Consider the following 56415-nt stretch of genomic DNA (forward strand, 5'->3'; position numbering starts at 1 on the left):
TCGTGCGGAAGGTTTCCACCGTGCCGGCCGGGCCGGTGTTGCCCCAGTGCGCGGCGAAGTCGGGCCAGATGAACTTGTGGTCGAGGTCGCCCAGCCACGGCATCGTGATCGTGCGCGCGTAAAACAGCGCGCCGAAGAAGGCGGCGAAGAACATCACCTCCGAGAAGATGAACCAGCCCATCGACCAGCGGTACGAGTAATCGATGCGCTGGCTGTACTGCCCCGCTTCGGATTCCTTGATGGCGTCGCCGAACCAGAAATACAGCACGGTGATGATCGCGGCCAAGCCGATAAAGTTGACCGGCATGCCCCAGGACGCGTCGTTCACCCAGCCGGAGGCGCCGACCATCGTGACGAGCAGCGAAATACCGGCGAACAGCGGCCATCTGGACGGACCCGGCACAAAGTAGTACGGCGCCGTGGCGTTGTGTGATCCGACCTGTGAACCGACATGTGAACTCATCTTCATCTCCCTAAATCATTTATTCGAGGATGCTACTTTTATTGTGCCACTACTAATTTGACTACCGTGATCAGCAAGCCGATGAAAACGGCCACGCCGATCAGGGCGGCGATAACGATGTGCAACGGATTCAGCTTGGCCGAATCGGTATCGAAATCGCTCTTCCTGCGCAAGCCGAAAAACGACCAGAACACCGCCCGCAACGAGTACAGGAACGACGCCTTTTCCTTGTTATCGGACGGCATTGTTAGCGCCCTCGCTCACCGCGGCGGTCTTGGTCGCGGTTTTGTCCATGCCGCCCACCTCGAAGAAGGTGTACGACAAGGTGATCGTCTTCACATCCTTCGGCAGCGCCGGGTCGATGAAGAACACCACCGGCATCTGCCGCGCCTCGTTCGGCTTCAGTGCCTGCTGCTTGAAGCAAAAACATTCGACCTTTTTAAAGTGCTGCATCGCGTTTTGCGGCGCGTAGCTTGGAATCGCCTGCGCCGCGACATCGCGGTTTTGCGTATTGACCACTTCATACGTCACCGTCGCCAGCTCGCCCGGGTGCACCGTCATGTTCGTCACCGTCGGGCGAAAGCGGTACGGCCCCTGCGCGTTGGCGTCGAATTCGATGACGACGTTGCGGGTCTTGTCGACCTGCGTGTTCTTGTCGAACTCGACCGTGCCGTCCTTCTGCGTCAGCACGTTCAGCCCCAGCGCTTCGCAGATCTGGCGGTAGAACGGATTGAGCGCGTAGGCAAAACCGAACATCACCACCGCGATGACGATCAGCTTGCCCAACAAGGTGCGATTCAATCCGCTGGTTTCGTTGTCCCGGCTCACGTCATCCCTTCACGGCTTAGCTCAACCACATCCGCTTGACGAACACGGACAGGAAAAAGAACAGCGCCAGCCCGGCCAATATCCAGGCGGTGCGCGCATTGTTCGGCTTCTTTTGCTCTGTCATGATATCCAACCGCGTTACTTGAACTGCGGTGGGGTTTCAAAGGTGTGGAACGGCGCCGGCGACGGCACGGTCCACTCCAGCCCTTCGGCGCCATCCCATGGCTTCGCTTCGGCTTTCTTGCCGCCGCGAATGGTCGGGATGATCACGCCGAACAGGAAGAACACCTGCGACAGCCCGAAACCGAAGGCGCCGATGGTGGCGATCATGTTGTAGTCGGTGAACTGCGCCGAGTAGTCGACATAGCGGCGCGGCATGCCGGCCAGCCCCAGGAAGTGCATCGGGAAGAAGGTGATGTTGAACGTGATCAGCGACAGCCAGAAGTGCGCCTTGCCCATCGTTTCGTTGTACATGTGGCCGGTCCACTTCGGCGACCAGTAGTAGAAGCCGGCGAACAGCGCGAACAGCGAGCCGGCCACCAGCACGTAGTGGAAGTGCGCCACCACGTAGTAGGTGTCCTGCAGCTGGATGTCGATCGGGGTCACCGCCAGGATCAGGCCGGTGAAGCCGCCGATGGTGAACACGAAGATGAAGCCGACCGCGAACAGCATCGGGGTCTCGAAGGTCATCGAGCCCTTCCACATCGTGGCGATCCAGTTGAAGACCTTCACGCCGGTCGGCACCGCGATCAGCATCGTCGCGTACATGAAGAACAGCTGCGACGTCACCGGCATGCCGGTGGTGAACATGTGGTGGGCCCAGACGATGAACGACAGGATCGCGATCGACGCGGTGGCGTACACCATCGACGCGTAGCCGAACAGCTGCTTGCGGGCGAACGCCGGCAGGATCTGCGAGACGATGCCGAACGCCGGCAAAATCATGATGTACACCTCGGGGTGGCCGAAGAACCAGAAGATGTGCTGGTACATGACCGGGTCGCCGCCGGCGGCCGCGTTGAAGAAGGTGGTGCCGAAGTGGCGGTCGGTCAGGGTCATGGTGATGGCGCCGGCCAGAACCGGCATCACGGCGATCAGCAGGTAGGCGGTGATCAGCCAGGTCCAGCAGAACATCGGCATTTTCATCAGGGTCATGCCGGGCGCGCGCATGTTGAGGATGGTGACGATGATGTTGATCGAGCCCATGATCGACGACGCGCCCATCAAGTGCATCGCGAAGATGGCCATGTCCATGCCCGGGCCCATCTGGGTCGACAGCGGCGCGTACAGGGTCCAGCCGGCGGCGGTGGCGCCGCCGGGGACCAGGAACGAGGTCGCCAGCAGCAGCGCGGCCGGCGGCAGCAGCCAGAACGAGAAGTTGTTCATGCGCGCGAACGCCATGTCCGAGGCGCCGATCTGCAGCGGGATCATCCAGTTGGCGAAGCCGACGAAGGCCGGCATGATGGCGCCGAACACCATCACCAGGCCGTGCATCGTGGTCAGCTGGTTGAAGAATTCAGGCTGGAAGAATTGCAGGCCGGGCTTGAACAGCTCGCTGCGTATCATCAGCGCCAGTACGCCGCCCGACAGCAGCATGACAAACGAGAACCACAGGTAGAGCGTGCCGATGTCTTTGTGGTTGGTGGCGAACAACCAGCGCGACAGCCCGTGCGGGTGGTCGTGAGCGTGATCGTGATCGTGTGCGTGATCCAAGGTGCTTGTGCTCATTTGTAACGCTCCTGATTACTTACGTGCAGCCATGACTTCGGCCGGTTGAACGATGTTTTCGGCGGCCTTGTTCGACCAGCTGTTACGGGTGTAGGTGATGACGGCGGCGATGTCGGTGTCCGACAATTGCTTCCACGCCGGCATCTCGGCCGGGTATTTGCCGCTCTTCTGGCCGTTCAACAGCACATGGATCTGATCGGCTTTCGGGCCGTTGACGATGGCCGAGCCGTCCAGCGGCGCGAAGGCGTTCGGCACGCCCTTGCCGGTGGCCTGGTGGCAGACCACGCAGTTGGCGGTGTAGACTTTTTCGCCACGGGTTTTCAGTTCGTCGATGGTCCAGGTCTTGGTCGGATCGTCGGCCAGCGCGGCCATTTCCTTTTTCTTGCCGTCGACCCAGGTCTTGTACTCGGCGTCGGTGACGACCTTGACCACGATTGGCATGAACGCGTGTTCCTTGCCGCACAGCTCGGAGCAATAGCCGCGGTAGGTGCCGGTGTGCTCGGCCTTGAACCAGGTGTCGCGCACGAAGCCGGGAATGGCGTCCTGCTTGACGCCGAAGGCCGGGATCGACCACGCGTGGATCACGTCATTGGCGGTGGTGACGATGCGGATCTTCTTGTTGACCGGCACGACGACTTCGTTGTCGACTTCCATCAGGTAGTTGTCGCCGCGCGCCTCGGTCGGCGCAAAGCCTGGCGCGCCCACTTGCGCGCGCGGGGTTTTCAGGTTCGACAGGAAGGAAATGCCTTCGCCGTCGCCCTTCAGGTAATCGTAGCCCCATTTCCACTGCATGCCGGTGGCCTTGATGGTGATGTCGGCGTTGGAGGTGTCCTTCATGCCGACGACAGTGCGGGTGGCGGGCAGCGCCATGCCGATGACGATCAGGAACGGCACCACCGTCCAGGCGATTTCAACGGCGGTCGATTCGTGGAAGGTGGCCGGCTTGTGGCCGAGCGACTTGCGGTGCTTGAAGATGGAATAGAACATCACGCCGAACACGGCGAAGAAGATGACCAGGCAGACCACCATCATCCAGGTGTGCAGGTCGTAGATTTGGGAAGCGATCTGGGTCGCGGGGGGCTGCAGATTCATCTGCCCGGGGACGGGTCCGCCGGTGCCGCCGGTCGCCGCGCCGTAGGTGCCTGCCGCCGTCTCCGCCGCCCACGCTGGGATACTGGCTGCCGTCATCGTCAGCCCGAGCATCAACGATTGAAGTCGCTTCGCATGTGTCATGTTTTCCCCAACCACCCAAGAAATTAAAAAATATTTTTTTAACGACTCCGGATTTCGGTGAACTGAACCGGCGCCGCTCCTTAAACAACTTCAGGCCCCATGCCAGCCACGTTTGAACAACTTCTTCAACGCGACCCCGGCGGGACCTTGAGACTTTGAACGTCGTCCCTACATACTGCTTACGGACAACATAAAAGCCTGATTATGCTTAATTCAACTGCTTGTTCTTGTTCGTTCTGACTGCTTTCGCCTCGCGTCGGTGGGTTATAGCTGGCGACGTGACATGCTGGCAAAATTAGTCAATGATTATATATAACAACAACGGCGCACATCAACAAATAATCCATTTTGCAACTCTTCCGTCCCTCACAGCGCACTCAGCTTTACCACAGTGCGAAATGTTAAACGGCAGGTGAAACAGCCGCAAACCCGCTACTGGCGCGGCTTGCGGGGCAGATCGAAGCGAATAATGGCTTCACCTTTGGAAGTCACTTTCGGCGCCGGCCGGAAGGCGTGGCCGTAAATCACCTCGAAGGTCAGTCCCAGCTTGCCGTCCGGACGGCGGGTCTTTTCCAGCGCGTCCAGCATGCGTTGCCAGGCGTGTTTGCCCATCAGTCCCCTGCCCACCGTCCCCAGCGGATTTCCGCCCAGGGCGCGCACATCGGCCAGCAGCGCCTTGGGCGTGTCGTAGGTCACGGTGATCACTTCCATATCCAGCACCGGCGTCGAGAAACCAACCTCCACCAGTTGGTCGCCGAAGTCGTGCATATCGACGAACGGCAGCGCGTGCTGGGCCAGGTCGGCCTCGGCGAACGCCGCGCGCAACTCGCGGAAGGTATCGGGACCGAAGCAGGAAAACATCAGCAGACTGTTTACACGCAACACCCGGCGCCATTCGGCGAACACGCGATCCGGTTGGGGATGCCAATGCAGGGCCAGATTGGACCACACAAGGTCGACGGAGTTCGGTGCCAGCGGCAATTCAGCGAAATCCCCGCACATCAGGTCGACGCCGGTCTTGGATGGCAGCAGTTTGCTCAGCAGCAGGTTCAGCGACGATTGCCTGGTCGCCTGGCCTTGCGCGGCGCGCAACTGCGCCTCGGCGGAATCGATGCCGAGGATCTGCGCGGCCGGGTAGGCTTTTTGCAACAGCGGCAAGTCGGCGCCGGCGCCACAGCCGGCATCGAGCACGCGCTGCGGCGCGATCTTGATCAGTTCCAACCGGTCGAACATGCGCGACGACACTTCGCGGCGCAGGAAATCGGCCGGGGCAATGCGTTCAGGGCGGGAAAATAGCGCGCGCACACGCTCCAGATCGATAGGCGCACTCAGTTTGGGTGGATTTGCGGGCACATGCATCGTGGGGTGGTCTGTAATGCGATAATGTCGGCAGTGTACATGGTTGAACGCGAATGCGACGCCTACGGCCCGCGTTTTTTGCCGGGAGCGTGGCATGCGTGGCAAGCTGATCGAAGAAACAACAGCCACTGGCGGCGGCGGCGCCGGCCCGACCGGCCGTCTGCTGCGGCGCACCAGCGCGAGAGTCTTGCGTGCGTTGCTGCCGACCTCCTGCGCGCTGTGCGGACTGGGAAGCGACGACACGCTCTGCCCGGACTGCGCCGCACAATTTTTCGGCGCCAATGTCGCCATCGCGCGCTGCGAATGCTGCGCCAACCCGCTGCCCGGCGCAAGCGCGGCGGCGGAACACAGCGGGCAAGTTTGGGCCGATAAACAGGCAAGCGGACAGCCCGGGCGCCGGCTGTGCGGCCTGTGCGCCACACATCCGCCGGCCTTCGACGTCACCTTGACGGCGGCGGACTACGCGATGCCGGTCGATCAACTGGTGCTGCAATTGAAATTCGGCCACCGGCTGGCCTTGGCGGCCCTGTTCGCGCGCCTGCTGCGCGACGCCGTGTTGCAGCAGCCCGGCTTCATCCTGCCGGCGCTGATCTGTCCGGTGCCGCTGGGGCCGCGCCGGCTGGCCGAGCGCGGCTACAACCAGGCGCTGGAAATCGCCAGGCCGCTGGCGCGCAGCCTCGGCGTCGCGCTGCATCCGCGCCTGACGGCCAGGGTGCGCGAGACGACGGCGCAAAGCAGCGTCGCGCCGGAGCATCGCCAGCGCAACATCGCCGGCGCGTTCGCGGTGCCGGACGCCGCGCTGGTGCGCGGAAGGCATATCGGCATCGTCGACGACGTCATGACCAGCGGCGGCACGCTGGACGAGCTGGCGGCAACATTAAAGCGCCATGGCGCAGCGCGCGTCAGCAACCTGGTGTTCGCCCGCACGCCGCCACATTGAATTGCGCATTGAATATTGTAGGTTTGAGGAGAACATTTTGTTTCACGTCGTGCTGGTCCACCCCGAAATTCCGCCGAACACCGGCAACGTCATCCGTTTGTGCGCCAACACCGGCGCGCAGCTGCACCTGATCGAACCGCTGGGCTTCCCGCTGGAGGATTCCAAGATGAAGCGTGCCGGGCTGGATTACCACGAGTACGCCAAGATGAAAGTGCACGCCGACTGGCAAGCGTTCCTGGCGGACCTGCAGCCGGACCCGTCGCGCATGTTCGCGATGACCACGCACGGCTCGTCGCCGTTCGCGCAGGCCAGTTTCCAGCCGGGGGATGTGTTCGTGTTCGGCTCCGAAACCAGCGGCCTGCCGCCGGCGCTGCGCGAAAATTTCCCGCCGGCCCAGCGCATCCGCTTGCCGATGCGCCCCGACAACCGCAGCCTGAACCTGTCGAACACGGTGGCGGTGGTGGTGTTCGAAGCGTGGCGCCAGAACGGCTACGCCGGCGGCGCATAGCGGCTAATTAGTTACCGTATAAATACCGAGGAGACACGTAGGGCGGATTAGCGTAGCGTAATCCGCCATGCATGCGTGGCCAGCGGCTCATAGATGGCGGATTACGGCTTCGCCTAATCCGCCCTACGTGTCTCACCGGTAAGGCGTACGATCCAGGCCTGGATCAGCGGCGTCTTGCGACATACCGCGCCAGCGCCAGCGCGGCCGTGCCGACCGCGCTGACGATGACCGTCGAGGCGGCAAACAGCGCGGGCGGATTGCGCATGCCGAGCACATCGGCGGTGAAGGCCAGCGCCACCGCCGCCATCAGCTGCGCCGGCAGCATGAACCGCAACTGCCGGAAGGCGACCGGATCGCCACGCTGCCACAGCCGCCACGCCACATACGTCACCGGCCCCCACAGCACGCCGATGAACGCCAGCACCGCGACGGCGATTAGCAGCAGCCTCATGCCGGACGCTGCGCGCGCACCTTGGTCAACAGCTTGGTGGTCGACCGGTCATGCTCGAAGTCGATCGCGATCGCTTGCCCGCCGTAGGCCAGCACCGCTTGACCCTCCGGTATCGCATCCATCCGATAGTCGCCGCCCTTGGCGTAGATCTCCGGCCGCGCCTGCTGCACCACCTCCAGCGCCGTGTCCTCGTCGAAATCGACCACCAGGCTGACCGATTCCAGCGCGGCCAGCACCGCCATGCGGTCGCCGCAGTTGTTCAACGGCCGGTCGTCGCCCTTGCCCAGCCGTTTCACCGAGGCGTCGGTGTTGGCGGCCACCACCAGCGACGCCCCCAGCGCGCGTGCCTGCGCCAGATACGTAACATGGCCGCGGTGCAGGATGTCGAATACACCGTTGGTCAGCACCACCGGCTTGGGCAGCGCGGCCACGCGCGCGGCCAGTTGTTCACGGGTGCAGATCTTGTCTTCAAATTGGGGCATGTGGGTCTTTTCGATGTGATTACTTGGGTTCTTCGTCTTGCGCTTCCGCTTCGATCTGCATGCTGAGCGCGTCGGCGCCGGCGCGGCCCTCGCCGGTCTGGCCGGGCTCCTTGCGCTCGCCGCGCAGCTTGATCTGCAAGCGCAGGCCGTTGGCCGAATCGGCGTTGCGGATCGCCTCTTCATAGCCGATGTAGCCCTTATTATAAAGTTCGTACAGCGCCTGGTCGAACGTGCACATACCCAGCTCGCGCGATTTGTGCATGATTTCCTTGATCGACTGGAAATTGCCCTTGAAGATCATCTCGGCGATCGTCGGTGTATTCAAAAGAATTTCAATCGCCGCCTTGCGCCCCTGCCCGTCTTCGGTGCGCACCAGCCGCTGCGAAACGATCGCCCGCAAGTTGGACGACAAATCCATCAGCAACTGGTTGCGCCGCTCCTCCGGGAAGAAGTTGATGATGCGGTCCATGGTCTGGTTGGAGTTGTTCGCGTGCAAGGTGCCCAGGCACAGGTGGCCGGTCTCGGCGAACGCGATGGCGTGCTCCATCGTCTCGGTGTCGCGGATCTCGCCGATCAGGATCACATCCGGCGCCTGGCGCAGCGTGTTCTTCAGCGCGTTATGCCACGACAGCGTGTCGACGCCGACCTCCCTGTGCGTGACCAGGCAGCTCTTATTCTTGTGCACATACTCGACCGGGTCTTCCACCGTGATGATGTGGCCGGCCGAATTGGCGTTGCGATAATCGATCATCGCCGCCAGGGTGGTCGACTTGCCGGAACCGGTACCACCGACCACCAGCACCAGCCCGCGCTTGGTCATGATGACGTCCTTCAACACCTCGGGCAGGTCGAGCTTTTCGAATGTCGGGATCTCGGAGGCGATGGTGCGGATTACCATCGCTACGTTCTGCTGCTGCACAAACACATTGACGCGGAAGCGGCAAACCTCCGGCAAGGAGATGGCGAAGTTGCATTCCAGCTCGGCCTCGAACTCGCGCTTTTGCTTCTCGTTCATGATCGACAGCGCCAGCGCACGCGTGACGCTGCCCGTCAGCTTTTGCTGGCTCAGCGGCTTCATCGCGCCCTGCGACTTGATGCTGGGCGGGAAATCGGCGGAAATGAACAAATCCGAGCCGCCCGTATGGTGCATCACTTTCAACAGCTTATGCAGGTAGGCTTGCGCCTCTTCCGGTCCGAATGTCGTGGACATACACCCTTCTTTCTCAGGTTTGCGCCGCCAAGGTGCATTATATCGACACCATTCCGCTACAATGCCCTTTGTTGTCCCACAATTATTGCATCTGTACATTGCCTGTGTTCAAATAGATTCATGACTCTGACCGAACTGAAATACATAGTGGCCGTTGCGCGAGCGAAACACTTCGGGCACGCCGCCGAAGCTTGCTACGTCGCGCAGCCGACGCTGTCGGTCGCCATCAAGAAACTCGAGGACGAGCTGGGCGTGGTGCTGTTCGAACGGGGCGGCGCCGAGATCTCGGTCACCCCATTGGGCGCGCAAATCGTCGCCCAGGCCGAACGCGTGCTGGAACAGACCGCCGCGATCAAGGAACTCGCCAAACAAAATAAAGACCCGCTGGCCGGCCCGCTGCGCCTGGGCGTCATCTACACCATCGGCCCGTACCTGCTGCCGCCGCTGGTCAAGGGCATGATCGATAAAGTGCCGCAGATGCCGCTGATCCTGCAGGAGAACTTCACCGTGCGCCTGCTGGAAATGCTGCGCCAGGGCGAGCTCGACGCGGCCATCATGGCGCTGCCGCTGCCCGACCACGGCATGGCGATGCAGGCACTGTACGACGAACCGTTCGTGGTGGCCATGCCGGCCCAGCACCCGTGGACCAAGCGCAAGACCATCCCCGCCGACGACCTCAAGACCGAAAACATGCTGTTGCTCGGTAACGGACACTGCTTCCGCGACCAGGTACTGGAAGTATGTCCCGAAATGGCGCGCTTCTCGGCGCCCGGCAACGGCATGCAGCGCACCTTCGAGGGCTCGTCGCTCGAAACCATCCGCCACATGGTCGCCAGCGGCATCGGCCTGACCGTGCTGCCGCGCGCCTCGGTGCCGGACATGAACACCACCGAAGGCATGCTGCAGTTCCGCAACTTCGACGCGCCGCAACCATCGCGCCGCGTGGTCATCGTCTGGCGCAAGAGCTTCACCCGCAAGGCCGCCATCGACGCCGTCTGTGAAGTCGTCGCCTCCTGCAACCTGCCCGGCATCACCACCCTCTGCGACGAGGAATAACCCACGTTTCCCCCGCCATCAGCGACCGTCCGGGAAAGATTTGCGATAATGCCCGTCTTTCCCTTCTCGCGATGCAATCGATGAACAAGCTGCAGCTGTATTTCCGCCTGGTCAGACTGGACAAACCCATCGGCACCTTGCTGCTGCTGTGGCCGACGCTGTGCGCGCTGTGGCTGGCCTCCGACGGCAAGCCGGACTGGATGCTGGTCGTGATTTTCTCGCTCGGCACCCTGCTGATGCGCTCGGCCGGTTGCGCGATCAACGACTACGCCGACCAGGATATCGACAAGCACGTCAAGCGCACCGCCCAGCGTCCCATCACCAGCGGGCGCATCAGCGGCAAGGAAGCGCTGGCCATCGCCGCCGGGCTGGCGATCGTCTCGTTCTGCCTGATCCTGCCGCTCAACGCGCTGACCAAGCAGTTGTCGGTGGCGGCCGTCATCATCGCCGGCACCTATCCCTACTTCAAGCGTTTCTTCGCCATTCCGCAAGCCTACCTGGGCATCGCCTTCGGCTTCGGCATCCCGATGGCGTTCGCCGCAATCCAGGACACCGTGCCGCCGGTGGCCTGGGTGCTGCTGCTTGGCAACGTGTTCTGGGCGGTCGCCTACGACACCGAATACGCCATGGTCGACCGCGACGACGACGTGAAGATCGGCATCAAGACCTCGGCCATCACCTTCGGCCGCTTTGACGTCGCCGCCGTCATGCTGTGCTACGGCGTGCATCTGGCGCTGTTGCTGGTGTGCGGCTTGCAGCTGGGCTTGGGATTGTGGTTCGTTGCCGGCCTGGCGGTGGCCACCGGCATCGCGCTGTATCACTACACCTTGATCCGCGCACGGGAGCGCGACGCGTGTTTTTACGCTTTCCGCCATAATAACTGGCTGGGCGCAGCGGTGTTCGCGGGTATTGCCGTCGATTACGCGCTGCGCTGAAACGATAGCCCCAGCGCAACGGCGCCATGCACTTGGCGCCTGCACCGGCTATCCCATTCAACGAGCGACAGACAGGAGGTCATCACCATGGATCAAACTCATCAGAACGGCAACGGCATCTCCGACGGCCAGGCCGCCAGCGGCGCGGCGCGCGACAAGTTGATGGACGGCTTGAAGACCGCCATCGGCGAGGCGGAACATTATCTCAGCGATGCAGGCGAGCAAGTCAGCGGCAAGGCTTCCGAGGTCCGCGCCCGCTTCGAGGACACGTTGCGCACCGCCAAGACGGACCTGCGCAAGCTCGAGGACAGCGTCATCGCCCGCAGCCACGAAGTGGCGCAAAGCGCCGACATCTATGTGCGCGACAACCCGTGGAAAGCGGTCGGCGTGGGCGCAGCCGTCGGCGTGCTGCTCGGCATCCTGGTGTCGCGCCGCTAACCGCGGCCCGGTGGTTCGGGCGCGCCTTAACTAAACGCGACGCCCTTGTTCGGGCGCGACCTTAATTGGCCGCGCCCAGCTCGTCGCCCATCTCCTTGCCGCGCGCGGCCGCCGCCTTCACCGCCTGGACGATGGCCGCCTTCACGCCGCTCTGCTCCATGCTGGTGAGCGCCGCGTAGGTGGTGCCGCCCTTGGACGTCACACGCTCGCGCAGCAGCGCGACCGGCTCGCTCGACTGGTTGGCCAGCTGCGCCGCGCCGGCGAAGGTGGCCAGCGCCAGCTGCGTGCCCTGCTCCGCGCTCAGGCCCATGTCCACGGCCGCCTGCTGCATCGCCTCGATAAAGTAGAACACATAGGCCGGACCGCTGCCGGACACGGCCGTCACCGCGTCGATCTTCGATTCGTCGTCCAGCCATACGGTGGGGCCGACCGCGCGCAGGATGTCGTCGGCGGCCTGCTTCTGCCCGGCGCTCACGCCGGCGGCGGCGACCATGCCGGTGATGCCCATGCCGATCAGCGCCGGCGTGTTCGGCATGCAGCGCACGATGGCGCCGTAGCCGCCCAGCCAGCGCGCCAGGTCGGCGCTGCGGATGCCGGCCGCGACCGACACGATCAAGGTCTGCCTGGCCTGGTCCAGCAGCGGCAACAGCTGCGCCGCCACCTCGCGCATGCTCTGCGGTTTGATCGCCAGCACGATCACGTCGGCCGCGCCGAGGGCGGCGTCGGCGGCGGTGGCCGTCGTCACGCCGTATTGCTGCTTCAGTTTTGCCAGCGACTCCGGATTCGGATCGACCACATGGATGTCCGCGCCGGCGGTCAGCTTGCCGGCCAGGCCGGCGATCAACGCGGAGGCCATGTTGCCGCCGCCAATAAATGCAATCTTCATATCAAACCTTGTTGTAAGTTCGTGATCCAAAAATGGCGCTGCCGACGCGCACGATGGTCGCGCCCTCGAAGATCGCCGCGCGCATGTCGGCCGACATGCCCATCGACAGCGTATCGAGCGCCAGGCCGTCGGCGCGCAGTTGCTCGTACAGCGTCCGCAGGCGCGCGAACGCGGCGCGCTGCCGTTCGAATTCCACGGCCGGCTCGGGGATCGCCATCAGGCCGCGCAACGTCAGATTCGGCAACGCCGCGACCTTGTGGGCCAGCGTCGCCACCTCCTCCGGGGCGACGCCGCTCTTGCTGGCCTCGCCGCTGATATTCACTTGCAAACAGATTTGCAGCGGCGCCATGCCGGCCGGGCGCTGCTCGGACAGGCGCTGCGCCACCTTCTCGCGCTCGACCGTGTGCACCCAATCGAAATGCTCGGCGATGGGCCGCGTCTTGTTGCTCTGGATCGGCCCGATGAAATGCCACTCGAGCGGCTCGGGTTGCGCGCTCAACGCCGCGATCTTGTCGAGCGCCTCCTGCAGATAGTTCTCGCCGAAAGCCCGCTGGCCGGCTTGCACGGCCTCGAGCACGGCTTCCGGACCAAAAGTCTTGGACACGGCCAGCAGCTGCACCGTGTCCGGCGCGCGGCCGGATTCTTGGGCGGCGGCAACGATAGTCGCGGTGATTGCTTGCAAGTTTTGGGGGATCGGGGACATAATCATCGAGTAAAAGACAGCGGTAAGCGTCATCACACCAACGCCAGGCAGGGATTATAAATGGACATATCCGAACTTCTCGCATTCTCCGTCAAGAACAAGGCCTCGGACTTGCACCTGTCGGCCGGGCTGCCGCCGATGATACGGGTGCACGGCGACGTGCGGCGCATCAATCTGCCGCCACTCGAGCACAAGGAAGTGCACGGCATGATCTATGACATCATGAACGACGGCCAGCGCAAGGCGTATGAGGAGATGCTGGAGGTCGACTTCTCGTTCGCGATCCCGGGGCTGGCGCGCTTCCGCGTCAACGCCTACAACCAGGAGCGCGGCGCCTCGGCGGTGCTGCGCACGATTCCATCGAAGATCCTCAGCCTCGAAGAGCTCAACGCGCCCAAGATCTTTGCCGAATTCGCGCTCAAGCCGCGCGGCCTGGTGCTGGTGACCGGCCCGACCGGCTCGGGCAAATCGACGACCTTGGCGGCGATGGTCAACCACCTCAACGAAAACGAATACGGCCACATCCTCACGATCGAGGACCCGATCGAATTCGTGCACGAATCGAAGAAATGCCTGATCAACCAGCGCGAGGTCGGGCCGCACACGCTGTCGTTCAACAACGCGCTGCGCTCGGCGCTGCGGGAAGACCCGGACGCCATCCTGGTCGGCGAGCTGCGCGACCTCGAAACGATCCGCCTGGCGCTGTCGGCGGCCGAGACGGGCCACTTGGTGTTCGGCACCTTGCACACCTCGTCGGCGGCCAAGACGATCGACCGCATCGTCGACGTCTTCCCTGCCGACGAAAAGGAAATGGTGCGCGCGATGCTGTCGGAATCGTTGCAAGCGGTGATCTCGCAAACGCTGCTCAAGACCAAGGACGGCGCGGGCCGCGTGGCCGCGCACGAGATCATGGTCGCCACGCCGGCGATCCGCAACCTGATCCGCGAATCGAAGATCGCGCAGATGTACTCGGCGATCCAGACGGGCAGCAACGTCGGCATGCAAACCTTGGACCAGAACCTCACGGACCTGGTGCGGCGCAACGTCATCTCCGCCGCCGCCGCCCGCAGCGCCGCCAAAACCCCGGACAACTTCCCCGGCTAAACCAGTGGGGTCATAAACCAGTGGGGTCAGTCTGTCATTCGGACACGGGCTCTACACCCCCGGGGGTCAGGTCCGACATTCGGACACGAACTCTGCCGCTGCACTGCCGGGCTTGTGTCCGAATGTCGGACCTGACCCCGGGGTTGAAGTTGAGCTCGTGTCCGAATGTCGGACCTGACCCCGCTTTTGAAGGAATACCATGGAACGCGACCAGGCCTCCAAATTCATGTTCGATCTGCTGCGGTTGATGACCAGCAAAAAAGGCTCGGACCTGTTCATCACCGCCGGCTTTCCGCCGGCGATCAAGATCGACGGCAAGATGACGCCCGTGTCGTCCCAGGTGCTGACCGCCGCCCATACCGTCGACCTGGCCCGCTCCATCATGAACGATAAGCAGACCGCCTCGTTTGAGCTGACCAAGGAGGCCAACTTCGCCATCAGCCCCGGCGACCTGGGCCGCTTCCGGGTGTCGGCGTTTGTACAGATGAGTTCGGTCGGCATGGTGCTGCGGACCATCACCAGCGACATCCCCAAACTCGACGACCTCGGCCTGCCCGAGGTGCTCAAGGAAGTCGTCATGGCCAAGCGCGGCCTGGTGATCATGGTCGGCGCCACCGGTTCGGGCAAGTCGACCACGCTGGCGGCGATGGTCAACCACCGCAACGAGAACAGCTACGGCCACATCATCACCATCGAGGATCCGGTCGAGTACGTCCACCCGCACAAGAACTGCATCATGACCCAGCGCGAAGTCGGCGTCGACACCGACGACTGGGCCATCGCGCTGAAAAACACACTGCGCCAGGCGCCCGACGTGATCCAGATCGGCGAGATCCGCGACCGCGAAACCATGGACCACGCGATCGCCTTCGCCGAGACCGGCCACCTGTGCCTGGCCACCCTGCACGCCAACAGCGCCAACCAGGCGCTCGACCGCATCATCAACTTCTTCCCCGAGGAGCGCCGCCAGCAGCTGCTGATGGACCTGTCGCTGAACTTGAAGGGCATGATCTCGCAGCGCCTGATCCCGCGCAAGGAGGCCAAGGGCCGCGCGGTGGCGATCGAGATCATGCTCAACTCGCCGCTGATCTCGGACCTGATCTTCAAGGGCCAGGTCCACGAAATCAAGGAACTGATGAAGAAGTCGCGCGAACTGGGCATGCAGACGTTCGACCAGTCGCTGTTCGATTTGCACGAAGCCGATATCATCACGTACGAGGACGCGCTGCGCAACGCCGATTCCGTCAACGACCTGCGGCTGGCCATCAAGCTGGAAGGCAAGGCCGCCAAGAACCGCGACCTGTCCGCCGGCACCGAACATCTGGGCATTATCTAACTAGGACTTCCATGAGCACCATCTTCGACATCTCCGCCGACAGCCTGACGGGCGCGCCCGTCGACCTGCGCCAGTACCAGGGCCAGGTCCTGCTGATCGTCAACACCGCCAGCAAGTGCGGCTTCACGCCGCAGTACAAGGGACTCGAGCAGGTCTACCAGCAGTTCAAGGACAAGGGCGTGACGGTGCTCGGCTTCCCGTGCAACCAGTTCGGCGCCCAGGAGCCGGGACAGGCCGACGAGATCGGCGCCTTCTGCGAGAAAAACTACGGCGTCACCTTCCCGCTGTTCGCCAAGATCGACGTCAACGGCGAGCGCGCCCACCCGCTGTTCGTCAAGCTGAAGAAGGACGCGCCCGGCATCCTCGGCACCGAGGCGATCAAGTGGAACTTCACCAAGTTCCTGATCCGCAAGGACGGCACCGTCTTCAACCGCTACGCCCCCGCCACCAAGCCGGAAGACCTGATCGCCGACATCGAGAAACTGCTGGCGGAATAACAGTGTTGTCTAGTACATCACGTAAATTCTGAAATCGTTTTCCGAAAACCGTGCTTTAGGTTAACTTTTCGGTAATAATGGCCCTTGGCCCCATCGAATCAAGTACCTATGTCCGTGTTTGGAAAACTACTGTCGCCGTGGCTGCGGATGGGAATGTATTCCCGGCTGTTCGTGCCCATTTTCATCATCATCGCGATGGTGGTGGGCGTGCGCTACACCTTGCTGTTCCAGGCGGAGACCGCCGGCGCCAACGCGCGCTATCAAAAGGACGCCAGCGACATCGGCATCTATTTGCACAAGGCGCTGCTGCCGGCGCTGGCCGTGCCCGACCGCGCCGCCATCGACAGCGCGCTGGCCGACGCCCTGCTGCTCAGCCCCGACCTCGCCGCCGCGCGCCTCGACTTCGCCGGCGGCCATCTGGAGGCGCTGCGCCAGCCGCCGCCACGGTCCGACGTCCCCGCGTGGTTCGCCAAGCTGCATCCGCTCGAGCCGATCCGCCGCCACATCTACATCGGCACCGCCAGCCTGGTGCTGGAATTCGATCCCGCGCTGCCGGTGGCCGCCGTGTGGACCTCCGTCTGGAAGCAGATGGTCATCACCGCCCTCAACGTCACCGTCATCTACTCGCTGCTGGGCATTATCATCTTCGCCAACAAGCGCATGCTCAAGCGCCTCAACGACGTCACCCGGCGCTTCCAGGGCGGCGAGTATGACGCCAGGCTGCCGGTCGGCGGCACGCTGGAGGCGCGCATGCTGGCGATCACCTTCAACAACATGGCGCAACGCGTGCAGGCCTTGGTCGGCAAACTGCAAACGAGCGAGAAGGAGTTGAGCGAGCAGCTCAAACGCACGCTGATCGCGCAGGACCAGCTGCAGGCGCAGAAGGAGCGCATCGAAGTGACGCTGGCGTCGATCGGCGACGCCGTCATCACCACCGACCTGACGGGCAGGATCGAATCCATCAACGACGTCGCCCAGCGGCTTACCGGCTGGACCGACAAGCTCGCGCGCGGCATGGAACTGCACCAGGTGTTCGTCCTGGCGAATAACTTCGGCCAGCACTCCCTGCTCAAAGCGATGTCGGCGATCTACGACGGCGGCGAAGTGGTCAAGGTCGGCAACCAGAGCCTGCGCAACCGCGCCGGCCAGACCTTCACGGTGGAGTACACGGCCAACGGCATCCGCGCCGCCCACGGCGAGGTGCAAGGTTCGGTGCTGGTGTTCCGCGACGTGACCGAACGCCGCCAGCTGATGCAGCAGATCTCCTGGCAGAGCAACCACGATGTCCTCACCGGCCTGCCCAACCGCGCGGCGCTGGCGGCGCGCTTCGAAAACGAGGTCGCGCGCGCGCGCGAGCAGGACTATCTGCTGGCCGTGTGCCTGTTCGATCTGGACCACTTCCAGCAGGTCAACGACACCCTGGGCCACGCCATCGGCGACGAGGTGCTCAAGCAGGTCGCCAGCCGTCTGCACGACTTCGCCGGCCAGCGCCACTACGTCGCGCGCCTGGGCGGCGACGAATTCGTCCTGCTGCTGCCGGAGATGCATTCCCGCGCGGCAGTGGAGGTGGCGATGGACCGGCTGATGTCGACGCTCTCACGCGATTACCTGGCCGACGGCCAGGCGGTGGCGATGTCGGCCAGCGTCGGCATCGCCGTCTACACCGGCAATGAAATCAGCGCCGACAGCCTGCTGCGCCACGCCGACCAGGCGCTGTACCAGGCCAAGATCATGGGCCGCAACCGTTTTCACTTCTTCGACGCCGACCTCGACGAGCAGGTGCGCACGCACCACAACCGCCGCACCGAGGTGCGCTCGGCCCTGCTCGATGGCCAGCTGCGGCTGTACTACCAGCCCAAGCTGGACATGCGCAAGGGCCGCATCGTCGGCATGGAGGCGCTGCTGCGATGGCAGCATCCGTCGCGCGGCGTCGTCGGTCCGATGGAATTCCTGCCCATCGTGGAGCACAGCGACGTGATCGTCGACATCGGCGAGTGGGTGCTGCGCGAGGCGCTGCGCCAGCTGCAGCAATGGCGGGCCTTCGATCCGGCCTGGGTCATCAGCGTCAACATCGCCGCGCGTCATTTCCAGCGCGGCGATTTCGTCGACCGGCTCACCGCGATCCTGTCCGAGTTCCCGGACGTGCCGCCGCACATGCTGGAGCTGGAGATCCTGGAATCGTCGGCGCTGAGCGATATCAACCACGTGCGCGGCATCATGCTTGACTGCCAGGCGCTGGGCATCAGCTTCGCGCTCGACGATTTCGGCACCGGTTATTCGTCGATGTCCTACCTCAAACGCTTGCCGGCGGATTTACTCAAGATCGATCAAAGCTTTGTGCGCAACATGCTGGTCGACCGCGACGATCTGCACCTGGTAAGCGCCGTCATCGGCCTGGCCAGGTCGTTCGGCCTGGGCGTGATCGCCGAAGGCGTCGAGACGGTGGAACACGGAGCGATGCTGATGCGGCTGGGCTGCGATCTGGTGCAGGGATACGGCATCGCGCGGCCGATGCCGGCGGACGAGGTGCTGGCGTGGGTCGGGGGCTTCGACATGGCGCCGACGTGGCAGGCCGCCGCCGCGCTGCCGCCGATCGTCAGCCTGCACGGGCAGGGGCCGGCCGGCGGCACCGCGCAAATCCCGTTGTTCGCGCAATAACCGAACGCCGCTGGCGGCTCGTGGCGGATTACGCTGCGCTAATCCGCCCTACGTGTCTCCGCAAGAAATCGCCTTTTCGTGGTCCGGGCCAGCGACCACGCTTGACCACGGAGACACGTAGGGCGGATTAGCCGGAACGGCGTAATCCGCCAAGCTCCGCCAACGGCTCATCGCCGCTTGCGCGCGGCGAGCGCCCGGTCGATCAACTCGATCCAATGCAATACCGGCGTTTGCGTCCCCGATTGCAAATGCGCGGTGCAACCGACATTCGCCGAGACGATGGTGGTCGCCCCGGTATCGGCCAGATTCGCCAGCTTTCGGTCGCGCAGCTGCAGCGACAACTCCGGCTGCAGCAGCGAATACGCGCCCGCCGAGCCGCAACACAAATGACTCTCCGCGCACAGGACCACATCAACGCCCACCGCGCGCAGCACGCCCTCCACCTTGCCTCGTATCTGCTGCCCATGCTGCAAGGTGCAAGGCGGATGATAGGCGACACGCTCCTTGGCAACCGCTCCGAGACGCGCCAGCCCCTCCTCGAACTCCGGCATAATTTCGCTCAGATCGCGCGTCATCATCGAGATGCGCGCCGCCTTGCCGACGTAGTCGCTGTCGTGCGCCAGCAGATGCCCGTAATCCTTGACGGTGGAGCCGCAGCCGGACGCCGTCATGACAATCGCTTCCACCGCACGGCTTTCGACATACGGCCACCACGCGTCGATATTGCGGCGCATGTCGTCCAGGGCCGCCTCGTGGTCGTTCAAGTGATGCCGCACCGCGCCGCAGCAGCCGGCCTTGTGGGCGACAATCAACTGCACGCCCACCGCGTCGAGCACCCGCGCGGTGGCGGCGTTGATATCGGGCGCCATGGCCGGCTGCGCGCAGCCTTCCAGAACCAGCATCTTGCGCCCATGCTCGCGCGTCGGCCAGGCGCCGGCACGCGCCACAGCCGGGATCTTGTCCTGCATGGCGGGCGACAGCAACGGACGGAAAAGCTGCCCGGCGCGCAGCGCCGCCGTGAACACCGCCTTGCGCGGCAAGCCCTCCTTCAACACCTTGCGCTTCAGCTGCTCCATCAATGGGCGCTTGACGCGCTCCTCCACCACCTTGCGGCCGATATCGATCAGCCGCCCGTACTGCACCCCGGACGGACAGGTGGTTTCGCAGTTGCGGCAGGTCAGGCAACGATCCAAATGCGTCTGCGTCTTGGTGGTGACCGGCGCGCCCTCCAGCACCTGCTTGATCAGGTAGATGCGTCCGCGCGGCCCGTCCAACTCATCGCCCAGTAACTGGTAAGTGGGACAGGTGGCGGTGCAAAAACCGCAGTGCACGCAGGAGCGCAGGATGGCGTCGGCCTCGTCGCCTTCGCGGGTGTTCTTGATGAAATCGGCGAGATTGGTTTGCATAGGATTCTGGTCAATACATGCGGCCGGGATTGAAGATCCCCGCCGGATCGAAGGACTGCTTCAGCCGGTCGTGAATCTTTGCCACCGCCGGCGCCAAAGGATGAAAAACGCCAAGCGGCTTGTCCCCGCCCCGGAACAGCGTCGCATGCCCGCCGGCCGCCGCCACCGCGCTGCGGATGCCGGCCGCCTGCCCCGCATCGCAATCGTCCACCTTGAGCCAGCGCTGGGCGCCGCCCCACTCGATCAGCTGCTCGCCGCGCAGGATGATGGCGCTGGCCGCCGGCGGCACCGACAGGCGCCACAAGACGCCGCCGCTGAAGTAGTCGTGCGACTGGTCGCGCAGCGATGCCCAGAAGGCCGCGCCGTCGTCCAGCACCTCGCCGCCGAGCCTTTGCCGCGCCGCGGCCACCGCCGCTTCGGCGCCGGACAGGCGCAGCGACAGCGCGCCCCGGTGCCAGCAGCTTGCCGATATCGGCAGCGGCCGTCCCGCCCACTCGTTCAACCGCGTCAACGCCTGGATCTCGTCCATCTCGAACCGCAAACTGGCTTCGCCGATTGGCACCGGCAGCACCTTGAGCGACACTTCCAGTATCAAGCCCAAAGTGCCGAGCGATCCGGCCAGCAGGCGCGAGACGTCGTAGCCGGCGACGTTTTTCATCACCTGGCCGCCGAAACGCAGCCCCTCGCCGCGTCCATCCATCAGCACCGCGCCCAGCACGAAGTCGCGCACGGCGCCGGCGCTGGCGCGGCGCGGCCCGGACAAGGCGCTGGCCACCACGCCGCCTATCGTCGATTCGGCGCCGAAGCGCGGCGGCTCGAAAGCCAGCATTTGATTGTGCCGCGCCAGCAGCGCCTCGATCTCCGAAAGCGGCGTGCCGCACCGCGCGGTGATCACCAGCTCGGTCGGTTCGTACGACACGATGCCGGAATAGGCGCGCGTGTCGAGCACATCGCCGTCGAGCGCCTGGCCATACCAGTCCTTGGTGCCGCCGCCGCGTATGCGCAACGGCTTGCCGGCGGCCGTGGCGGCGCGAACACGGGCGCCAAGCTGTGCGGCGACACGGGTGAATGATTCGGTCGAGGCATCGTTCAATGAGTCAGTCATGTCGCTCCGTTCAAAAACGCGGCAGGTGGGCGAACGGCAGCGCGCCGCCGCTGACGCGCATCTTGCCGAATTCCGCGCAGCGGTTCAAGGTCGGTATCGCCTTGTCCGGATTGAGCAGGCCGGCCGGATCGAATGCGCGCTTGACCGAGAAGAACGCCGCCAGCTCGGACGGCGCGAACTGCACGCACATCGAATCGATCTTCTCGATGCCCACGCCATGCTCGCCGGTGATGGTGCCGCCGACCGCCACGCACAGGGCCAAAATCTCGGCGCCGAAGGCTTCGGCGCGTTCGAACTCGTCGGGGATGTTGGCATTGAACAGGATCAGCGGGTGCAGGTTGCCGTCGCCGGCGTGGAAGACATTGGCGCAGCGCAGGCCGTACTTGGCTTCCATCTGCGCGATGCCGGTCAGGACCTCGCCCAGGCGCTTGCGCGGAATCGTGCCGTCCATGCAGTAGTAGTCCGGCGAGATGCGGCCGGCGGCAGGAAAGGCGTTCTTGCGGCCGGACCAGAACTTCAGGCGCTCCGCTTCCGACTGCGACACGGCGATCGCGCTGGCGCCGGCCGTTTGCAGCACGGCCGACATGCGGGCGATCTCCTCCTCCACCTCCTCGGCGGTGCCGTCGGCTTCGCACAGCAAAATCGCGGCGGCATCGGTGTCGTAGCCTGCCTGGACGAACGGCTCGACCATGCGCGAAGAGGTTTGATCCATCATCTCCAATCCGGCCGGGATGATCCCCGCCGCGATCAGCGCGGCCACCGCTTCGCAGCCGGCGACAACCTCGTTGAACGACGCCATGATCACGCGCGCCGTCGCCGGTTTGGGAACCAGCTTGACCGTCACCTCGGTCACGATGCCGAGCATGCCCTCCGAGCCGACGAAGACCGACAGCAGATCGAGGCCCGGCGAGTCCAACGCCTCGCCACCCAGTTCCACCACGTCGCCGTCGATGGTCACCATGCGCACGCGCAGCACATTGTGCACGGTGAGGCCGTATTTCAGGCAATGCACGCCACCCGAGTTCTCCGCCACGTTGCCGCCGATGGTGCAGGCGATCTGCGACGACGGATCGGGCGCATAGTACAAGCGGTGCTGCGCGGCCGCCTCGGAAATGGCCAGGTTGCGCACGCCCGGCTGGACCACCGCCGTGCGCGAATACGCGTCCATGCGCACGATGCGGTTCAGGCGCGCGGTCGACAGCACCACGCCGTCGGCGATCGGCATGGCGCCGCCGGACAGGCCGGTGCCGGCGCCGCGCGGCACGATCGGCACGTTCAACTCCCGGCACACGCCCAGCACCGCGACGATCTGCGCCTCGCTGTCGGGCAGCACGACGATCATCGGCAGCTGGCGGTAGGCGGCCAAACCGTCGCATTCGTAAGGCCGGGTATCCTCCGGCGCGGACAGGATGGCGCTCGACGGCAGCACGTACCGCAGCGCAGCAGCGACCTGCTCGCGGCGGGCGGCGATATCGGCCAGCATTTCCGCTTCTGGTATGACAGTGTTCATGGGACCTGCGCCTGAAAACACGAGTGAGCCTCGATTGTAAGCACAAACGTCCGGCCAGGCGATATCTTTGACCGATGTGCGGCGTATAATCTCCCGGCCGTCGCTATATCAACCATTGGAATAGTATGGAAAACAATTTTGAAAAAGAGTGGCTGCTGGCACTGGAGCGGCGCTTCAACATGCAGGCGACGGAAATCGCCCATATCACGCTGAGCGGCCGTCCACGCATGCTGATCTTCTATTTCGCCGACTTCCCGGCGAAGGGTATGCTGACGGCTGTCACCGCCGGTCTCTCCAATGCCAGCCACCCTGACTGGGTGCACGGCAAGCCGGAGCTGAGCTTCACGCTGAAGACCACCGATCGGGGCTGGGGCAAGGGCGCCGCCTACCTCGCGCAGGAGTTTTTCGACAAGCGCTCGTTCGCCTACCAGTCGTCGTTCGCACTGGATATGCCGATGTCGGGCGACAGCGCGATGAACGCCTGCTTCGTCTACCGTCCGCAGTTCATGGACAAGGACCAGGTCAAGTTCGAACTTCAAGACCGCACCATCTACCTGGCCGGCCTGTTCCCGATGTATGACGAGGAAATCGCCATTTACGAGGCCAAGGGCACCGAGGCTTTCTGGAACACGCCCGGCTTCCATCCTTACGATCCCACCCGCGCCAGCATCGCCGGCAAATAATCGACACCAGGAGCCACACATGGGCAACCGACTCTCAAAGATCGCCACCCGCACCGGCGACGGCGGCACCACCGGCCTTGGCGACGGCAGCCGCACCGACAAGGACAGCGTACGGATACATTCGATCGGCGAAGTCGACGAACTGAATTCGCATATCGGCCTGCTGCTGTGCGAGGACATGCCGGCCGACCTGCGCGAGGAGCTGGTGACGATCCAGCACGACCTGTTCGATCTGGGCGGCGAATTGTGCATCCCCGGCTATCAGATGATCACCGAGGCGCACGTCGAGCGGCTCGACACGCTGCTGGCCAAGTACAACGCCACCTTGCCGGCGCTGACGGAATTCATCCTGCCCGCCGGCTCGCGCGCGGCGTCGCAGGCGCACGTGTGCCGCACGGTCTGCCGCCGCGCGGAACGGGCCATCGTCACCTTGGGCAAAACGGAAACCATCCACGAACATCCGCGCCAGTACGTGAACCGCTTGTCGGATCTGATGTTCGTGCTGTCGCGGGTGCTGAACCGCTTCGGCGGCGGTAGCGACGTGCTGTGGCAGCACGAGCGCAAGCGCGGCTAACCCGCAATGCCAGGCGGGGTCTGACCCGGCGGGGTCAGACCCCATTGCAGCGGCGCATGCCTACTGTTTAAGGATTCCGGGTTGCGGGCTGCGAAAGGGCGTAGCCGGGCAGCCGCGCGATGTGCGTGGCCAAGTGATCGAGCAGCAGCCTCGCGCGCAACGGCTGATAGCGGCGCGACGGCGACAGCAGGTGCAGCGCCTGCGGCTGGCCTTCCCACTCCGGCAGCACACGCACCAAGTCCCCGCTGTCGAGCAAATCCTGCACCAGCCATAGGGGACATAATCCGATGCCGCCGCCGGCCGCCAGGCTCTCGCGGATCGCCAGCGCATGATTGACGCGGTAGCGGCCGCGCGTGACCACGCTTTCAATCTTGTCGCCGCTATGCAAGGTCAGCATGTCGCCATCGGCCAGCCAGGCGAAGCGGATGTAATCAAAGTCCGCTAGTTCCCGAGGATGACGCGGTTGGCCGCGCAGCCGAAGATAGGACGGCGCCGCCACCAGATGCCTCGGCGAGACGCCGGCCAGCCGCGCCACCGCGTCCGGCGGCAATTCACGGCCTTGTCGCAGCGCGATATCGACACCCTCCTTCACCAGATCGACCATGCGGTCGTCGAGTATCAGTTCGATGTCGACTTGCGGATATTGTTCCAGAAAGGACGCCAGCATGGCGTTCAGACGGAACTGGCCGAAGGCCGCCGGCGCGTTGACCCGTATCAGCCCGGCCGGCGTGTCGGTCTGGCCGCGTGCCTCGGCCACCGCCTCCTGGTATTCCGCCAGCACGCCAAGCGCGCGCTGATAGAAGCGGCTGCCCTGCGGCGTCGGTTGCAGGCTGGTGGTGCTGCGTTCGAGCAGACGAACGCCCAGCTCCCGTTCCAACGCCGCCATCAGTTTGCTGACGGTGGGCTGGGTGGTGCGCTCTTCGCGCGCGACGGCCGAGAGGCTGCCCAATTCGACGGCGCGTATGAAGCAGCGTAAAGATCGGATGGTATCCATTGTCAGCCTATTCGATATTTGAATAAAGTATAGTCCAATCACACTCCTTCTCATGATATTGAGAATGACCTATCGTGCGGCTTTACACAGGAGCCCATGATGAAAACCTTGAACTATCTAGCGCTGGCTGCCGTGCTGACTCTGGCGGCGCCTTTACATGCCGCCGAGCGATCGGGCGGCTGGACCACCAGTTGGTACGCCAGTCCGCAAGCCACATGGGGAGCGGATTTTCCGCTGCCGACCGCTGTTCCGGCGACGCTGGAGCGGCAGACCGTGCGCGAAACGGCGCGCATCAGCGTTGGCGGAACGCGCGTGCGTGTCGTCCTGTCGAACCGCTATGGCGACCAGCCGATCGTCATAGGGGAAGCGCGCGTCGCCCGCGACGGCGACGCTGCCGGTTCCGCGCGTGAGCTCACCTTCGGCGGCCAGCGTGTGGCCACCATCCCGGCCGGGGCGCCGTTGGTCAGCGATCCTGTCGACATGCGTGTCGGCGCGCTGGAAAAGCTGGCCGTCAGCGTGTACCTGCGACAAGCGACGCCGTTGAAGACCTTCCACTGGGGCGCGCAGCAGACCGGCCATATCGCCGATGGCAACGCGACGACCGCGCAATCGCCGAAGGGGGCGCAAGCGATGCATGGCCGCGCGCTGCTCAGCGCCATCCTGGTCGAAGCGCCCGGCGGCAAAGGTGCTTTGGTCGCGCTGGGCGACTCCATCACCGATGGCAACGGCTCGACACCGGATCGCGACCGGCGCTGGCCGGATTATCTGGCTGCCCGCTTGAGCGCGGACGGCGTGGCCGTGGTCAATGCCGGCATCTCCGGCGCGCGCTTGCTGGGTGATCGCATGGGCGTCAATGCTGCCGCGCGCTTCGAGCAGGATGTATTAAGCCAGCCAGGCGTCAAGACTGTCTTGGTGCTGTTGGGGATCAATGACATCGGCTGGCCGCAAAGCGCCTTCGCGCCGGACGAGCCGCCGATGCGGGCGGAGCGCATGATCGCCGTGTATCGGCAGTTGATCGCGCAGGCGCGCGTGCGTGGGGTGCGTATCGTCGGCGCGACGTTGTTGCCGTTTGAGGGGGCGCTGCAGGGTACGCCGTTTGACGGTTACTACACGCCGGAGAAGGATGCGGTGCGGCGCGAGGTCAATCAGTGGATCAGGGACGGTAGGGAGTTCGATGCGGTGGTCGATTTCGATAAGGCGCTGCGCGATCCGGCGCGGCCGGCGCGCATGTTGCCGCGCTTTGATAGTGGCGATCACCTGCATCCGGGTGACGCCGGGTACGAGGCGATGGCCGGAGAGGTGGCGGCGGGCTTACTGCCTTGATTGGCCTTGCGCGGGTCGCCGACGGAGCACGCATTGGCGGATTACGCTTCGCTAATCCGCCCTACGTGTTTCCGTGGTTCCGTGGCAGTTCGGGCAGCCGTGTTTCCGTCGCAGCTCAGGCTGCCGGGCTACGCTCGAATCAACCGTTGTTGACCACCAAACGCGGCTCGTCGCCGGTGCTGTCGAAACGCTTCTTGATCGAGGCGGTGATGCCTGCGCCATCCAGGCCCACGCTGGCAAGCAGCTTGGCCGGGTCGCCATGGTCGATGAACTTGTCCGGCAAACCAAGCATCAGCACCTGCTTGACGATGCCCTCGGCGGCCAGCGCCTCGGCCACCGCCGAACCGGCGCCGCCCATGATCGAGCCCTCTTCCACCGTCACCAGATAATCGTGATCGGCTGCCAACTGCTTGACCAGTTCCACATCCAGCGGCTTGACGAAGCGCATGTTGGCCACCGTGGCGTCGAGCGTCTCGCCGGCCGTCATCGACGGCGTCACCATCGAACCGAACGCCAGGATCGCGATCTTCTGCCCCTTGCGCTTGATCTCGCCCTTGCCGATTTCGATCGTCGTCAGCTCCGGCTTGATGGTCGCGCCGATGCCGGCGCCGCGCGGATAGCGGATCGCCGCCGGTCCCTTGTACTGGTAGCCGGTGGTCAGCATCTGGCGGCACTCGTTTTCGTCCGACGCGGCCATGACGACCATATTCGGGATGCAGCGCAGATAAGCCATATCGTAATTGCCAGCGTGCGTGGCGCCGTCGGCGCCGACCAGGCCGGCGCGGTCCAGCGCGAACGTCACGTCCAGGTTTTGCAGCGCGACGTCGTGGATCAGTTGATCGTAGGCGCGTTGCAGGAAGGTCGAGTAAATCGCCACCACCGGCTTCATGTCCTCGCACGCCAGGCCGGCGCCGAAGGTCACCGCGTGCTGCTCGGCGATGCCGACGTCGAAGTAGCGGTCGGGGTATTCCTGCTCGAAGCGCACCATGCCCGATCCTTCGCGCATCGCCGGCGTGATGCCGACCAGCTTCTTGTCGGCGGCCGCCATGTCGCACAGCCAGTTGCCGAAGACGTCGGTGTAGGTCATCTTGCCCGGGGCGACCGCCGGCTTGATGCCTTCGGCCGGATTGAACTTGCCGGGACCGTGGTACAAGGTCGGCTCGGCCTCGGCCAGCTTGTAGCCCTGGCCCTTCTTGGTCACCACGTGCAGGAACTGCGGTCCCTTGAGCTGCTTGATGTTTTGCAGCGTCGGGATCAGCGAGTCCAGATCGTGGCCGTCGATCGGGCCGATGTAGTTGAAACCGAATTCCTCGAACATCGTGGCCGGCACCACCATGCCCTTGGCATGTTCCTCCAGGCGCTTGGCCAGTTCCAGCACGGGGCCGGGCAGCACCGACTTGCCGACGTTCTTGGCGGCGGCGTAGAACTGCCCCGACATCAGGCGCGCCAGGTAGCGGTTCAAGGCGCCGACCGGCGGCGAGATCGACATGTCGTTGTCGTTGAGGATCACCAGCAGGTTGATGTCGTCCTGCACGCCGGCGTTGTTGAGCGCCTCGAACGCCATGCCGGCGGTCATCGAGCCGTCGCCGATGACGGCGATCGCGTGGCGCTGCTCGCCCTTGATCTTGGCCGCCTGCGCCATGCCCAGCGCGGCCGAAATCGACGTCGACGAGTGGGCGGTGCCGAAGGTGTCGTATTCGCTCTCGTCGCGCTTGGGGAAGCCGGAGATGCCGTTCAACTGGCGCAGGGTGTTCATGCGCTCGCGCCGGCCCGTGAGGATCTTGTGCGAGTACGTCTGATGACCCACGTCCCAGACGATGCGGTCGTGCGGCGTGTTGAACACGTAGTGCAGCGCCACGGTCAGTTCGACCGTGCCGAGATTGGACGACAGGTGGCCGCCGGTCTTGGAGACCGAATCGAGCAGGTAGGCGCGCAGTTCATGCGCCAGCGGCGTCAGTTGGGTGTACGCCAGTTTGCGCACATCGGCTGGTGAATCTATATTTTGTAGCAAGTTCATTTATGCCTTCCGCTGCACGATCAAATCCGCGAGTTCGCGTAACCGCAGAGCTTTGTCTCCGAACGGCGCGAGCGCTGCGTGCGCATCGAGCCGCAATGTTTGCGCCAGCGCGCGCGACGGTTCCAGACCCAGTATCGACACGTAGGTCGGCTTGTTGTCGGCGGCGTCCTTGCCGGCGGTCTTGCCCAGGGTGGCCGAATCGGCCGTGGCGTCGAGCACGTCGTCGACCACCTGGAACGCCAGGCCGATGGCGCGCGCGTAGGTGTTCAGCGCCGTCATTTCGGCCTCGTCAAGATCCTTGCCGGCCAGCGCGCCAAGGATCACGGCGGCGCGCAGCAGCGCGCCGGTTTTCAGCTGGTGCATATGCTCCAGCTGTTCCAGCGTCAGGCTGAGGCCCACGCTGTCGAGATCGATCGCCTGGCCGCCGCACATGCCGGCAGAACCGGATGCATGCGCCAGCAGGCGCAGCATCGCCACCTGGCGCGACGCCGGCACGCCGGCCGCCTCGGACAGCACCAGGAAGGCCTGCGATTGCAGCGCGTCGCCGACCAGCAGCGCGGTCGCTTCGTCGTAGGCGACGTGCACGGTCGGCTTGCCCCGGCGCAGCGCGTCGTCGTCCATGCACGGCATGTCGTCGTGCACCAGCGAATAGGCGTGGATCATTTCGACGGCGGCGGCGGCGCGCGCCAAGGTGGCCGGGTCGGCGTCGAACAGTGCGCCGGCCGCGTACACCAGCAGCGGGCGCACGCGCTTGCCGCCGCCGAGCAGCGCGTAGCGCATGGCGTCGTGCAGCTTGGCCGGCACCGTCGTCGCGGTCGGAAGGAAACCGGATAAATCGTTTTCGGATCCGGCCTGCACGGTTTTCATCCAGTCGTCGAAGGCGCCGCTCATTGCTCGGCCTCGCCGCTCTCCGCGAACGGCTTGAGCATGTCGCCCTCCAGCACCTTGACCTGGGATTCGACTTTTTCGAGCTGGGCGGCGCAGAACTTGACCAGCTCCGAGCCGCGCGCATAGGCGGCCACCGACGCTTCGAGCGGCAGTTGCCCTGCTTCCATTTGCGCAACCAAGGTAGCCAGCTCCGCCATCGCTTCTTCAAACGAGACGGGGGCGGCGGCGGTCGCGTCGGCGGTTAATTTCTTAGACATAGTCACTCAGGCTTCAAGGCAAACTTCAGGGCTAATTCCGGGCTAATTTCAGGCTACTAACGGTTAACAATACCCGCCAGCGCAGTGTAGCCCGTTATTTTAGAACAAACCACCTTCTCCGGTGGAACTATAGCGGCCGTACCGGCGGCGAACTATGGATTTTATCGCAATCGACCCCAGATGCCTGATCTGCATGCACTTGTTACAAGTTTTTGCACGAAAAACGAGCACGACCGTCTGTCGGTAGGGAGTGAAAGGCGGTATAATCGCCGGTTCTGTCCGAAATACCATTTTCAACGAACTTGAATTCAGGTCTTTACGGATTCTGTCTCTCTTTGGTTTGATGTACATATTAAGGGGGGTTGGGATGTCCGATCTGGGTACCCACGCCAAGCTGGCGCGTCCACACGCGCAACTGCCGGTAAACGTCTACTTCGACGAAGCGCTGTTGCAGCGTGAAATGCAGCAATTATTCCAGGCCGGTCCGCGTTACGTCGGGCACGAACTGATGGTGCCGAACGTCGGCGATTTTGCGACCCTCGTTTCCGAAAACGAAGGGCGTATGCTGGTGCGCAACGCAAACGGCCTCGAATTGCTGTCCAACGTCTGCCGCCACCGCCAGGCGCTGATGTTCAACGGCCGTGGCAATGCCAACAACATCGTCTGCCCGCTGCACCGCTGGACCTACGACCTCAAGGGCGAACTGATCGGCGCACCGCACTTCGCCGAGACGCCGTGCCTGAACCTGCCCAAGACCCAGCTGCAAAGCTGGAACGGCCTGCTGTTCGAGCAAAACGGCTACAACGTCATGGACAAGCTCAAGAACCTGTCGGTGACCGGGGATTTGGATTTTTCCGGCTATATGTTCGACCACGCCGAAGTGCAGATCTGCAACTACAACTGGAAGACCTTCATCGAGGTCTATCTGGAGGATTACCACGTCGAGCCGTTCCACCCGGGCCTGGGCGGCTTTGTCAGCTGCGACGACCTGCGCTGGGAATTCGGCCGCGACTACAGCGTGCAGACCGTGGGCGTGAACAAGGGCCTGCTCAAATCGGGTTCCGAGATCTACAAGCGCTGGCAGGAGCAGGTGCTCAAGTTCCGTGGCGGCGAACCGCCGCCGTTCGGCGCCATCTGGCTGACCCTGTACCCGAACATCATGGTCGAGTGGTACCCGCACGTGCTGATCGTCTCGACCCTGTGGCCGGACGGCCCGCAGCGCACCCGCAACGTGGTGGAGTTCTACTACCCCGAGGAAATCGTGCTGTTCGAGCGCGAGTTCATCGAGGCCGAGCGCGCCGCCTACATGGAAACCGTGGCCGAGGACGACGAGATCGCGCTGCGCATGGACGCCGGCCGCAAGGCCCTGTTCGATCGCGGCACCAGCGACGCCGGCCCCTACCAGTCGCCGATGGAAGACGGCATGCAGCACTTCCACGAGTGGTACCGCGCCAATATAGACATATCGGCGGCCCAGGGCCGCTCAACATAGACAGGAATCAGATGCAGTCACTTTGGATGTTGTTCGCAAGCTTCATGTTCGCCATCATGGGGGTGTGCGTGAAGCTGGCCTCCGAAGAGTTCTCGACATCTGAAATGGTCATGTACCGGGGCATCGTCGGCGTCATCGTGCTGGCGGTGATCATCCGCGCCCAGGGCGGCAGCTTCCGCACCTCCATGCCGATGGCGCACTTCTGGCGCTGCCTGATCGGCGTCATCTCGCTGTGGCTGTGGTACTACTCGATCGCCAACCTGCCGCTGGCCACCGCCATGACGCTCAACTACCTGTCGCCGATCTGGATCGCCGTCTGGCTGTTCGCGATGGGCTGGTGGCACGCCAAGAACCAGGTCAAATGGCCGCTGCTGGTGGCCGTGGCGATGAGTTTCGTCGGCGTCACCCTGCTGCTGCAACCTGCCTTCCACGCCAACCAGCTGGTGCCGGCGCTGATCGCGCTGTTCTCGAGCGTGCTGACGGCAATGGCCTATATGCAGGTGCGCAAGCTGGGCCTGGCCGGCGAGCCGGAAAACCGCGTGGTGTTCTACTTCGCGGTGATGAACATCGTCGCCGGCGTGGCCGGCAATTACCTGTTCGCGGGCGACAAACCCGTCGTCTGGCATCCGATCGACACGGTCCACGGCGGCCTGCTGTTGCTGGGCATCGGCGTGTGCGCCACCAGCGCGCAGATCGCCATGACGCGCGCCTACCGCCTCGGCCAGACCCTGGTCGTCGCCAATCTGCAGTACACCGGCATCGTCTTCTCCAGTATCTGGGGCGTGCTGGTGTTCGGCGACGTGTTCAGCTGGCACAGCTGGGCCGGCATCGCCATCATTCTGGCGTCGGGCGTGGCCGCGACGTTCTACAATACCCGTAACACCGAACGCGGTAAGGCCATCGCCAATACCGACCCCATCGCCAGTGAAGTCTAAGGAGTCCGGACCATGCACACCACGTTGATCAGCGCCGCCGACCTGTCCCAGCATCTGAACGATGACAACTGGGTCATCCTCGATTGCCGGCACGACCTGATGAATCCGAACGCGGGCCGCGACGGCTTCGCCATCGGCCACATCCAGAACGCGCAGTTCGCCAACATCGATACCGACCTGTCCGGCGCCAAGGTGGGCGCGGACGGCAAGTTCCACGGCCGCCATCCGTTGCCGGACCGCGCCGCGCTGATCGCCACCCTGCGCGGCTGGGACATCAACGACGACACGCAAGTGGTGGCCTACGACGCGCACGGCGGCATGTTCGCCGCGCGCTTGTGGTGGCTGCTGCGCTGGGTCGGCCATCCTGCGGTGGCGGTGCTCGACGGCGGCCTGGCCGCGTGGCAGTCGCAGGGCTTGCCGCTGGTGACGATGGTGGTCACGCGCTCGGGTGGCACGATCAGCGACAAGCCATCGCTGATGCACACGGTCACGGTGGAGGATGTGGAGTCGAACCTGGTCACGCAGACGCGGGTGGTGGTCGATGCGCGCGCGGCGGACCGCTTCCGTGGCGAGAACGAGACCATCGATCCGGTCGGCGGCCACATCCCTGGCGCCAAGAACCGCTTCTTCAAGGATAATTTGACGCCGGATGGCCGCTTCAAGAGCGCCGAGCAGTTGAAGCAGGAGTTTTCGCCGTTGTTCGCGGCGGCGCCGCAGGCAATCATGCAGTGCGGCTCGGGTGTGACGGCTTGCCACAATTTGCTGGCGTTGGAGGTCGCAGGGCTGCCGGGGGCGGCGCTATATCCGGGTTCGTGGAGCGAGTGGTGCTCGGACCCGGCAAGGCCGGTGGCGACCGGGGGCTAAGGCTTTCGGACTCTCGCTTGGCGAATCCAGCGGGTAATGACGATTTCACTTGTTGTGGGGCGGTACTCAATCGTGTGCCCGGTCTTCGGGATTGGGAAACGTTTGATATTCTTTTGATGCGTCGGAGTGCCAATCGCTGGCTGCAGCGAGATCACGTCTAGAGCGCTAAGCAAACGCTTGTAGACCAGCGCGCTAGCGTTTGGGTCTTGCGCAGCGATATGATTAAGTGATTTCTCGGCAGCCCTTTGCGCGTTCGGCAGCCACCGAATTGGCAGCTTAACCGGAGCGCTGTTTGCGGCCGGCATGGCTATCCACTATCCGCTTCAGCCCTTCCATCACTTCCTCGTTGGAGACCGTCCGACCTGCTGCAATGTCGTCGGCGGCAGCCAGATTGGTCTCGACACTGTCCTCCGTATCTTCGAACCCGTAGAGCCACACGTCGGACCATATCGCCTCTAGACTTACGTCGGCGCGAGCGGCCAAACGCTCCAGCCGCGCCCGATCTGCTGCCGAGAGAGCAGCCAGTGCCACCGCCTGTTTAGATTTAGCGTCCATCTAAATTCCTCTTGCTGTGATTTGCGATCAAGTCCTTAATGTGCCTCATCACTTCCTCATTGGCGATGCCTGCATTGGACTTAAAATACTCGTCGGCCTCGATGTCGGCGAGAATTCCCTCCTCGACGTCGGCGAAACCGTAACGCCAGACATCTGTCCACAGATCATCAGCGCTCAGTTTCGCAATCGTCGCCATGCGCTCCAGGCGAGCGCGGTCGGCGGCCGAGAGGGCCGCTAACGCCTCCGCCTGCTTCTCTTCTCTAGAGTTCATCCCGCCATGATACGCCGGGCGGCGCTGGCTGCAAGCGCCTCAGCGCAAGCGGGACGGGTGGATCAATGGTTGCGGGTCAGGAACAGCACGATGGCAACGCCGGTGGCGATCAACAGCACTTGCGGCACCGATTCACGCAAGGTGGCGCGGCGTTGCATCTGCGGCATCAGGTCGCTCACGGCGATGTAGATGAAGCCGGACGAAGCGAACACCAGCACATACGGAATCAGCTCGCTGGCGCGGTCCAGGGTGTAGTAGCCCAGCAGGCCGCCGGCGATCGCCAGCAAACTGCACAGCAAATTGTAGACATACGCCCGGGTGCGCGAAAAACCGGCGTTGAGCAGCACGATGAAGTCGCCAATTTCCTGCGGAATCTCGTGGGCGATGATGGCCAGCGCCGTCACCAGGCCCAGTTCTGGATTAGCCATGAAGGCGGCGGCGATCAGGATGCCGTCGGTGAAGTTGTGCATGCCGTCGCCGACCAGGATCATCCAGCCGGCCTTGCCCGCCTCGTGCTTGTCGTGCCCGTGATGGTGGTGGTGGCCGTCGCCCTCGTGGTGGTGCGAATGGCGCATGATGGCCAGCTTTTCCAGCAGGAAGAACGCCAGCAGGCCGGCCAGCAGGGTCGCGAACAGGCTGCGCGCGCTGGCGTGCGATTCGAACGCTTCCGGCAAGGCGTGCAGCAGCGAAGTCGACAGCATGATGCCGACCGACAGGCTGACCATGCGCTCGACTACCTTCGAGAGCAACGTAAACGAGAACACGGCAGCGGCCGAAATGCTGACGACACCGGCTAGTGTGGTCGCCAGTAATATGGAGATGAGTATGGGATCGATGTTATAGCCTCTTGTACCTGGAGCCGTGCCGCTGCGCAGGCCGGGGGCGTTATTTTACCGCCCGGCACGCTTTCCTGCTCATTTTTGGCTAAAAACAGTTAAAACGGCGTGATTGGCTGGGTTCAGGCAACCCCGTTCTGCCTGAACCACGCCAGCATGCGTCCCCAGCCGTCCTTGGCGTCCGCTTCCACATAGCTGGGACGGTAGTCCGCGTGGAAGGCGTGGCCGGAATTGGGGTAGATGACGAAGGTCGATTTGTTCGGCCCCTTGGCCAGCATGGCCTGCATCGCCTTGATCGAATCCTGGGTGATGCCGGTGTCTTTTTCACCATACAGGCCCAGCACGGGCACGTTCAAAGATGACGCGATATCGATCGGATGCCTGGGCGTATTGGCGTTGGAGGTGCCGATCAGGCGGCCGTACCAGGCGACGCCGGCCTTGATCGACGGATTGTGCGCCGCGTACATCCACGTCACGCGCCCGCCCCAGCAGAAGCCGGTGATGGCGATCTTGTCGGGGTTGCCGCCGTTGGCCTTGGCCCAGGCGACCAGCGCGTCCAGGTCGGCCATGACCTGGGTGTCGGGGGTTTTGGAGATGATGTCGCGTTGCAGGTCGGCGATCGAGGCGGATTTTTGCGGATCGCCCTGGCGTACGAACAGGTCCGGCGCCAGGGCCAGGTAGCCGAGCTTGGCGAAGCGGCGGGCGACGTCGGCGATGTGTTCGTGCACGCCGAAGATTTCGGAGATCACCAGCACCACCGGGAGGTTGGTTTTGCCTTCCGGCTGGGCGCGGTAGACGGGGACGGTTTGGCCATCGACCGTGAGGGTGATGGTGCCGGCGGTCAGGCCGGTGGTATCGGTTTTGATGACGTTTTGCGCCATCACCGGCATCGCAGCGGCGGCGAAACCGCTGCCCAGCGCCACCTTGAGGAAGTCGCGACGGTCGACACCGTCCGACAGGCTGGTTTTCGTCAGTAAACTCTCCGCGTCCCGCTTCAAATCATCCATGCGACTCCTCCGTTGATTACGTTGGTTGGGGTAATGGTTAAATCATATGTTGTCGGCGGCGCTTGGCGGATTACGGCGTGCCGCCTAATCCGCCCTACGTGTCTCTTCGGTTTCCCCTATGTCCCGGGGCGTTGTTCAGCGTTTGCCAAGGCCTCGTCGCGTCCATTGTGTTGTTCCACGTAGGGCGGATTAGCGTAGCGTAATCCGCCATTCGGCGCGCCGCCGATAACCCGGCCGGAGCACGAAGCACAACTTAATGCGCCTCGTCCCAGTTTTTGCCGACGCCGACTTCGGCCGTCAGCGGCACTTTCAGTTGCGCGACGCCGGCCATCAACTCCGGCAGCTTTTGCTTGACCAGCTCCAGCTCGGCATCCGGCACTTCCAGCACCAGCTCATCGTGCACCTGCATGATCATCTTGGTCTGCAGCTTGTCGGTCTCGAGCCAGTTCTGCACCGCCACCATCGCCAGCTTGATCAGGTCGGCAGCCGTGCCCTGCATCGGCGCGTTGATCGCGGCCCGTTCGGCGCCTTGGCGGCGCGGGCCGTTCGGCGAGTTGATCTCCGGCAGCCACAGGCGGCGCCCGAACACCGTCTCGACGTACCCACGCGCCTTGGCCTGCAGACGGGTGTCGTCCATATATTGCTTCACGCCGGAGAAGCGGGCGAAATAGCGGTCGATGTAGCTCTGCGCGGCGGCGCGCTCGATGCCCAGGTTGGCCGCCAGGCCGAACGCGCTCATGCCGTAGATCAGGCCGAAGTTGATGACCTTGGCATAGCGGCGCTGCTCGCTCGACACCTCGTCCGGCGCCACGCCGAAGATCTCGGCGGCGGTGGCGCGGTGGATGTCCACGCCCTCGGCGAACGCGCGCAGCATGTTTTCGTCGCCCGAAATATGCGCCATGATGCGCAGTTCGATCTGCGAATAGTCGGCCGAGACGATGTGGCTACCCGGCGGCGCGATGAACGCTTCGCGGATGCGTCGGCCTTCCTTGGTTCGGATCGGAATGTTCTGCAAGTTCGGATCGTTCGACGCCAAACGTCCGGTCACCGCCACCGCCTGCGCGTAGTTGGTGTGCACGCGGCCGGTTTCCTTGTTGATGCCCTTCGGCAGCTTGTCGGTGTAGGTCGACTTCAGCTTCGACAGGCTGCGGTATTCCAGCAGCACCTTCGGCAGCGGATAGTCCTCGGCCAGCTTTTGCAGCACTTCCTCGTCGGTCGACGGCGCCCCGCTCGGAGTCTTTTTCACCACCGGCAGCTTGAGCTTTTCAAAGAAGATCTCGCCGATCTGCTTTGGCGAGCCCAGGTTGAACGGCTGCTCGGCCAGCTCGTGCGCCTTGGCCTCCAGCTCGACGATGCGCGCGCCCAGTTCGGCCGATTGCGTGTCGAGCAGCGCGGCGTCGATGTGCACGCCGTTGCGCTCGATCTTTTGCAACACCACCGCCGTCGGCAGCTCGATGTTGCGGTAGATGTAGCTCAGGCGCTCGTCGTTCTCGACCTCGCCGATCATCGACAGGTGCAGGCGCAGCGTGATGTCGGCGTCCTCGGCCGCGTATTCGGTCGCGCGCTGGATGTCCACCTTGTCGAAGGTGATCATGCTGGCGCCCTTGCCGCAGACGTCGACGAACGGGATCGTCGTGTGGTTCAGGTGGCGCAGCGCCAGGCCGTCCATGTCGTGCGTGCGGTGCGATTCGAACACATACGATTGCAGCAAGGTGTCGTGATGGATGCCGCGCAGGCGCACGCCGTGGTTGGCGAAGATGTGGCTGTCGTACTTCAGGTTCTGGCCGACCTTGAGCTTGGTCTCGTCCTCCAGCCATGGCTTGAGTTTTTCCAGCACATGTTCGCGCGTCAATTGTTCCGGCACGCCGGGATAGGCGTGCGCGACCGGGATGTAGCAAGCCACACCCGGCTGCACCGACAGCGAAATGCCGACCAGCTGCGCCGTCATCGGCTCCAGCGACGTGGTTTCGGTGTCGACGGCGGTCAGCTCGGCGGCGCCGATCAGCGCGATCCATTTGTCGAGCTGCTCGTCGGTGAACACGGTTTCATAGTTGACGTTGACCTTCGGCACTTCGCCGAACAGGTCGCCGTTGGACGACACCGCGCCGCCGGCGGCGACGGCCGCCGCCGCCTTGCCCGCGGCGCCGATGGGCGCGGCCGGGGTCAGCGCGTTCAGTTCGCGCAGCAAGGTCTTGAAGCCGTACTGGCCGAAGAAGGTCAGCAAGGTTTCCGAGTCCTCGGGGCGCGCGATCAGCGATTCGCTGATCGACATCATGTGCTCGGACAGGTTGCAGTCGGTTTTGACAGTGATCAGCTCGCGGCCCTTCGGCAGCCACTCGAGCGCCTTGCGCAAGTTCTCGCCAACGGCGCCGGTGATCTTGTCGGCATTGGCCATCACGCCGTCCAGGCTGTCGTACTGCGTCAGCCACTTGAGCGCCGTCTTCGGCCCGCACTTGGCCACGCCGGGCACGTTGTCGACCGTGTCGCCGATCAGGGTCAGGTAATCGATGATGCGGTTCGGCGGCACGCCGAACTTGGCGAGCACGCCAGCCTCGTCCATCTTCTCGTTGGTCATGGTGTTGATCAGCATGACTTGCGGATTGACCAGCTGCGCCAAATCCTTGTCGCCGGTCGACACCACCACCTTCATGCCGGCCTTGGCCGCGTCGACGGACAAGGTGCCGATGACGTCGTCGGCCTCGACGCCGTCGACCATCAGGATCGGCCAGCCCATGGCCTTGACGGCGATATGGATGGGCTCGATCTGCAGGCGCAGGTCGTCGGGCATCGGCGCGCGCGTGGCCTTATAGTCGGGATACATGTCGTCGCGGAAGGTCTTGCCCTTGGCGTCGAACACACAGGCGATGTAGGCGGCAGGATAATCGGCGCGCAACCGGCGCAGCATATTGACCATGCCATGCATGGCGCCGGTCGGGTGGCCGTCCGGGCTGCGCAGGTCGGGCAGCGCGTGGAAGGCGCGGTAAAGGTAACTGGAACCGTCAACTAACAGCAGGGTATTTTGCATAGGAACTAAAGAGATGTGAGGGCAAAAGTGCGTGATTTGCCACGAATGCCGCATTATCGCAGGTTTTGGCCGACGTCCGCCTGTCCCGCCCGCGTTTCAAGTATGACAATACGATAGAGAAATTCAACATTCCCTGTGGGGAATTCCGCCGAAAATCAGCTCGAAACCAGCCGCTGCGCACAGCGAAGCGTGTCTGTTTGTTACAATGGATCATACATAAAAATTCCACGGCTTTTTACCTACTAAGGCGATCCATCATGACGCGCACCTCACTCCTCTGGCCGGCACTCCTCCTGGCGCTCGGCGCCAACGCGTTCGCGCAGTCGACGCCGAGCCAGGCGCCGCCGAAACTGGAAAAGCTGGAGGAAGTGGCCGACGATCCGATCACGGTGACGGCCAAGCCGGCGCCGGAGCGCCAGATCACCGAACGCCGCGACAACAGCGGCAACGTGGTGGAAGCGACCGTCAAAAGCGGTCCGAGCACGTACACCTTGAAACCGACCCATCCGGTCGGCAGCTCCTTGCCGGGCGACGCCATGTCCGGCGCCGCGCGCGGTCCGCAGTGGACCGTGATGACCTTCGGCGGCAAGAAGAAGAAAAATCCGGAAGACGAAGCGGCGGCCGAGACCGACGCACCGCCACCGCCGCCACCAGCAGCGCCGGCCGCCAAGTAAACCCGGTAGTATCGCTTACAATTTATCGCTAACAACTATTAAAGACGCGCCTGCTTCGGCAGGCATTCCGGACGTCCGCCACGGCGGGCGCCGATACAACGAACCTCATCAAGCTTGCACATGGCAGTGTTTACCCCGGTCACCCTGGACGATGTCACCCAGTGGATCACGCAATTCCCCCTCGGCAAGCCGTTGGCCCTCAAGGGCATCGCCTCCGGCATTGAGAACAGCAATTTCTTCTTGACCACGGAGCGCGGCGAGTTTGTGCTCACGATCTTTGAAAACTTATCGTTCGAGCAACTGCCGTTTTATCTGAACCTGATGCGCCACCTGGCCGACCGCGGCGTGGCCGTGCCGGCGCCGATCGCCACCGACAAGGGCGAGCTGATCGTGCCGCTGCACGGCAAGCCGGCGTCCATCGTCACCAAGCTCGAGGGCAGCTCGCAGATGGACCCGCAACCGGTGCATTGCGCCGAAGTGGGCGCGATGCTGGCGCGCATGCATCTGGCCGGGCGCGACTACCCGCTGCACCAGCCCAATCTGCGCGGCCTGGACTGGTGGAACGCCACCACGCCGCAAGTGTTGCCTTTCCTTTCGGAAAGCAACGCCCACCTGCTCAAGGCCGAGATGCACTTCCAGGAGGCGTTCGCCGGTTGCGCGACCTACCGCCAGCTGCAAAGCGGCCCGGTGCACGCGGACCTGTTCCGCAACAACGTCATGTTCGACGGCGAGCGCCTGACCGGCTTCTTCGACTTTTACTTCGCCGGCTGCGACACCTGGCTGTTCGACGTCGCCGTCACCGTCAACGACTGGTGCATCGCCCTCGACACCGGCGTGCTCGACACGGACCGCGTGCGCGCGCTGCTCGACGCCTACCACGCCGTGCGCCCGTTCACCGAGGCCGAGCAAACCGCCTGGCAGCCGATGCTGCGGGCGGCGGCGCTGCGCTTCTGGCTGTCGCGCCTGTATGATTACCACCTGCCGCGCGAAGCCGAAATGCTGACCCCGCACGATCCGACCCACTTTGAGCGCATCTTGCGCGAACGCATCGCCACGCTGGCGCCGAAGCTTTTCTGATGAATAAATTCCCCGCGCGCGCCGGATGGCAATGGGTCAAGCAGGGCATGATGCTTTTCCGCAAGCAGCCCGGCGGCCTCATGGCGCTGTTTTTCTGCTGCATGTTCGTCTCGCTGTTCTCGATGATCGTACCGATACTGGGACAGATCGCGCCGTTCATCCTCACGCCGCTGTTCTCGGTCGCGCTGCTGGAGGGGTGCGCGCAGGTCGACCAGGGCAAGCGCGCGCTGCCGAATCTGCTGCTGAGCGGTTTCCGCAAGCCGGTGCGCAGTCCGCTGCTGGCCATGGGCGTGCTCAATTTGCTGTTGCTGGTGATCGCGCTGGGTGCGCTGTACGCGATGGCCGGCGACGCCGTGATGCAGATGAGCACGCGTCCGCCGAAGATCGACCAAAACCAGCTGGAAGGTTTGCTGGGCGCGGTGTTCACCTCGTCGACGATCTACACGGTGGGCTGGATGCTGACGTGCCTGACGGCGCCGCTGATCTACTGGCAGCAGATGAAATTGAACAAGGCGCTGTTTTTCAGCGTGGTCGCGGTGTTGCGCGGCTGGAAGGCGTTCCTGACGGCGGCCGTGACCTTGCACCTGATGTACTTCGTCGGCTGCAAGATCGTCGTGCTGATCCTGGGCTCGTCGCAGCTGGCGGTGGCGGGCATCTTCACGCTGTTCCTGATCACCATCGTGCTGACGCATTGCACGTTGTATGTCGCGTATCGGCAGATTTTTGGCGAGACTTCCACCGCGACCACGCCAGCCGACCAGCCTCCGCCGGCGCCATGACCCTGGCTTCCTGGTTGCGCACGCCGGGAGAGCCGCGCACCATCGCCGCGGCCATCGACTCGCGCGACAACAGCTTCAACCTGGTGCGGCTGGTGGCCGCGCTGCTGGTGGTGCTCTACCACGCCTCCATCCACGCCACGCGCGGCACCGGGCCGGACCCGGTCAGCGCCCTGCTGCTGCCGGTGGCCGACGCCGGCGCCATCGCGGTCGATGTGTTCTTCGTCCTGAGCGGCCTGTTCATCACCCAAAGCTGGATGCGCGACCCGAACGTGCCGCGCTTTCTCGCCCGCCGCGTGGCCCGCCTGGTGCCGGGGCTGCTGGCCTGCCTGGCGCTGACCACCATCGTCGCCGTGCTGTTCTTCTCGGACACGGGCGCCGCCGGGCTGGCCGATCCGGCCACCTGGCGCTACATTTTCAATGGCGCCGCGCTGCACTGGCTGCGCTACATCATCCCGCCGCAGGAACTGGCGCTGCCCGGCGTCCTGGGCGGCCAGCCGCTCAACGGTCCACTGTGGACCGTGTACTGGGAAGGCCGCATGTATGTGATGGTTGCGCTGATCGGCTTTGCCGCCATCATGCCGATGCGGCGCTGGATGATGGCCATGTCGCTGCTGCTGGCCTTGTGCGCGTTCGAATTCCCCCGGGTGCTGGCCGGTTATGTGTGGGAAGCGCGCCTGTGGTCCTTGTTCCTGTGCGGGATGCTGCTGCAGACCTTGGCGACGGAGGTGCGTTTCGGCGTGCGCCAGTTCGCCGTCGCGTGCGCGCTGCTGGCCTTGAATTCGACGCGCTGGCTCGCCGTGGAAGGCCAGACGCTGACCCTCGTCGGCGTGATCCTGGCGGCGCTCACGCTGGCGCTGTGGGTGGGCGGCTCGCGCGCGCTGCGCTGGCGCCACCTGCAAAAGCACGACTACTCCTACGCGATCTACATCTACCACTGGCCGGTCATGCTGATGCTGAAAAGCATGCTGCCACCGGTGGGGATGTGGGCCATGCTGGCCGCCACCCTGGCGGTGGTGCTGCCGCTGTCCATCCTGAGCTGGCACTGCGTGGAATCACCGGCGCTGGCCTGGACGCGCGCCATGCTCGCACGGCGCCGCGAAGCGAAGCCGGCCTGACCGGGGTTAGTGGTTCAGGCGCTCGAGCTTGGCGATGCTGAGGTCGAGCACCTTCATGCCGTTGCTGCCGAAGTTGATCTGCGCCCGCGCGTTGGCGCCGCTGCCTTCGATATTGACGATCACCCCTTCGCCGAACTTGCCGTGCGCGACCGACTCGCCGATGCGCCAGCCCGCGCCCGGCGACTTGTTGGCCATATTTTGCGCGATCTTTTGCGCGATCGCGTTGTCCGAACCGGCCAGCGGCACCACGTCGTCCCACGGCGTTTTCTTGTTGGCGAACCAGTGCGATTGCACCTTCGGCGACAGCCACTTGAGCGCGTCCTCCGGCAATTCGTCGAAGAAGCGCGATTTCATGTTGTAGCGGGTCTGTCCGTGCAGCATGCGCGTCTGCGCGAAGCACATGTACAGGCGCTGCCGCGCGCGCGTGATCGCCACGTACATCAGGCGCCGCTCCTCCTCCACGCCGCCATCCTCGCGCGAGCTGCTTTCGTGCGGGAACAAGCCCTCCTCCAGCCCGGTGATGAAGACGTTGTTGAACTCCAGCCCCTTGGCCGAGTGCACCGTCATCATCTGCACCGCTTCCTGGCCGGCCGTAGCCTGGTTGTCGCCGGCCTCCAGCGAGGCGTGCGACAGGAACGCCGACAACGGCGACATCACCGTCGCCAGCGGCGCGTCGGCGTCGAGGATTTCGAAGCCGTCCTCGTTGACCACCGGCAGGCCCGACTGCTCCTGCGAGCGCGGCCCCATGTGCGCCGGCGCGCCCTGGCCGAAGCCCTCCTCCGAGACGAATTGCGTCGCGGCGCTGACCATCTGCTCCAAGTTCTCGATGCGGTCGGCGCCTTCCTTTTCGGTCTGGTAGTGCGCCAGCAGGCCGCTGGCCTCCAGCACCACACGCACCAGTTCCGGCAACGCCATCTGCTGCGTCTCGAAGCGCGCGCCCTCGATCAGCTTGACGAAGCCGCCCAGCGACGAGCCGGCCTTGCCCATGACATACGGCACCGCCGCGTACAGCGACACCCGGTGCTGGTCGGCCGCCGCCTGCAACGCTTCGATCGAGCGCAGGCCGATGCCGCGCGTCGGGAAGTTGACCACGCGCAGGAAGGCCGAGTCGTTGTGCGGGTTGTCCATCAGTTGCAAATACGCGATCGCGTGCTTGACCTCGGCGCGCTGGAAGTAGCGCAGGCCGCCATAGACGTGGTACGGAATGCCGGCCGAGAACAGCGCGTGCTCGATCACGCGCGACTGCGCGTTGGACCGGTACAGCACCGCGATCTCGCTGCGCGAGGCGCCGTCGGCGATCAGGTTCTTGGTTTCCTCGATGATCCATTGCGCCTCGGCCAGGTCGGAGCTGGCTTCGTACACGCGCACCTGCTCGCCGTGGCCGGCGTCGGTGCGCAGGTTCTTGCCCAGGCGCTTGCTGTTATTGGCGATCAGCACGTTGGCCGCGTCCAGGATGTGGCCGTGCGAGCGGTAGTTCTGCTCCAGCTTGATCAGGTTCTTGACGTGGAACTCGCGCTCGAAGGCGCTCATGTTGCCGACGTTGGCGCCACGGAAGGCATAAATACTCTGGTCGTCGTCGCCGACGGCGAACAGCGCGCCGCCGCCCTGCTCGCCGTGGCCGGCCAGCAGCTTGAGCCATTTGTATTGCAGATCGTTGGTGTCCTGGAACTCGTCGACCAGGATGTGCTGGAAGCGCTGCTGGTAGTGCTGGCGCAGCGGCTGGTTGCGGGTCAGCAGTTCATAGGTGCGCAGCAACAGTTCGGCGAAGTCGACCACGCCTTCGCGCTGGCACTGGTCGTCGTACATTTGGTACAGCTCGACCTTCTTGCGCTCGTCGGCGTTGTACGGGTCGATCTTGTCGGCGCGCAGGCCCTGGTCCTTGGCGCCGTTGATGAAGTACATCACCTCTTTCGGCGGGAACTTCTCGTCGTCGATGTTGTTGGCCTTGATCAGGCGCTTGATCGCCGACAGCTGGTCCTGCGAGTCGAGAATCTGGAACGTCTGCGGCAGCGCGGCATCACGGTGATGGGTGCGTAGCAGGCGGTTGCACAATCCGTGGAACGTGCCGATCCACATGCCGCGTGTATTAATCGGCATCATTGCCGACAAGCGCGCCGTCATTTCCTTGGCGGCCTTGTTGGTGAAGGTCACGGCCAGGATGCCGGACGGCGACACCTGCCCGGTCTGGATCAGCCAGGCGATGCGAGTCGTCAATACGCGGGTTTTGCCGGAGCCTGCGCCCGCCAGAATCAGGGCGCTTTGGGCCGGCAGGGTCACGGCAGCGAGTTGTTCGTCGTTAAGATTGTGAAGAAGATTTTGCATGCCGTGATTATACCGGCAGGCGACCATCGGGGTCGGTCCATGTGTGGCGTTGCGGCATCCGCCGGCACGCGCCAAAGCACGCCCGGCGGCGAACGGTCCGTTACATCAAGCCCTGTGCCGGGACCGCCTTGCCATTGCGGATGGCATCCTGCACCAGCGCTTTGAAGTTGCGCTCGGCTTCGCGGCTGGCCTTGGCCTGCTCGCGGCCCAACTCACCCATGCGGCGCCCCAGTTCGGCCATCGGTTTGCTGGCTTCGGCCATCTGCAGGTTAAGCGCCTTCATCGGCGCGTGGTTGCGGTGCAGCCCGGCCATTTTCTCGGCCATATCGCGCTGCAGTTGCGCCATTTCCCGTTGCGTCGGCGCCATCTCGCGGTGCAGCGCCGCTTCCAGTTCGCGGTATTTGCGCAGGCTTTCCTTGCTCTGGTCGTGGTTCAGCGTTTCGCTGGCGGCGACCATGCGCGCGGCGATGGCTTCCTGCTTGGCCGCCAGGGCTTCCATCTGGCGCTCCAGCCGCTGGCGCTCCGCCGCCACAGGGCCGCTGTCGAAATCGCGGGTCAAGACGTCGATCCGCGCGGCCAGGCCGTCCATGACCTTGGCCTGCAGGTCCATCCGCTTGCCTTGCGCGTCCATTCGCTCGCCGAGCTCGCTGACGGGCTTCCACAGCTGCCGCACCCTGGCGATGACCGCCGGATCCTGGATCAGATAGGTTTTACCGCCTTCGCGGTACCAGACGAAGTCGCCCTTGGCGCTCGAACGCAGTTCGGCGATGCGGCGCATGTCGTCGGACGAGCCGGAAACCTGGACCTGGTCGATATCCCTGGTGACGATCGCATAGGCACGGTCGCCGCCGTTGACGGACAGGTTGATCGCGCTGTCGCCGAACGAGAAAGGCGCGGCTGGCGCGGGCGGTGCCGCCGGCGCGGCGGGAAGCGCCGGGGCTGCCGGCGCCGCCGGAATTGCGGGCAAGGCCGGCAGCGCGGGAGCGGCGGGGGCGGCAGGGGCGGCAGGCGCGGCCGGTGCTGCAGGGGCGGCAGGGGCGGCAGGCGCGGCCGGTGCTGCAGGGGCGGCCGGTGCCGCAGGCGCCGCGTCAGCGACGGCGGGAACCTCTGGCGGCTCAGGTGGCTGGGCCGGCTCCGGCAATTCAGGCAACGCTGGAAGTTCGGCCATGTCGGCGGCCGGCGCGGCGTCGGCCGCCATGTTGGCGGCGGGCGCGGCGTCGGCGACCGTTTCCATGGCGGCAACCGCGCCCGTCATCGCCGCCGGCGGCTGCGGCGCGGCCTGCGCATACAACACGGCGCTGGCCGCGAACAGGCCGATCAGGGGTACGGCCATCTTCCAGCTGACCGGTTCAACATCGGGACGCAGCAGGCGTTTAATACGAGACATGAGATTTCCTCCGTGAGCCGCGTGGGCTAGTTGTGTGGTATCGAACTGGAATTTATCCAGCTCGGACAAGGCCTTTGCCAGCATCTGCGGTTGACCGAGCATGGCGACTGCAAGGTCATCGGCGATTTGTTCTCGCTCTACACGGATACGGCGCGACAAGGCCCAAACACTAGGGTGATAGAACAGCACGATTTCCACCGCGCTTTGAATGAGGTTAATCAGATAGTCCCGGCGCTTGATGTGCGCCAGCTCGTGCGCCAGCAGCGCCTCGAGCAGGTTGGGCGCCATGCCGGTGATCAGCGAGGCCGGCACCAGCACGATGGGGCGCCAGCAGCCGGCCGTGATCGGGCTGTCGAGCAGGTCGGCCACGCCGAGGCGCACGTGTTGCGGAATCTCGAAGCGGCGCGCCATCTCGGACAGGCGGCGCTGCCAGTAATGGTTGACGGTGTAGTGGTCATTGCGGGTGCGCTCGGCAACCCACTTAAGGCCGATGGCCAGGCGCAGCGACATCAGCGCGGCGCCGGCCAGCCACAGGCCGACGATCCACGCCAGTTGGCCACGCAACGTGGCTTCCCAGCCGGCCAGGGTACCATCGTCGATCAATGCGGCTGCGGCGGCGGCGCCCGACTGGGCGGCGTCGGCGCTGGCTGAGAGGACGGCGGGAATCAATAAAGCGGCGGCGCCAAGTCCGGCGCCGGCACGCGCTGCGGCATCGGCCGCGTTGACCTGCACGATGACGCTGGCCAGCGGCAGCGCCGCGCACAGCAACAAGCCGGCGCAGGCGACCGCGTAACGCGTCTGCGGACGCGCCTTGCGCAGCAAAAACAGTGCAAGCGACACACCCCAGCCGATCAGCAGCCCTTGCCAGATGAAGTGCAGCAGCGCCCAGCCGATGGCTGGCACCAGGGCGGACAGGGCGCTAGCCATGGAGGCCCGCCCGCCGTGAATTCATGCGTATGCGTAACTTGATGCGTAACTTGATGCGTAAATTCGTCATGCCGCACTCCCCGGTCGATGGATGTAGAATAAATTATCTAGAACGCCGTGTCTAGAACTTTTTTTCTACATCCATTCAATGCAGCGATCGCGCCTAGTAGATCACGACCGAACGGATCGATTCGCCGCTCTTCATCAGGTCGAAGCCCTCGTTGATGCGCTCGAGCGGCAAGCGATGGGTGATCAGGTCGTCGATATTGAGCTTGCCTTCCATGTACCAGTCGACGATCTTCGGCACGTCGGTGCGGCCACGGGCGCCGCCGAAGGCCGAACCCTTCCACACGCGCCCCGTCACCAGCTGGAACGGACGGGTGGAGATCTCCTGCCCCGCCGCCGCCACGCCGATGATGATCGACTGGCCCCAGCCCTTGTGGCAGCACTCGAGCGACTGGCGCATCGTGGTGGTGTTGCCGATGCACTCGAAGCTGTAGTCGGCGCCGCCGTCGGTCAGCTGGACGATCGCGTCGACGACGTTTTCCACCTCGGTCGGGTTGATGAAATGGGTCATGCCGAACTTGCGCGCCATTTCCTGGCGGGCCGGATTGATGTCGACGCCGATGATCTTGTCGGCGCCGACCATCTTGGCCGCCTGGATCACGTTCAGGCCGATGCCGCCCAGGCCGAACACGACGACGTTGGCGCCCGCCTCCACCTTGGCGGTGAACAGCACCGCGCCCACGCCGGTGGTCACGCCGCAACCGATGTAGCAAACTTTATCGAACGGCGCGTCCTCGCGGATCTTGGCCAGCGCGATTTCCGGCACCACGATGTAGTTGGAGAAGGTCGACGTGCCCATGTAGTGGTAAATCGGCTTGCCGTCGATGGAGAAGCGGCTGGTGGCGTCGGGCATCAGGCCGCGTCCCTGGGTCGAGCGGATCGACTGGCACAGGTTGGTCTTTTGCGACAGGCAGAATTTGCACTGGCGGCATTCCGGCGTGTACAGCGGAATGACGTGGTCGTCCTTCTTGAGCGATTTGACGCCGGGGCCGACGTCGACCACCACGCCGGCGCCCTCATGGCCCAGGATGGCGGGGAAGATACCTTCCGGATCGGCGCCGGACAAGGTGTAGTAATCGGTGTGGCAAATGCCGGTGGCCTTGATCTCGACCAGTACCTCGCCCTCGCGCGGTCCGCCCAGCTCCACTTCCTCGATCGTCAGCGGCTGGCCCGCTTGCCATGCAATGGCGGCTTTGGTTTTCATTGTTTGTCCTCTGGCTGGTGAATACGGGAGACCGGAACGGCAAACCGTTGCGGTGATCCGTCATGATAGCAAGCCAGAGGCCGAACGGGGATATTGCCCGTCCTTGACGCGCTATTGCGGCTCGACCGGCATCGCCGGGCCGATGGCCAGCAAGTCCGACACGGTGCGCCACAGCTGGCGCGGCGAGGTCCACGGCTTGGGCAGGAAGCTGCTGCCGGCCATGTGGCGCTCCGGATGGCGGGCCGAGTACAGCAGCACGCGGGCGTCCTGCTGGTGTTGGTGCAAACCATGCAGCAAGGCGCCGCCGTCGCCGTCCTGCAGGTCGGGATCGATCACCACCAGCGCGAACTGCTCGCGGCGCAGCAGGTCCTGGGCGGCGGCCATCGTCGCCACATGGGTCACCTGGGTTTCCGGCACCAGCAAGGTGGCCAGCACCAGCGCGGCGTCGGCGTCGCTGTCGATGTGGAGCACGCGCGGCGCGGCCGCGTAGATGGAAAAGCCGATCGCGGCGCCGCCTTCCTGGTCGCTGAATGGACGGAAGGTGTCATTGGAATAATCGTTGGTCATGGTGTTCTCCGCACAAGGCTGAAATCAATGCATAGCCGGCAGCGCTGGTGTAAAAGCTGTCGGGAGCAGGTCGGCGGAGTTGGGCCGAGGAGTTGAGACGGTCGCGGGGGAATGGCGGCCGGAGCTGCGGCAGGCGGAGGTGAGGCCCTGCGGCGGCGGAATGCTGTGCTGCTAATTGTGTGCTACTGATATTCTGTGTTGCTAGTTGACAGTGTACAACAAAAATTCCACAAGGAAACAGAAAAGGCAGGAAATTCCTGCCTTGATGTACAACAATAACGCCGCTGTCTACTTTTTCAGACGTTGGTTAAAGGCCGCATGCAGGCCGTTTAACGTTTCCTCGGCGGCCAGCAGCTGGTCGGCCACCTCGTTGACCTTGCGGCGGTTGGAGCGGGCGTGGTCGCGCAACACCTCGAACGCCGTGTTGCGGTCGGTCTGGAATTTGCACATCAGCAGGCCCACGGCCAGGCTGGTCTCGCGGCCGGCGGCCAGCGCGGCGTTCAGATTGAGCTCGGTGCGGCGCAGCTGGCGGATCTCGTCGGCGCGCGCCAGGCCGGCGGCGAACGCCGGCATCAGGTGCTTTTCGTCGACCGGTTTGACCAGGAAGCCGACCGCGCCGTACGAGGCGGCCTGCTTGCCAGCGTCGGCGTCGCCGCGTCCGGACAGGAACATGAACGGCACCGAACTGGTCGCGTGCAGCTGCTTGGCCAGTTCCAGCCCGGTCATGCCGGGCATGTGGATATCGAGCAGCGCCAGATCCGGTTCGCGCTGGGCGATCACGTTCAGGGCCTGCTCCGCCGACGACGCCTTGAGGATGTCGTAGCCGGCATTGCCGAGTACTTCGCCCAGGAAGTCGAGCAGCAGTTGGTCGTCGTCGACGATAAGGATCAGACGCTTGGGGCTAGGAGAAACTGGCATGTGACGGCAACCTTGGGCTATTGCTAACGGCCCAATTATAAAGCGGAAAGACCCTTCTGCTGGAATGATTTGCTGGTGTTGTGTATGACAAACATCGACGCGAACTGGCCGACCGCGCCGGCCACGCTTTCAGCTTGATAGACGCTGCTGATGGCCGCGACCATGCCGGCGCCGCGCGCGACCAGCGGCGCCGCGTTCTCCGGCGTCATGCCGCCGATGACGACGGTGGGAACGCTGATCGTTTCGCGCGCCTGGTCGAGGATCTCCGGGCGCGTGGTGACGGCGTATTGTTTAACACGGGACGGGTAGAAGCCGCCGAAGGCCACATAGCTGGCGCCGGCCCGCTGCGCCGCCAGCGCGCGCGGCATGTCGCCGTAGCACGAGGCGCCGATGATCTTGTCGGCGCCGAGCCGGGCGCGCACCTGCGCGACGTCGGCGTCGGTGCCGCCGAGGTGCACGCCGTCGGCGCCCGTTTCCAGGCACAGGTCGACGTGGTCGTTGACGATGAACGGCACGCCGTAGCGCCGGCACAGCGCCAGCAGCGCGCCCGCCTGCTCCAGGCGCAGCGCGCTTGCCGCCTCCTTGTGGCGGTATTGCAGCAGCGCGACGAGGTTACCGCCGCCGACGCCGTGGCCCACGCCGGCGTCGAGCGCCTGTTCGCTGGCGTCCAGCAGCCGCGCGGTGTCGTCCCAGTTGGGGGTGACCAGATAAAGTCCTTGCATGGTGTGTTCTCCTGATTTTAGTGTGGGTCTAGCGCAGCGGAATGCGCTGGCCGGGGGCGACCGTATAGGCGTCGCGCAGCGCGGCGTTGCAATAGTACTGCGCCTGGTCGAGCGCGCAGCCGGTCGGCGTGCCCAGCGCCAGCTGGCCGGCGATGGCCGAGGCGAGCGTGCAACCGCTGCCGTGGAAGCCGCCGTCCAGGCGCTGCCAGCGCCATTGTTGCGTGGCTGGCGGGGTGTTCCCGGGTTCGGCGCCGGGGCCGAACCAGCGATTGACCACCTCGTCGCCGTCGCCGTGGCCGCCGGTGATCAGCACGTGGCGGCAGCCCAGCGCGCGGAGGACCTGGGCCTGCGCCTGCGGGTCGGGCGTGGCGTGTCCGCTCAGTGCCAGCGCCTCCGGACCGTTGGGCGTCAGCACCGTCACCAGCGGCAGCAACGGCGCCAGCGCCGCCACCGCGTCGCCGCGCGACAGCGTGTCGCCATGGCCGCTGGCCAGCACCGGGTCGAGCACCACCGGCAGTTCCGGTTGCAGCGCGCGCAACGCGCGGATCACTTGCGCGATCGCCAGCGCGTTGGCGGCGCTGCCGGGAATGCCGATCTTGACGGCGGCGATCGCGATCTTGCCGGTCAGCGCGCGGGCCTGGCGCAGCACCAGGTCCGGTTCGACCGGTTGCACCTCGTAGGCGCGGTCGTTGTCCTGCACCGTCAGGGCGGTGACGACGCACAGCGCGTGCGCGCCCTGCCCCGCGACCGCCTGTGCGTCGGCGACGATGCCGGCGCCGCCGGAAGGGTCCATCCCGGCGAACACCAGCACGCACGGCCGCGCGGCCGCGCCGGGCCCCGTCGCCGTCATGCCAGCCGGCCCGCCATCGGCGACGACGGCGAGGCGGCGAACTTGCGCGCGATGCGCCCGGCCAGATAAGCCTCGCGGCCGGCCTGCACGCCCAGCTTCATGGCGCGCGCCATGCGCACCGGGTCGCGCGCGCCGGCGATGGCGGTGTTCATCAACACGCCGTCGCAGCCCAGCTCCATCGCGATGGCGGCGTCGGAGGCGGTGCCGACGCCGGCGTCGACCAGCACCGGCACCTTGGCCTGGTCGATGATCAGCGACAGGTTCCACGGATTGAGGATGCCCATGCCGGAGCCGATCAGCGACGCCAGCGGCATCACCGCCACGCAGCCGATGTCCTCGAGGATCTTGGCCTGGATCGGATCGTCGCTGCAGTAAACCATGACGTCGAAACCGTCCTTGACCAGGATCTCGGCCGCGACCAGGGTCTCCGGCATGTGCGGGAACAAGGTCTTCTCGTCGCCCAGCACTTCCAGCTTGACCAGCTTGTGGCCGTTGAGCAGCTCGCGCGCCATCTGCAGGGTGTAGACCGCGTCCTTGGCGTTGTAGCAGCCGGCCGTGTTGGGCAGGATGGTGTACTGCGACGGCGGCAGCACGTCCAGCAGGCTGGGCGCCTTCGGGTCCTGGCCGATGTTGACGCGGCGGATGGCCACGGTGATGATCTCCGCCCCGGCGGCGTCGGTCGCGTCGCGGGTTTGCTGCAAGTCCTTGTATTTGCCGCTGCCGACCAGCAGGCGCGATGTGTATTGCTTGCCGGCGATGGTCAGCAGGTCTTGGGATGGTGCGTTCATATAGTAGTCCTCTCAGTTCCAACCCGCATGCCTTTGCCTGAGCGCAGGCGTCGCCGCTTAGGGGTCGTACCCCGTACGGGGTACGACCCCGCGTGGGGGTGCGGGTTTGCATAAATTAGCCGCCGCCGATGGCGCGCACGATGTCCACTTTGTCCAGCGGCTGCAGCACCCGCTGAGGCCATTGCTGGCGCGGCACCACCGAGCGGTTGACCGCCAGCGCCAGCGCTTGCCCGGTCAAGGACAGCGCGTCGACCAGCTGGGCCAAGGTCTGTTGCGGCGGCACCTCGTGGGGCGCGCCGTTCAGTTCTATCGCAATCGGCTCTATCGAAATGCTCGCGTCGTTCATGCCGGCCTCACAGCTTGCGATACAGCTCGGCGCCGTTCTTGATGAACTCCACCGCCTTGACCTGCATGCCCTGCTCGATCGCCACGCCGTCGCTCATGCCGTTGGCGGCGGCGTACTCGCGCACCTCCTGCGTGATCTTCATCGAGCAGAAATGCGGGCCGCACATCGAACAGAAATGCGCCACCTTGGCCGAATCCTTGGGCAAGGTCTCGTCGTGGAACTCGCGCGCCTTGTCCGGATCGAGGCCCAGGTTGAACTGGTCGTCCCAGCGGAATTCGAAGCGCGCCTTCGACAGCGCGTTGTCGCGGATCTGCGCGCCCGGATGGCCCTTGGCCAGGTCGGCGGCGTGCGCGGCGATCTTGTACGTGATGATGCCGTCCTTGACGTCGTTCTTGTCCGGCAGGCCCAGATGTTCTTTCGGCGTGACGTAGCACAGCATCGCGGTGCCGTACCAGCCGATCTGCGCGGCGCCGATGCCGGAAGTGATGTGGTCGTAGCCGGGCGCGATGTCGGTGGTCAACGGTCCCAGGGTGTAGAACGGCGCCTCGTGGCACTGCTCCAGCTGCAGGTCCATGTTCTCCTTGATCAGCTGCATCGGCACGTGGCCGGGGCCTTCGATCATCACCTGCACGTCGTGCTTCCAGGCGATTTGCGTCAGCTCGCCCAGGGTTTTCAGTTCGCCCAGTTGCGCCTCGTCGTTGGCATCGTAGATCGAGCCGGGACGCAAGCCGTCACCGAGCGAGAACGACACGTCGTAGGCCTTCATGATTTCGCAGATCTCTTCGAAGTGCGTGTACAGGAACGATTCCTTGTGGTGCGCCAGGCACCACTTGGCCATGATCGAGCCGCCGCGCGAGACGATGCCGGTCAGGCGCTTGGCCGTCATCGGCACGTAGCGCAGCAGCACGCCGGCGTGGATGGTGAAGTAGTCGACGCCCTGCTCGGCCTGCTCGATGAGGGTGTCGCGGTAGATTTCCCAGGTCAGGTCCTCGGCCTTGCCGTTGACCTTTTCCAGCGCCTGGTAAATCGGCACGGTGCCGATCGGGACCGGGCTGTTACGGATGATCCACTCGCGCGTTTCGTGGATATGCTTGCCGGTCGACAGGTCCATGACGTTGTCGCCGCCCCAGCGGATCGCCCACGTCATTTTTTCGACTTCCTCGCCGATCGACGAGGTGACGGCCGAATTGCCGATGTTGGCGTTGATCTTGACCAGGAAATTGCGGCCGATGATCATCGGCTCGATCTCCGGGTGGTTGATGTTTGCCGGGATGATGGCGCGGCCCCGCGCGATCTCCTCGCGCACGAATTCAGGGGTGATCTCGGCCGGGATGCTGGCGCCGAACGATTGGCCCGGATGCTGGCGGCCCATCAAATCGGCCAGGCGCTGGCCCATCGGCCCGGAGCCCTTGAGGTTTTCCAGGTACTCCTTGCGGCGCAGGTTTTCGCGGATCGCCACGAACTCCATCTCCGGCGTGACGATGCCCCGGCGCGCGTAGTGCATTTGCGTGACGTTGGCGCCGGCGCGCGCGCGGCGCGGCTGGCGGTGCAGGTTGAAACGCAGTTCGGCCAAGGCGGGATCGGCCAGGCGCGCCTTGCCGTAGTCGGAGGTCGGGCCGTCGAGCTCCTCGGTGTCGCCGCGCTCCAGTATCCACGGCAGGCGCGGGGTGGCGGCCAGGCCGGAGCGGATGTCGATCACCGCGTCCGGATCGGTGTACGGGCCGGAGGTGTCGTAGACGTAGACCGGCGGATTGGCCTCGAAGCCGAACGACGCGGGCGTGTCGGCCTGCGTGATTTCGCGCATCGGCACGCGGATGTCAGGCCGGCTGCCTTCGACGTAGATCTTGCGGGAATTGGGTAACGGTTTGATCGCTGCCTCGTCCACGGTGGCGGTGGCGGACAGGAATTTGGGATTGGCGTTCATTTGGCTCCTTGGTTGGCTACAGGAGCCAGCAAAGGAGGTTGGACGGCGCCGCGCCCGGAATGTGAGGGGGTGGCGGCGTTGTCCTAAGCTTCCCTTCGCTGGCATTATCCAGATCAGGTTCGGAGGGTATTTCTCACCCGCTCACCGTATTGCATTGCTTTCAATACGATGTGCAGGACCCCTAGCGTGTGCCGCCTTGCGGCAGCGGGGCGATTATAACAGAGAGGCGCGGGCGCCGATAAGTAGATTCGAACCGCTCACCGGGCACAACGCAACCACGTTGCGGCCCGCGCCACCGATACTGGCACACCTCGACAGCACTTTACGCGCCCCGCCATGACCCACTACCCTGCCTCCGATTTGCGCGCCGTCCCCTGCCTGCTGATGCGCGGCGGAACCTCGCGCGGCCCGTTCTTCCTCGAGTCCGATTTGCCGGCCGATCCGGCCGCGCGCGACCGCGTGCTGCTGGCCGCGCTGGGTTCTCCCGACAGCCGGCAAATCGACGGCCTCGGCGGCGCCCATCCGCTCACCAGCAAGGCCGGCATCGTGCGCAAGAGCACCACCGCCGGCGTCGACCTGGACTTCCTGTTCGCCCAGCTGCAGCCGGACGGCGACACGGTCGACCTCACGCCCAACTGCGGCAACATGCTGGCGGCGGTGCTGCCGTTCGCGCTCGAACGCGGGCTGCTGCCGGCCGGCGACGGCGCCACCACGGCGCGCATCCTGACCCTCAACACCGGCATGCAATGCGACGTCACCATGCCGACGCCGGGCGGCCGCTTGCGCTACGGCGGCGACGCGCGCATCGACGGCGTGCCCGGCAGCGCCGCGCCCATCAGCATCAACTTCCTCGACACGGCCGGCTCGGTGTGCCCGGCGCTGCTGCCCAGCGGGCGCCGGATGGACCGGATCGCCGTGGCGGCCCGGGCCGGCGGCGCCGGCGCCGCCGGCTTCAACGTCGCGCCGTACGAGATCGACGCCACCCTGATCGACAACGGCATGCCGATGGTGCTGGTGCGGGCGGCCGACTTCGGCCTGACCGGCCACGAATCGGTGGCGGCGCTGAACGCCGACACCGACCTGCGCGCCAGGCTCGAGGCGCTGCGCCTGACGGCCGGCCCGCTGATGGGACTGGGCGATGTGACGACCAGGAACTATCCGAAGATGTGCCTGGTCGCGGCGCCGCGCGCCGGCGGCGCGCTGGCCACCCGCTGCTTCATTCCGCACCTGTGCCACGAGGCGATCGGCGTGCTGGCCGCCGTCACCGTGGCCACCGCCTGCGTGCTGCCCGGATCGGTCGCGGCCGGCCTGGCCGCCGGCTTGGCCGCGATCCCGGACGGCATGCCCAAGACGCTGTCGATCGAACATCCCGGCGGCGAGTTCAGCGTGGAGCTGGCATTCGCCCCCGGCGAGCCGGAGCGGGTGGCCAGGGCCGCCCTGCTGCGCACCGCCCGTCCCATCATGCGGGGCGAAGTCCTGATCCCCGGCCATCTCTAAAAAGGAAGCACCCCATGCGCAAGCCCTTGATCATCGATTGCCACGGCCATTACACCACCGCCCCCAAGGCGCTGGAGGAATGGCGCAAGCGCCAGATCGCCCACCTCGACAACCCGGCGCTGGGGCCGAAAGCGTCCGAGCTGCGGATCGGCGACGACGAGCTGCGCGAGTCGATCGAACTGAACCAACTGAGGCTGATGCGCGAGCGCGGCTCGGATCTGACCATCTTTTCGCCGCGCGCCAGCTTCATGGCCCACCACATCGGCAACGCCGGCACCAGCGCCACCTGGGCCGCCCTCTGCAACGAGTTGTGCGCGCGCGTGGCCGGCCTGTTCCCGGACCACTTCATCGGCGCGGCCATGCTGCCGCAGTCGCCCGGCGCCGATCCGCGCGGCTGCGTCGCCGAGCTGGAGCGATGCGTCAAGGACTACGGCTTTGTCGGCGTGAACCTCAATCCCGATCCGTCGGGCGGGCATTGGACCGCGCCGCCGCTGTCGGACAAGTGCTGGTATCCGCTGTACGAAAAGATGGTCGAGTACGAGATCCCGGCGATGATCCACGTCAGCACCAGCTGCAACGCCTGCTTCCACACCACCGGCGCGCACTACCTCAACGCCGACACCACCGCCTTCATGCAATGCCTGACCAGCGACCTGTTCTCGGACTTCCCGACGCTCAAATTCCTGATTCCGCAC

55 protein-coding genes and 1 riboswitch (2 of these 56 cut by a window edge) are annotated in these 56415 nt (G+C 64.6%); of the genes, 21 read left to right on the forward strand and 34 right to left on the reverse strand.

The annotated features are described in order from the left end of the window. The 7 genes from NHH88_28765 to NHH88_28795 form a co-directional block, all read right to left on the reverse strand. Positions 1–463, reverse strand: partial view of a cytochrome c oxidase subunit 3 gene (locus tag NHH88_28765; GenBank protein ID USX13597.1) — the 5' portion only. 422 nt of this gene lie to the left of the window's left edge; 463 of the gene's 885 nt are visible here — the first part of the coding sequence; its start codon is at positions 461–463; the stop codon falls past the left edge of the window. Between the two features lie 38 nt (positions 464–501). After that, a complete protein-coding gene (locus tag NHH88_28770; GenBank protein ID USX13598.1) occupies positions 502–708 on the reverse strand; it encodes a DUF2970 domain-containing protein in 207 nt (68 codons plus the stop codon). Further along, a complete protein-coding gene (locus NHH88_28775; protein ID USX13599.1) occupies positions 695–1291 on the reverse strand; it encodes a cytochrome c oxidase assembly protein in 597 nt (198 codons plus the stop codon). The genes NHH88_28770 and NHH88_28775 overlap by 14 nt, the downstream gene beginning before the upstream one ends. A gap of 16 nt (positions 1292–1307) precedes the next feature. Continuing rightward, complete coding sequence (locus tag NHH88_28780; protein ID USX13600.1) at positions 1308–1415, reverse strand: cytochrome oxidase small assembly protein; 108 nt, start codon at positions 1413–1415, stop codon at positions 1308–1310. 14 nt (positions 1416–1429) lie between these two features. Continuing rightward, positions 1430–3019, reverse strand: a complete 1590-nt coding sequence (gene ctaD, locus NHH88_28785) for a cytochrome c oxidase subunit I (protein USX13601.1) — start codon at positions 3017–3019, stop codon at positions 1430–1432. 15 nt (positions 3020–3034) lie between these two features. Next, positions 3035–4252: a cytochrome c oxidase subunit II gene (gene coxB, locus NHH88_28790; protein ID USX13602.1), complete on the reverse strand. Its 1218-nt coding sequence runs from the start codon at positions 4250–4252 to the stop codon at positions 3035–3037. Positions 4253–4684: 432 nt separating this feature from the next. Further along, the gene (locus tag NHH88_28795; protein ID USX13603.1) at positions 4685–5611 is read right to left on the reverse strand and encodes a methyltransferase domain-containing protein; all 927 of its coding nucleotides are present in this window, start codon (positions 5609–5611) and stop codon (positions 4685–4687) included. A gap of 94 nt (positions 5612–5705) precedes the next feature. On the opposite strand from NHH88_28795, the gene NHH88_28800 reads away from it, so the two are divergent. Both NHH88_28800 and trmL read left to right on the forward strand, forming a co-directional pair. Then, a complete protein-coding gene (locus NHH88_28800; GenBank protein ID USX13604.1) occupies positions 5706–6551 on the forward strand; it encodes a ComF family protein in 846 nt (281 codons plus the stop codon). Positions 6552–6588: 37 nt separating this feature from the next. Next, positions 6589–7059: a tRNA (uridine(34)/cytosine(34)/5-carboxymethylaminomethyluridine(34)-2'-O)-methyltransferase TrmL gene (gene trmL / locus NHH88_28805; protein ID USX13605.1), complete on the forward strand. Its 471-nt coding sequence runs from the start codon at positions 6589–6591 to the stop codon at positions 7057–7059. Positions 7060–7222: 163 nt separating this feature from the next. Here the strand turns inward: trmL and NHH88_28810 are convergent, their stop codons facing one another. The 3 genes from NHH88_28810 to NHH88_28820 are packed head-to-tail and all read right to left on the reverse strand — an operon-like array spanning position 7223 to position 9142. After that, on the reverse strand, positions 7223–7510 hold the full coding sequence (locus NHH88_28810; protein USX13606.1) for a hypothetical protein: 288 nt from the start codon (positions 7508–7510) through the stop codon (positions 7223–7225). Then, a complete protein-coding gene (rfaE2, locus tag NHH88_28815) occupies positions 7507–7992 on the reverse strand; it encodes a D-glycero-beta-D-manno-heptose 1-phosphate adenylyltransferase (protein USX13607.1) in 486 nt (161 codons plus the stop codon). The genes NHH88_28810 and rfaE2 overlap by 4 nt, the downstream gene beginning before the upstream one ends. 19 nt (positions 7993–8011) lie before the next feature. Next, a complete protein-coding gene (locus NHH88_28820) occupies positions 8012–9142 on the reverse strand; it encodes a PilT/PilU family type 4a pilus ATPase (GenBank protein ID USX17466.1) in 1131 nt (376 codons plus the stop codon). 180 nt (positions 9143–9322) lie between these two features. Between NHH88_28820 and NHH88_28825 the strand changes: the two genes are divergently transcribed. The 3 genes from NHH88_28825 (at position 9323) to NHH88_28835 (ending at position 11631) form a co-directional block, all read left to right on the forward strand. Next, positions 9323–10258, forward strand: coding sequence for a hydrogen peroxide-inducible genes activator (locus NHH88_28825; protein ID USX13608.1), 936 nt, complete (start codon positions 9323–9325; stop codon positions 10256–10258). Between the two features lie 80 nt (positions 10259–10338). Next, positions 10339–11193 carry a 4-hydroxybenzoate octaprenyltransferase gene (gene ubiA / locus NHH88_28830; GenBank protein ID USX13609.1) on the forward strand — a complete coding sequence of 285 codons (855 nt, stop codon included), beginning with the start codon at positions 10339–10341 and terminating at the stop codon, positions 11191–11193. An 87-nt stretch (positions 11194–11280) separates the two neighbouring features. After that, positions 11281–11631: a DUF883 domain-containing protein gene (locus NHH88_28835; GenBank protein ID USX13610.1), complete on the forward strand. Its 351-nt coding sequence runs from the start codon at positions 11281–11283 to the stop codon at positions 11629–11631. Between the two features lie 61 nt (positions 11632–11692). On the opposite strand, the gene proC is transcribed toward NHH88_28835, so the two are convergent. Then, positions 11693–12517: a pyrroline-5-carboxylate reductase gene (gene proC / locus NHH88_28840; GenBank protein ID USX13611.1), complete on the reverse strand. Its 825-nt coding sequence runs from the start codon at positions 12515–12517 to the stop codon at positions 11693–11695. Position 12518: 1 nt separating this feature from the next. Then, positions 12519–13220: a YggS family pyridoxal phosphate-dependent enzyme gene (locus NHH88_28845; protein ID USX13612.1), complete on the reverse strand. Its 702-nt coding sequence runs from the start codon at positions 13218–13220 to the stop codon at positions 12519–12521. A gap of 60 nt (positions 13221–13280) precedes the next feature. Here NHH88_28845 and NHH88_28850 point away from each other — a divergent pair, with 60 nt between their 5' ends. The 4 genes from NHH88_28850 to NHH88_28865 all read left to right on the forward strand — a co-directional run bounded on the left by NHH88_28850 (position 13281) and on the right by NHH88_28865 (position 18815). Further along, a complete protein-coding gene (locus NHH88_28850; GenBank protein ID USX13613.1) occupies positions 13281–14324 on the forward strand; it encodes a type IV pilus twitching motility protein PilT in 1044 nt (347 codons plus the stop codon). 199 nt (positions 14325–14523) lie between these two features. Then, the gene (locus NHH88_28855; GenBank protein USX13614.1) at positions 14524–15660 is read left to right on the forward strand and encodes a PilT/PilU family type 4a pilus ATPase; all 1137 of its coding nucleotides are present in this window, start codon (positions 14524–14526) and stop codon (positions 15658–15660) included. Between the two features lie 11 nt (positions 15661–15671). Beyond that, positions 15672–16157, forward strand: coding sequence for a glutathione peroxidase (locus NHH88_28860; GenBank protein ID USX13615.1), 486 nt, complete (start codon positions 15672–15674; stop codon positions 16155–16157). A 153-nt stretch (positions 16158–16310) separates the two neighbouring features. After that, positions 16311–18815: an EAL domain-containing protein gene (locus tag NHH88_28865; protein ID USX13616.1), complete on the forward strand. Its 2505-nt coding sequence runs from the start codon at positions 16311–16313 to the stop codon at positions 18813–18815. A gap of 167 nt (positions 18816–18982) precedes the next feature. Here NHH88_28865 and glcF read toward each other — a convergent pair whose 3' ends face one another. The 3 genes from glcF to NHH88_28880 are packed head-to-tail and all read right to left on the reverse strand — an operon-like array spanning position 18983 to position 22836. Then, positions 18983–20221 carry a glycolate oxidase subunit GlcF gene (gene glcF, locus NHH88_28870; protein USX13617.1) on the reverse strand — a complete coding sequence of 413 codons (1239 nt, stop codon included), beginning with the start codon at positions 20219–20221 and terminating at the stop codon, positions 18983–18985. A 10-nt stretch (positions 20222–20231) separates the two neighbouring features. Next, a complete protein-coding gene (gene glcE / locus NHH88_28875; GenBank protein ID USX13618.1) occupies positions 20232–21326 on the reverse strand; it encodes a glycolate oxidase subunit GlcE in 1095 nt (364 codons plus the stop codon). A gap of 10 nt (positions 21327–21336) precedes the next feature. After that, positions 21337–22836 (reverse strand): FAD-binding protein, encoded by a 1500-nt coding sequence (locus tag NHH88_28880; protein USX13619.1) that lies wholly within the window; start codon positions 22834–22836, stop codon positions 21337–21339. Positions 22837–22961: 125 nt separating this feature from the next. Here NHH88_28880 and NHH88_28885 point away from each other — a divergent pair, with 125 nt between their 5' ends. Both NHH88_28885 and NHH88_28890 read left to right on the forward strand, forming a co-directional pair. Continuing rightward, a complete protein-coding gene (locus NHH88_28885) occupies positions 22962–23519 on the forward strand; it encodes a suppressor of fused domain protein (GenBank protein USX13620.1) in 558 nt (185 codons plus the stop codon). Between the two features lie 19 nt (positions 23520–23538). Next, a complete protein-coding gene (locus NHH88_28890; GenBank protein ID USX13621.1) occupies positions 23539–24093 on the forward strand; it encodes a cob(I)yrinic acid a,c-diamide adenosyltransferase in 555 nt (184 codons plus the stop codon). Between the two features lie 67 nt (positions 24094–24160). Here the strand turns inward: NHH88_28890 and NHH88_28895 are convergent, their stop codons facing one another. Next, complete coding sequence (locus NHH88_28895; protein ID USX13622.1) at positions 24161–25087, reverse strand: LysR family transcriptional regulator; 927 nt, start codon at positions 25085–25087, stop codon at positions 24161–24163. Between the two features lie 99 nt (positions 25088–25186). Between NHH88_28895 and NHH88_28900 the strand changes: the two genes are divergently transcribed. Beyond that, entirely contained in the window at positions 25187–26410 is a 1224-nt protein-coding gene (locus NHH88_28900; GenBank protein ID USX13623.1) for an SGNH/GDSL hydrolase family protein, read from the forward strand. Positions 26411–26549: 139 nt separating this feature from the next. On the opposite strand, the gene dxs is transcribed toward NHH88_28900, so the two are convergent. From dxs to NHH88_28915, 3 genes are read right to left on the reverse strand one after another with little or no spacing between them, the layout of a single operon-like run. Next, entirely contained in the window at positions 26550–28427 is a 1878-nt protein-coding gene (dxs, locus tag NHH88_28905) for a 1-deoxy-D-xylulose-5-phosphate synthase (protein USX13624.1), read from the reverse strand. Beyond that, entirely contained in the window at positions 28428–29318 is an 891-nt protein-coding gene (locus NHH88_28910; GenBank protein ID USX13625.1) for a polyprenyl synthetase family protein, read from the reverse strand. It abuts the gene before it with no gap. Further along, positions 29315–29572, reverse strand: coding sequence for an exodeoxyribonuclease VII small subunit (locus tag NHH88_28915; protein ID USX13626.1), 258 nt, complete (start codon positions 29570–29572; stop codon positions 29315–29317). The genes NHH88_28910 and NHH88_28915 overlap by 4 nt, the downstream gene beginning before the upstream one ends. A 367-nt stretch (positions 29573–29939) precedes the next feature. Between NHH88_28915 and NHH88_28920 the strand changes: the two genes are divergently transcribed. The 3 genes from NHH88_28920 to NHH88_28930 are packed head-to-tail and all read left to right on the forward strand — an operon-like array spanning position 29940 to position 32863. Continuing rightward, positions 29940–31064: an aromatic ring-hydroxylating dioxygenase subunit alpha gene (locus NHH88_28920; GenBank protein USX13627.1), complete on the forward strand. Its 1125-nt coding sequence runs from the start codon at positions 29940–29942 to the stop codon at positions 31062–31064. Between the two features lie 11 nt (positions 31065–31075). Continuing rightward, complete coding sequence (locus NHH88_28925; GenBank protein ID USX13628.1) at positions 31076–31999, forward strand: DMT family transporter; 924 nt, start codon at positions 31076–31078, stop codon at positions 31997–31999. Between the two features lie 12 nt (positions 32000–32011). Next, the gene (locus tag NHH88_28930) at positions 32012–32863 is read left to right on the forward strand and encodes a sulfurtransferase (GenBank protein USX13629.1); all 852 of its coding nucleotides are present in this window, start codon (positions 32012–32014) and stop codon (positions 32861–32863) included. A 276-nt stretch (positions 32864–33139) separates the two neighbouring features. Here NHH88_28930 and NHH88_28935 read toward each other — a convergent pair whose 3' ends face one another. From NHH88_28935 to polA, 5 genes are all read right to left on the reverse strand, one after another. Further along, positions 33140–33418, reverse strand: coding sequence for a hypothetical protein (locus NHH88_28935; GenBank protein ID USX13630.1), 279 nt, complete (start codon positions 33416–33418; stop codon positions 33140–33142). Then, complete coding sequence (locus NHH88_28940) at positions 33408–33689, reverse strand: hypothetical protein (GenBank protein USX13631.1); 282 nt, start codon at positions 33687–33689, stop codon at positions 33408–33410. The genes NHH88_28935 and NHH88_28940 overlap by 11 nt, the downstream gene beginning before the upstream one ends. A 62-nt stretch (positions 33690–33751) precedes the next feature. Continuing rightward, positions 33752–34453 (reverse strand): ZIP family metal transporter, encoded by a 702-nt coding sequence (locus NHH88_28945; protein USX13632.1) that lies wholly within the window; start codon positions 34451–34453, stop codon positions 33752–33754. A 194-nt stretch (positions 34454–34647) separates the two neighbouring features. Further along, entirely contained in the window at positions 34648–35532 is an 885-nt protein-coding gene (locus tag NHH88_28950) for a dienelactone hydrolase family protein (protein USX13633.1), read from the reverse strand. Between the two features lie 253 nt (positions 35533–35785). After that, on the reverse strand, positions 35786–38557 hold the full coding sequence (gene polA, locus NHH88_28955) for a DNA polymerase I (GenBank protein USX13634.1): 2772 nt from the start codon (positions 38555–38557) through the stop codon (positions 35786–35788). A 257-nt stretch (positions 38558–38814) separates the two neighbouring features. On the opposite strand from polA, the gene NHH88_28960 reads away from it, so the two are divergent. From NHH88_28960 to NHH88_28975, 4 genes are all read left to right on the forward strand, one after another. Next, positions 38815–39231: a hypothetical protein gene (locus tag NHH88_28960; GenBank protein USX13635.1), complete on the forward strand. Its 417-nt coding sequence runs from the start codon at positions 38815–38817 to the stop codon at positions 39229–39231. Between the two features lie 120 nt (positions 39232–39351). Then, positions 39352–40308 (forward strand): homoserine kinase, encoded by a 957-nt coding sequence (locus tag NHH88_28965; GenBank protein USX13636.1) that lies wholly within the window; start codon positions 39352–39354, stop codon positions 40306–40308. Continuing rightward, positions 40308–41087 (forward strand): hypothetical protein, encoded by a 780-nt coding sequence (locus tag NHH88_28970; GenBank protein ID USX13637.1) that lies wholly within the window; start codon positions 40308–40310, stop codon positions 41085–41087. The genes NHH88_28965 and NHH88_28970 overlap by 1 nt, the downstream gene beginning before the upstream one ends. Next, positions 41084–42202 (forward strand): acyltransferase, encoded by a 1119-nt coding sequence (locus NHH88_28975; protein ID USX13638.1) that lies wholly within the window; start codon positions 41084–41086, stop codon positions 42200–42202. The genes NHH88_28970 and NHH88_28975 overlap by 4 nt, the downstream gene beginning before the upstream one ends. A gap of 6 nt (positions 42203–42208) precedes the next feature. Here NHH88_28975 and NHH88_28980 read toward each other — a convergent pair whose 3' ends face one another. The 10 genes from NHH88_28980 to thiC form a co-directional block, all read right to left on the reverse strand. Continuing rightward, positions 42209–44524 carry a UvrD-helicase domain-containing protein gene (locus tag NHH88_28980; protein USX13639.1) on the reverse strand — a complete coding sequence of 772 codons (2316 nt, stop codon included), beginning with the start codon at positions 44522–44524 and terminating at the stop codon, positions 42209–42211. A 100-nt stretch (positions 44525–44624) separates the two neighbouring features. Beyond that, entirely contained in the window at positions 44625–46838 is a 2214-nt protein-coding gene (locus NHH88_28985; GenBank protein ID USX13640.1) for a M48 family metalloprotease, read from the reverse strand. A 163-nt stretch (positions 46839–47001) separates the two neighbouring features. Then, positions 47002–48108, reverse strand: coding sequence for an S-(hydroxymethyl)glutathione dehydrogenase/class III alcohol dehydrogenase (locus tag NHH88_28990; protein USX13641.1), 1107 nt, complete (start codon positions 48106–48108; stop codon positions 47002–47004). A 111-nt stretch (positions 48109–48219) separates the two neighbouring features. Next, positions 48220–48675 carry a response regulator gene (locus NHH88_28995; protein USX13642.1) on the reverse strand — a complete coding sequence of 152 codons (456 nt, stop codon included), beginning with the start codon at positions 48673–48675 and terminating at the stop codon, positions 48220–48222. Positions 48676–48963: 288 nt separating this feature from the next. Further along, the gene (locus NHH88_29000) at positions 48964–49593 is read right to left on the reverse strand and encodes a response regulator (GenBank protein ID USX13643.1); all 630 of its coding nucleotides are present in this window, start codon (positions 49591–49593) and stop codon (positions 48964–48966) included. 35 nt (positions 49594–49628) lie between these two features. Next, a complete protein-coding gene (gene thiE, locus NHH88_29005) occupies positions 49629–50315 on the reverse strand; it encodes a thiamine phosphate synthase (GenBank protein ID USX13644.1) in 687 nt (228 codons plus the stop codon). A gap of 28 nt (positions 50316–50343) precedes the next feature. After that, positions 50344–51165, reverse strand: coding sequence for a hydroxymethylpyrimidine/phosphomethylpyrimidine kinase (locus NHH88_29010; GenBank protein ID USX13645.1), 822 nt, complete (start codon positions 51163–51165; stop codon positions 50344–50346). Next, positions 51162–51953, reverse strand: a complete 792-nt coding sequence (locus NHH88_29015) for a thiazole synthase (protein USX13646.1) — start codon at positions 51951–51953, stop codon at positions 51162–51164. The genes NHH88_29010 and NHH88_29015 overlap by 4 nt, the downstream gene beginning before the upstream one ends. Before the next feature lie 115 nt (positions 51954–52068). Beyond that, the gene (gene thiS, locus NHH88_29020; protein USX13647.1) at positions 52069–52299 is read right to left on the reverse strand and encodes a sulfur carrier protein ThiS; all 231 of its coding nucleotides are present in this window, start codon (positions 52297–52299) and stop codon (positions 52069–52071) included. Between the two features lie 7 nt (positions 52300–52306). Then, a complete protein-coding gene (gene thiC / locus NHH88_29025; GenBank protein ID USX13648.1) occupies positions 52307–54223 on the reverse strand; it encodes a phosphomethylpyrimidine synthase ThiC in 1917 nt (638 codons plus the stop codon). A 73-nt stretch (positions 54224–54296) separates the two neighbouring features. Continuing rightward, a riboswitch (TPP riboswitch) is annotated at positions 54297–54416 on the reverse strand. Positions 54417–54559: 143 nt separating this feature from the next. Between thiC and NHH88_29030 the strand changes: the two genes are divergently transcribed. Together NHH88_29030 and NHH88_29035 are read left to right on the forward strand one after the other, a co-directional pair. Further along, complete coding sequence (locus tag NHH88_29030) at positions 54560–55720, forward strand: 4-oxalomesaconate tautomerase (protein USX13649.1); 1161 nt, start codon at positions 54560–54562, stop codon at positions 55718–55720. A gap of 26 nt (positions 55721–55746) precedes the next feature. Next, positions 55747–56415 carry the 5' portion of an amidohydrolase gene (locus tag NHH88_29035; GenBank protein USX17467.1) on the forward strand. 357 nt of this gene lie beyond the right edge of the window, so 669 of the gene's 1026 nt are visible here — the first part of the coding sequence; its start codon is at positions 55747–55749; its stop codon lies off the right edge, out of view.

It is taken from the genome of Oxalobacteraceae bacterium OTU3CAMAD1, assembly GCA_024123915.1.
GTDB lineage: Bacteria > Pseudomonadota > Gammaproteobacteria > Burkholderiales > Burkholderiaceae_D > Rugamonas.

Bases quoted from the DNA above. Each gene is read 5' to 3' on its own strand.
- NHH88_28925 (USX13628.1), top strand. From the start codon at position 31,076: ATGCAGTCACTTTGGATGTTGTTCGCAAGCTTCATGTTCGCCATCATG.
- NHH88_28920 (USX13627.1), top strand. From the start codon at position 29,940: ATGTCCGATCTGGGTACCCACGCCAAGCTGGCGCGTCCACACGCGCAA.
- NHH88_28960 (USX13635.1), top strand. From the start codon at position 38,815: ATGACGCGCACCTCACTCCTCTGGCCGGCACTCCTCCTGGCGCTCGGC.
- NHH88_28885 (USX13620.1), top strand. From the start codon at position 22,962: ATGGAAAACAATTTTGAAAAAGAGTGGCTGCTGGCACTGGAGCGGCGC.
- NHH88_28985 (USX13640.1), bottom strand. From the start codon at position 46,838: ATGGCTAGCGCCCTGTCCGCCCTGGTGCCAGCCATCGGCTGGGCGCTG.
- NHH88_29010 (USX13645.1), bottom strand. From the start codon at position 51,165: ATGACGGCGACGGGGCCCGGCGCGGCCGCGCGGCCGTGCGTGCTGGTG.
- thiE (USX13644.1), bottom strand. From the start codon at position 50,315: ATGCAAGGACTTTATCTGGTCACCCCCAACTGGGACGACACCGCGCGG.
- thiC (USX13648.1), bottom strand. From the start codon at position 54,223: ATGAACGCCAATCCCAAATTCCTGTCCGCCACCGCCACCGTGGACGAG.
- NHH88_28975 (USX13638.1), top strand. From the start codon at position 41,084: ATGACCCTGGCTTCCTGGTTGCGCACGCCGGGAGAGCCGCGCACCATC.
- NHH88_28800 (USX13604.1), top strand. From the start codon at position 5,706: ATGCGTGGCAAGCTGATCGAAGAAACAACAGCCACTGGCGGCGGCGGC.
- NHH88_28915 (USX13626.1), bottom strand. From the start codon at position 29,572: ATGTCTAAGAAATTAACCGCCGACGCGACCGCCGCCGCCCCCGTCTCG.
- NHH88_28855 (USX13614.1), top strand. From the start codon at position 14,524: ATGGAACGCGACCAGGCCTCCAAATTCATGTTCGATCTGCTGCGGTTG.
- NHH88_28970 (USX13637.1), top strand. From the start codon at position 40,308: ATGAATAAATTCCCCGCGCGCGCCGGATGGCAATGGGTCAAGCAGGGC.
- ctaD (USX13601.1), bottom strand. From the start codon at position 3,019: ATGAGCACAAGCACCTTGGATCACGCACACGATCACGATCACGCTCAC.
- thiS (USX13647.1), bottom strand. From the start codon at position 52,299: ATGAACGACGCGAGCATTTCGATAGAGCCGATTGCGATAGAACTGAAC.
- NHH88_28890 (USX13621.1), top strand. From the start codon at position 23,539: ATGGGCAACCGACTCTCAAAGATCGCCACCCGCACCGGCGACGGCGGC.
- polA (USX13634.1), bottom strand. From the start codon at position 38,557: ATGCAAAATACCCTGCTGTTAGTTGACGGTTCCAGTTACCTTTACCGC.
- NHH88_28990 (USX13641.1), bottom strand. From the start codon at position 48,108: ATGAAAACCAAAGCCGCCATTGCATGGCAAGCGGGCCAGCCGCTGACG.
- NHH88_28910 (USX13625.1), bottom strand. From the start codon at position 29,318: ATGAGCGGCGCCTTCGACGACTGGATGAAAACCGTGCAGGCCGGATCC.
- NHH88_28900 (USX13623.1), top strand. From the start codon at position 25,187: ATGAAAACCTTGAACTATCTAGCGCTGGCTGCCGTGCTGACTCTGGCG.
- NHH88_29030 (USX13649.1), top strand. From the start codon at position 54,560: ATGACCCACTACCCTGCCTCCGATTTGCGCGCCGTCCCCTGCCTGCTG.
- NHH88_28940 (USX13631.1), bottom strand. From the start codon at position 33,689: ATGAACTCTAGAGAAGAGAAGCAGGCGGAGGCGTTAGCGGCCCTCTCG.
- NHH88_28895 (USX13622.1), bottom strand. From the start codon at position 25,087: ATGGATACCATCCGATCTTTACGCTGCTTCATACGCGCCGTCGAATTG.
- NHH88_28820 (USX17466.1), bottom strand. From the start codon at position 9,142: ATGCACCATACGGGCGGCTCGGATTTGTTCATTTCCGCCGATTTCCCG.
- NHH88_28860 (USX13615.1), top strand. From the start codon at position 15,672: ATGAGCACCATCTTCGACATCTCCGCCGACAGCCTGACGGGCGCGCCC.
- NHH88_28835 (USX13610.1), top strand. From the start codon at position 11,281: ATGGATCAAACTCATCAGAACGGCAACGGCATCTCCGACGGCCAGGCC.
- NHH88_28980 (USX13639.1), bottom strand. From the start codon at position 44,524: ATGCAAAATCTTCTTCACAATCTTAACGACGAACAACTCGCTGCCGTG.
- NHH88_28810 (USX13606.1), bottom strand. From the start codon at position 7,510: ATGAGGCTGCTGCTAATCGCCGTCGCGGTGCTGGCGTTCATCGGCGTG.
- NHH88_29000 (USX13643.1), bottom strand. From the start codon at position 49,593: ATGCCAGTTTCTCCTAGCCCCAAGCGTCTGATCCTTATCGTCGACGAC.
- NHH88_28825 (USX13608.1), top strand. From the start codon at position 9,323: ATGACTCTGACCGAACTGAAATACATAGTGGCCGTTGCGCGAGCGAAA.
- NHH88_28845 (USX13612.1), bottom strand. From the start codon at position 13,220: ATGTCCCCGATCCCCCAAAACTTGCAAGCAATCACCGCGACTATCGTT.
- ubiA (USX13609.1), top strand. From the start codon at position 10,339: ATGAACAAGCTGCAGCTGTATTTCCGCCTGGTCAGACTGGACAAACCC.
- coxB (USX13602.1), bottom strand. From the start codon at position 4,252: ATGACACATGCGAAGCGACTTCAATCGTTGATGCTCGGGCTGACGATG.
- NHH88_28995 (USX13642.1), bottom strand. From the start codon at position 48,675: ATGACCAACGATTATTCCAATGACACCTTCCGTCCATTCAGCGACCAG.
- NHH88_28865 (USX13616.1), top strand. From the start codon at position 16,311: ATGTATTCCCGGCTGTTCGTGCCCATTTTCATCATCATCGCGATGGTG.
- NHH88_28770 (USX13598.1), bottom strand. From the start codon at position 708: ATGCCGTCCGATAACAAGGAAAAGGCGTCGTTCCTGTACTCGTTGCGG.
- proC (USX13611.1), bottom strand. From the start codon at position 12,517: ATGAAGATTGCATTTATTGGCGGCGGCAACATGGCCTCCGCGTTGATC.
- NHH88_28965 (USX13636.1), top strand. From the start codon at position 39,352: ATGGCAGTGTTTACCCCGGTCACCCTGGACGATGTCACCCAGTGGATC.
- NHH88_28880 (USX13619.1), bottom strand. From the start codon at position 22,836: ATGAACACTGTCATACCAGAAGCGGAAATGCTGGCCGATATCGCCGCC.
- NHH88_28930 (USX13629.1), top strand. From the start codon at position 32,012: ATGCACACCACGTTGATCAGCGCCGCCGACCTGTCCCAGCATCTGAAC.
- NHH88_28850 (USX13613.1), top strand. From the start codon at position 13,281: ATGGACATATCCGAACTTCTCGCATTCTCCGTCAAGAACAAGGCCTCG.
- NHH88_28795 (USX13603.1), bottom strand. From the start codon at position 5,611: ATGCATGTGCCCGCAAATCCACCCAAACTGAGTGCGCCTATCGATCTG.
- glcF (USX13617.1), bottom strand. From the start codon at position 20,221: ATGCAAACCAATCTCGCCGATTTCATCAAGAACACCCGCGAAGGCGAC.
- rfaE2 (USX13607.1), bottom strand. From the start codon at position 7,992: ATGCCCCAATTTGAAGACAAGATCTGCACCCGTGAACAACTGGCCGCG.
- NHH88_29015 (USX13646.1), bottom strand. From the start codon at position 51,953: ATGAACGCACCATCCCAAGACCTGCTGACCATCGCCGGCAAGCAATAC.
- NHH88_28950 (USX13633.1), bottom strand. From the start codon at position 35,532: ATGGATGATTTGAAGCGGGACGCGGAGAGTTTACTGACGAAAACCAGC.
- glcE (USX13618.1), bottom strand. From the start codon at position 21,326: ATGACTGACTCATTGAACGATGCCTCGACCGAATCATTCACCCGTGTC.
- dxs (USX13624.1), bottom strand. From the start codon at position 28,427: ATGAACTTGCTACAAAATATAGATTCACCAGCCGATGTGCGCAAACTG.
- NHH88_28935 (USX13630.1), bottom strand. From the start codon at position 33,418: ATGGACGCTAAATCTAAACAGGCGGTGGCACTGGCTGCTCTCTCGGCA.
- NHH88_28780 (USX13600.1), bottom strand. From the start codon at position 1,415: ATGACAGAGCAAAAGAAGCCGAACAATGCGCGCACCGCCTGGATATTG.